We start from the raw sequence: 57,671 nt of genomic DNA on the forward strand, positions 1-57,671 counted from the left end.
GTTGCTGATAACCCTGGCTCAGCTTATAACCCATTGTTTATTTATGGTGGCACAGGCCTAGGTAAAACTCACTTATTGCACGCCGTGGGAAATGGCATTTTACTCAATGATCCTAAAGCTAAAATTGCCTACATGCACTCAGAACGCTTTGTCCAAGATATGGTCAAAGCGCTGCAAAATAATGCGATAGAAAAGTTTAAACAATACTATCGATCGGTCGATGCGCTATTGATCGATGATATCCAGTTTTTCGCTAATAAAGAGCGAACGCAGGAAGAGTTTTTCCACACTTTTAACGCCTTGTTAGAAGGTAATCAACAGATCATTTTAACCAGTGATCGTTACCCCAAAGAGATTGAAGGGGTAGAGGATCGTTTGAAGTCTCGTTTTGGTTGGGGCTTAACACTGGCGATCGAACCGCCAGAGTTAGAAACTCGCGTCGCAATTTTGAAGCGCAAAGCGCAAGAAAGCCAAATCAATCTAGCGGATGAAGTTGCGTTTTTTATTGCTAAACGTTTGCGCTCAAATGTGAGAGAATTAGAGGGTGCATTGAACCGTGTAATTGCTAATGCTAACTTCACTGGACGACCGATTACGATTGATTTTGTTCGAGAAGCACTGCGGGATTTATTGGCCTTGCAAGACAAGCTGGTCACAATTGACAATATTCAAAAAACAGTTGCTGAATATTACAAAATTAAAGTGGCTGACTTGTTGTCAAAACGACGTAGTCGGTCAGTGGCTAGACCTCGACAAATAGCAATGGCATTATCTAAAGAATTAACGAATCACAGTTTACCTGAGATTGGTGATGCTTTTGGTGGCCGCGACCATACAACAGTATTACATGCTTGCCGCAAGGTGAAAGACTTGCGCGAAGAAACGCACGACATTAAAGAAGATTATTCAAACTTAATAAGAACACTGTCTTCCTAACGGAATAAAATAAAACAGGTATATAGCATGAAGTTTTCACTTAATAGGGAATCATTACTTAAACCTTTGTTATTGGTATCGGGTGCGGTTGAGCGTAAAAGTACCTTACCTATCTTAAGTAATATCCTTTTTGAGATTAGTGATCAGTCATTAACGCTAACCGCCACTGATTTAGAATTAGAAATGGTCGCTGGTACCCAGATTGAAAATGAAGGGGATAGCGGTAAACTTACGGTACCTGCAAAAAAATTACTCGATATTTGTAAAAGCTTACCAGAAGATTCTCGTTTAACGTTCGAGGCACAAGGTGAGACGGTTATTATCAGTACGGGTCGAAGTCGTTATTCGTTATCAACCTTACCTGCAACTGACTTTCCTAATATTGAAGAATGGAAAGGTGATGTAGAGTTCAGAATTATGAAATCTGAACTGTTGCGCTTGATCGAAAGTACTCATTTTTCCATGGCAAATCAAGATGTTAGGTACTATCTTAACGGTATGTCTATTGAAACGGAAGGAAGTGAAATACGTTCAGTTGCGACAGATGGTCACCGCTTAGCTATATGCAAAATTGCCAATGAGTCCCTAGCTTTACCGGCACGACAAGTTATTGTCCCTCGCAAGGGTATTTTAGAAATTATCCGTTTGTTAGATCCAGTGGATGAAGAGATTCAGGTTTTCCTTGGTTCAAACCATGTGCGTATCATTGATAATGAATACTCTTTTACCAGTAAGTTAGTGGATGGTCGTTTCCCAGACTATCGTCGCGTGTTGCCAAGAAATGGCGATAAAGTACTTGAAACGAATAAAGATCTTTTGCGCCAAGTGTTGTCTCGCGCATCTATTCTATCGAATGAAAAGTTTAAAGGGGTGCGTTTGAATTTTGCTGCTAATGAATTAAAGATTACAGCAAATAATCCTGAGCAAGAGCAGGCAGAAGAAGTCATCGAAATTAGCTTCCCATATGAAGATTTAGAAATTGGTTTTAATGTTAGTTATGTACTTGATGTACTGAATGCCATTAAAGAACAAGAGGTAAAATTTACCTTAGCTGATGCTAATAGTAGTGTTGTTATTGAAGGGCGCGAATCAGGCGAAGCACTCTACGTTGTTATGCCAATGCGTTTGTAATGAGTATAGATTCAGTCTACGTAAACAATTTTCGTAACTTAGCAGAACAGCGTATACAACTAAATCGCCAATTAAATTTTATCCTTGGTGATAATGGCTCCGGAAAAAGTAGCTTTTTAGAAGCTATTTTTTTTGTAGGGCACGGCAAGTCTTTCAGAACGACTAAATCTGATACTGTTTGTCATTTTGATGAAGAAGAATTTTTCATCAATGTAAAAGATGAAGAGCAGCTTAGTTTTGGCTTAAGTAAGCACAAAGACAATGTGAGCTTTTTAATAAAAAAGCAAGGCAATCGTATTAATAAGCTTTCTGAGTTGGCTGATCATTTTGCTGTACAAATAGTGACACCAGAAAGTTTTAAATTGTTTTTTGGCGGAGCAAAAGAGCGGAGAAAATTCTTAGATTTAGGATTGTTTCACGTGGAACATAAGTTCAGTTCTTCGTGGAAGTTGTTCGCAAAGATATTAAAACATCGCAACGCTTGTATTAAAAGTCGTTTGGACAATCAGCATTTTGCATACTGGACTAACGAATTTATAAGAGCTTCTACTGTTTTAGCAGAACTTAGACAAGCGTATTGTGAACAACTCGCTGACGAGTTATCAATTTGGCTCGATATATTGATGCCTGAACTATCGCCTGAAATTACGCTAAGTTATTTTCGAGGCTGGTCGGCGAATAAGGAATTAGTTGATACATTAGTAAGTTTTAAAGAGAAGGAGTTTAAACAAGGCTTCACTGCAGCAGGCGCTCATAAATTTGATATTAAATTTTTAGTGTCAGGAAAGCCGATAGAACTTAAGTTGTCACGAGGGCAACAAAAGTTGTTTTTAGTTGCATTAACTTTTGCTCAAATGAAATTAATTGAGCAAGTAAAGCAAGTAAAAGCAATTTTGCTTATAGATGATATAGGTGCAGAATTAGATACCGAATCGCGAAGTCGATTTTATCAAGCGCTTAAATTATTGAACTGTCAGGTTGCAATATCAGCGATTGATATTGCAGCAATTCAACCCTTGCTAGACAAGCTTGAACAAGACAAACTTAAGCAACAAGAAAACTACACTATGTTTCACGTGGAACATGGCAAAATTTCAAGAATAGAAGAAATAGGCTAAACGCTATGACAGTAGAAAACGATTATGGTTCGGACAGTATTAAAGTCTTAAAAGGACTTGATGCTGTTCGTAAAAGACCTGGGATGTACATCGGTGACACTGATGATGGTACAGGTTTACACCACATGGTATTTGAGGTTTTAGATAACTCTATTGATGAAGCGTTAGCAGGGCACTGTAACGACATTATCGTTACCATTCATTTAGATGGCTCAGTGTCTGTTAGGGATGATGGTCGTGGTATTCCAACCGATATTCACCCTGAAGAAGGCGTTTCAGCAGCAGAAGTTATCATGACGGTACTTCACGCTGGTGGTAAATTTGGTGGTGAAGATTCTGGCTACAAAGTTTCTGGTGGTCTTCATGGTGTAGGTGTTTCGGTAGTAAACGCCTTAAGTGACAAGCTAATGCTAACCATTCGCCGTGCAGGTAAAGTGCATGAGCAAGAATATCACCTAGGCGAACCGCAAGCACCACTTGCCGAAGTAGGTGAAACAGAGTCAACAGGTACAGAAGTTCGTTTCTGGCCAAGTGCTGACATCTTCTCTGATATTGAATTCCATTACGATATCTTACTTAAGCGAATTCGCGAGCTTTCTTTCCTGAACTCTGGCGTTTCAATCAAATTAATTGATGAACGCGAAGAAGATAAGAGCGAACACTTCCATTACGAAGGTGGTATTCAAGCCTTTGTTGATTACCTAAATACCAACAAAACACCGGTCAATGAAGAGATTTTCTACTTTGATTTAGACCGTGAAGATGGCATTACTGTTGAAGTAGCAATGCAGTGGAACGATGGCTTCCAAGAAAATATTTTCTGTTTTACCAATAACATTCCGCAACGTGATGGTGGTACCCACTTAAGTGGTTTTAGAGCTGCACTGACTCGTACGCTTAACAGCTACATGGTGAAAGAAGGCTTAAACAAAACTAAGAAAGGTGAAACTAATACCTCAGGTGATGACGCACGTGAAGGTTTAACTGCGGTTATTTCAGTGAAAGTACCTGATCCTAAATTCTCTTCACAAACTAAAGATAAGCTAGTGTCATCTGAAGTAAAAACGGCAGTTGAACAAGCCATGGGTGAGAAGCTAGGCGACTACCTATTAGAAAACCCAGGTACGGCTAAAACCATCATTATGAAAATTATTGATGCCGCTCGTGCCCGTGAAGCAGCGCGTAAAGCACGTGAAATGACACGTCGTAAAGGTGCATTAGATATTGCTGGTTTACCGGGTAAATTAGCTGACTGTCAGGAAAAAGACCCAGCACTTTCTGAACTATACATAGTGGAGGGTGACTCTGCGGGTGGCTCAGCTAAGCAAGGTCGTAACCGTAAGAACCAAGCTATCTTGCCTCTAAAAGGTAAGATTCTAAACGTTGAAAAAGCACGTTTTGATAAGATGATTTCATCTGCTGAAGTTGGCACATTAATCACGGCATTAGGTACTGGTATTGGTCGTGATGAATACGACCCTGAAAAACTACGTTACCACAGCATCATTATCATGACCGATGCGGATGTCGATGGTTCACACATTCGCACCTTATTGCTGACTTTCTTCTACCGTCAAATGCCAGAAATTATGGAGCGTGGTCATGTATACATTGCTCAACCTCCACTGTATAAAGTAAAGAAAGGTAAGCAAGAGCGTTATATCAAAGATGATGAAGCGCTAACTGAATACCTAACTACACTCGCGCTTGAGAATGCTGAAATTCATGTTAATGAATCTGCTCCTGCAATTTCTGAAATTGCGTTAGAACAGTTAGTTAATCAATACCGCGCGACCATGGATACCATTTCACGCATTTCACGCCAAATTCCACAAGATATTCTTGAGAAGATGGTATACAGCAATGAAGTTGGTGTTGATGATTTTGCTGAACAAACTAAAGTTGAAGCTTGGGTAGCAAACTTAATTGAGCAGCTTGAAAATCAAGAGGGCAATGGTTCAATTTACTCTGTTGATGTGAAGCACGATGCTGAGCGAAATATTTACCACCCTGTATTTAATGTTCGTCAACACGGCATAGACAAGCAATATAACTGTAGCTATGACTTCATTCACTCGAAAGAGTTTGAAGCGATTATGAAGCTTAACAGCGCGATTAATGGCTTAATGGAAGAGGGAGCATTTGTTAAGCGTGGTGAGAAAGTTAAACCAGTCACATCGTTTGAAGAAGCGCTTAACTGGTTAATGGCTGAGTCTAAACGCGGTCAATACATTCAACGTTACAAAGGTCTAGGTGAGATGAACCCAGATCAACTTTGGGAAACAACCATGGACCCAGAAACACGTCGAATGTTAAAAGTAACCATTGAAGATGCAATCGCCGCAGACCAACTGTTTAATACTTTAATGGGTGATCATGTTGAACCGCGCCGTAACTTTATCGAAGATAATGCATTAAAAGTATCTAACTTGGATGTGTAGTTGTTTAACTCGTAATACATAATTACACACAACTAGATTAGCAAAGGCCACTTAAGTTAAGTGGCCTTTTTCTTTTTCAATTCATATGGTTGATAGAGAGATATAAAAGACAAGTATAGGCAATATAGCTAAATTAGTTGTCCATATGGTCGATATAATGCTAACTAATAGTAGTATGCGGTTATTAGCATTGTTCGTTATAAGCACCCATGCTAGCCTAGTTACAGACATTACAATCTGTTATTAAGGGAAATCACAGTGTCAAAACAAAAAACTAACCGTCGCTTATATGCCATCACGTTAATGCTAGCCGCACTTGTCTTACCTAAATGGGCGTTAGCGGGGGAGCCTGAAAAGGAAGTGGTAAAGCAAGATATTCCAGCATTACTGAAAGCTTATGGTAAAACTTGGGCGGAGCAAGATGTTGAAGCTGCGGTAGCACTTCACACTGAAGATACAGTATTTCGTATTATGGTTGCTGGTGTTAAGCCTGCAAAAGGTAAAGCGGAACTGCGCGAGCTGTTAACTGCAATATTTACTTCAATGCCTAATTATTCTTCTACACCAAAAAAAGTCATCATTGGCGATAACTATGGCGTATTTGAATATGACATGCATATTGAGGCTAATCTAGTGCCGCAAGTTGGCCCTCATGTCTTTAAGCCATCAGACAAGCCTTATTCTATCCCTGCCGCTGATATCATTATTTTCGAAAATGGTTTGGTTAAAGAGAAGGTGACTTACTTGGATATCGAAACCGTTCGAGCTAATCAAAAACAGTAAGCTACTAAAAAACATAGTGCTACTAAATATTCTTTAGCATTTAAGATAGAGCCCCACATTGTAGTGGGGCTTTTTGTTTTAAGAGTAAGAGTTTCTATTTCTTATCAAATGGCAAAAGTAAGTCAAACCAACCATTCAAATATTTCATTCAACAGTGCAGTTTCACCCTGCTAAATTTTATCTTTGCTAACCGCTGGAGGAATATGTGAAAACCTTGTGTTTCTTAGGCGCTAGCCCTAGGCGAAATAAACGCCATTGGGTATACTAGGCGACTATTTTTTTATTCATTTAAGCTGTCAGGGCTCTTTTAGGTTTTTCACCGTTAAAATCCTTTACAGCGACTAGCAAAAAGAGCATTTGGCTCGCATTTGGAACGACATGAGTAGCTTTGATATTAAAACCTTTCAGGGGCTAATCTTGCAATTGCAAGATTACTGGTCTCGCCAAGGCTGTGTAATCATTCAGCCGTTAGATTTAGAAGTAGGCGCGGGAACTTTCCACCCAATGACATTCTTACGCGCTATTGGCCCTGAGCCAATGAGCAGCGCTTACGTGCAGCCGTGTCGTCGTCCAACTGATGGTCGTTATGGTGAAAACCCGAACCGTCTGCAACATTACTACCAATTCCAAGTGATGTTGAAGCCAAATCCAAAGAACATCCAAGAGTTATACTTAAACTCATTAAAAGAGTTAGGTATAGACCCACTTGTTCACGACATTCGTTTTGTTGAAGATAACTGGGAGTCGCCAACATTAGGTGCATGGGGCCTTGGTTGGGAAGTTTGGTTAAACGGTATGGAGATCACCCAGTTTACTTACTTCCAACAAGTAGGTGGCTTAGAGTGTGCGCCAGTGACGGGTGAAATTACTTACGGCTTAGAGCGTTTAGCCATGTACATCCAAAACGTGGACAGTATCTACGACCTAGTGTGGACTGACGGTCCTATGGGTAAAGTAATGTACGGCGACGTTTTCCATCAAAACGAAGTTGAGCAATCGGCTTATAACTTCGAGCACGCTGATGTGAATGATTTATTCCATCAGTTTGATCAGTGTGAAAAAGTGTCACAAGACTTAATTGAAAAGGGCTTACCTTTACCAGCTTACGAGCAAGTGATGAAAGCATCTCACGCATTTAACTTACTTGATGCCCGTCATGCGATTTCTGTTACTGAGCGTCAACGTTATATCTTACGTGTTAGAACCTTAGCGAAAGCGTGTGCCGAAGCTTATTACAATGCTCGTGAAGCATTAGGCTTCCCGCTGTGTGCACGTGCAGAAGAAAGTGCCAACGCAAAAAACAAAGTAGTTGAGGGGAAAGCATAATGACGACAGAAACATTGCTTATCGAATTAGGTACGGAAGAATTACCACCAAAAGCACTAAGCACCCTGGCGAGCACTTTCCATCAGCAAATTATTACGCAATTAGAGCAAGCAGACTTAGCGTTTGAAAGCAGTAAGTGGTTTGCATCTCCTCGTCGTTTAGCGGTTCAAGTGAAAGCACTTGCGGCAAAACAAGCTGACAAAGTAGTTGAAAAGCGTGGTCCTGCAACTAACGTTGCATTTGATGCTGACGGTAAGCCAACGAAAGCTGCTGAAGGCTGGGCACGCTCAAACGGTATCACTGTAGAACAAGCAGAGCGTTTAACCACAGACAAAGGTGAGTGGTTATTACACAAGGCAAGCCAATCGGGTAAAACCGTTGCTGAACTAATTCCTGCAATGGTGGTCACTGCATTAGGTAAACTACCTATCCCTAAACCTATGCGTTGGGGCAGCGAGCGCATACAGTTTATTCGTCCAGTACACACACTAACTATGATGTTTGGTGGCGAGTTAATTGCAGGCGAAGCACTGGGTGTTGCATCGGCAAACCAATTGCAAGGTCACCGTTTCCACTACCAAGAAAACGACGGTCTTATTACCTTAGATCATGCCGACAACTATGAAGCTGTGCTTGAGTCTGCCTTTGTTATTGCTGATTACGACAAGCGTAAAGCGCTTATCGTTGAGCAAGTAGCGAAAGCGGCTGCCGATATTAATGGTGATGCGATTGTTGATGCTGGTTTACTTGAAGAAGTAACAAGCATAAACGAATGGCCAGTAACCTTAGTGGGGAGCTTTGACGAGGAATTCTTGTCAGTGCCGGCAGAGCCATTAATTTACTCGATGCAAGATCACCAGAAATACTTCCCGGTAAAAGATAAAGATGGTCAATTAAAAAACCAGTTTATCTTTGTCGCTAATATCGACAGTAAAGATCCACAGCAAGTTATTTTCGGTAACGAAAAAGTGATTCGTCCACGTTTAGCGGATGCAGAATTCTTCTTTAAAACCGATAAAAAGCAAAGCTTAGAGTCACGCTTAACAAGCCTTGAATCTGTATTGTTCCAAAAACAGTTAGGCACGTTAAAAGACAAGTCTGAGCGCATTGCAGCATTAAGTGGCTTTATTGCCGAACAAATCGGTGAAAGCAAAGCAGATGCACACCGTGCTGGTTTGCTGAGTAAAACCGACTTGATGAGTGAAATGGTGTTAGAGTTCCCACAAGTTCAAGGAACCATGGGTAAATACTATGCTCAGCATGATGGCGAGTCAGAAGCGATTTCGCAAGCATTAGAAGATCAATACCGTCCACGCTTTGCCGGTGACAGTCTACCAGAAGCAAACATTGGCTGTGCTGTGGCGATTGCCGATAAAGTAGATTCATTAGTTGGTATCTTTGGTATTGGCCAAGCTCCAAAAGGTGACAAAGACCCATTTGCACTTCGCCGCGCTGCTATTGGTTTAATTCGTATTATTATTGAAAAAGAATTAAACCTAGATATCGCTTCATTGATCGCTCATAGCCAAACACTGTTTGGTGACAAACTGACTAATGACAATGTTGCCGTTGATGTCATTGAATTTGTCATGGGGCGCTTTAAAGCTTATTTCGAAGAGCAAGGCATTAGCGTTGATGTTATTCAATCAGTGCTAGTAAACAAGCCAACTTCGCCTTTAGATTTCCAACAACGTGTCAGTGCCGTAGCGCATTTTAAAACGTTAGCGGAATCTGAAACCTTAGCGGCAGCCAATAAACGTGTTGGTAATATCTTGGCTAAGTTTGATGGTGAGCTACTGGCTGACGTTAATACTTCGTTATTATCAGAAGCGGCAGAGCAACAACTAGCTAGCGCCTTTGCTAAAGTTGCTGAGCAAGTAGCACCAGCAATGGCAAATAAAGACTATCAAAGTGTGCTAACTTCATTAGCCACTATTAAAGAAGAAATCGATAACTTCTTCGAGCATGTGATGGTGATGGCAGATGATGAAGCGGTGAAAACTAACCGTTTGACACTATTAAATAACATCCGTAACAGCTTCTTAGCAGTTGCTGATATTTCGGTATTGCAGTAACAGTTACTGTTGTCCTTAGTTAGGCTTAGTTAGGACTAGTCATAGTGATTAAAAAAGGAGGCTGATGCCTCCTTTTTCTTTATATTCAATATCTTATCTGTAGAAGTCAGGTAACTAAAACTAAGCTTTTTTAATAATGTAGGTATAAATCCCATCGTCACTCGCTTGAGTAACCAACTCATGCTCCATAAAGCGACAAAAGCTTGGAATATCGCGTGTCGTTGAGGCATCGTCCGCTTTGATAAATAGCGTTTCGCCGCTGGCCATATTACGAATATGTTTACGCACCATCATCACCGGCTCTGGGCAACGTAAGCCAATGGCATCAAGGAAATGATCAGTTTCTGTTTGTTGAGCGCTCATTCGTAAACCTTAACGTTATCTAAATTTAAATTTGTGCAAAATAAATAGGGCGGCGATCCTACCTGATTCATTCATCAGATAAAAGTTTAGCCGTATAAAATTTACACACTGTTACTGCTAACCATTTAACGTAACGATAAACAGGCTATTTATTGATTATCTGGTAAGACTTCTAAGTTATGCCGATAAAACAGAGATTCAGCGCTTGCATTGCTTAGCGATGCGTGAATAATTCAATTATGCCCCTTTTTCATCGCATGTTTTATGTTACCCAATAGGCGTCTTATTTCATTCTGTTTTGTTGCAGCAACAGCAATCTCAGGCTTGCTTGGTTCGCCAGCTACAGTGGCTTCAGTTGACCAGCGGTCGACCTTTTTAAAAGCTGAAAAACATGTGTGGAAACCAGATTCCCCTGAATATCAAAACTTATATCAGCAATTACACTATTATCCGCTTCAGCCGTATCTCGATCAAAAGCGCTTGATGGACAAAATTCGCCTGAGCGACGCGGCTGAAATTGAAGAGTTTTTATCAGAGTATCGGGGCACACCGCTAGATTGGCCATTGCGTAAAAAATGGCTGAACTATTTGGCTAAGCGAGAGCGCAAGGCGCTTTTTCTAAAGTTTTTTAAACCGAATAACGACGCTAAGTTAAGCTGTACACAGTTAAGGTATCAGTTGGCAGGGGGCATGCCGGAAAAGGTGGTGCTGCCGCAAGTAAAACAATGGTGGCTAGTAGGTAAGTCGCAAGATAAGGCCTGTGATCCAATTTTCAAACGCTGGAAGAAAGCTGGCTACCTTACGCCAGATCTAGTTTGGCAACGATTGAGCCTTGCAGCAGATGGTGGCAAGCATACTTTAATTCCTTATTTAACTGGGCTGTTGCCAAAGGAAGAGCAGTACTTAGGTAAACTGTTTCATCGGGTAAGACGTGACCCTAGCTATATTGCCAAGCTTTCTCGCTTTAAAACCTTTAATGAAAAAGAAACGCAAATTATGGCCTATGGCCTTAAACGGTTAATTTGGCGTGATCCGGAGCGCGCGTTAAAAACCTACCAGTTGGCACAGCAAAAATTTACATTTACCGAGCAGCAACAAGATTACCTCACTAAGCGCTTTGCACTCGCTTTGGCAACTAAACATCATGGGCAAGCGGATACTTGGCTTAGCAAAGTGAAACCAGACAAGCTCGATAGCAACTTAGTGCAATGGAAGTTAGCAACCGCACTAAAACAGCAAAACTGGCCGGATATTCAAAAAACCTTATTGGCATTACCAGATCGCCTACAAGAAAAACCACAGTGGCAATATTGGTATGCGCGCAGTATGGCCGAAGTCGGGCGTGACCAAGCGGCACGCGAGTTGATGTTAGATTTGGCAAAAAAGCGTCATTACTACGGTTTTATGGCAGCTAAATGGTTAAGCCAAAACATTAGCTTACAACATAACCCACTGCTGGTTGATGCCAAAGTGATCGATAACATTATTCAAAATCCAGCAGCTAAACGCGCTTTTGAATTGTTTCACCTTGAACGCTATAGCCAAGCCAGAAAAGAATGGAATTACTGGTTAGCCACCTTATCAAAAAGTGAAAAACTTGCGGCGGCTTCGTTTGCTTTTGAGCAAGGGTGGTTCGACAGGCCGATTTTTACCTTGGCCTCACAAGGTTATTTAGACGATGTCGAGCTGCGTTTCCCAATGGCTTACAAAGAAGATATCGCCAGCTATGCCGACAAACATAGCATTGACCCTAGTTGGGCATTTGCCATTGCACGCCGTGAAAGCTCGTTTATGCGTGACGCCCATTCTTCTGCTGGTGCGCGTGGGCTGATGCAAATTATGCCAGCAACGGCAAAACAGCTAGAGAAAAAAGCGGTTTCTAACCGTTATCTCGCCAATGCCAAAAATAATATCAAACTAGGGACTAAGTATCTAAAACGCTTACTCGACAGGTATGAGGGTAATTTAGTATTGGCGACTGCGTCATACAATGCTGGCCCTTATCGCGTAAAGCAATGGTTAGAAAAGGGCGAAACACTACCCGCTGATATTTGGATTGAAACTATTCCTTTTAAAGAAACACGTGAATACGTAAAAAGTGTGCTCGCTTATAAACAAATTTATCAGCATAAGCTCAATAGTGAAGGGGAATCGCCATTTACGACTGTGCTTGGTATGAAAATAGGCACTACGTCATTGAGTCAATAACCCAAGCCTTTGGCTGAAAAATATCGTAAAAACGTCATCAAACGTTGTCAAATCCGGCGTAATAGCTTTGATAGTAAAGTGATGTTTTTTACCTAATTCGCACTATTTTACTGCGTTTACAGCCTATTAGTGGTTAAAATAAGCCAAATTTTCAACTAGTGCCCAGCGTTGCTTAATGATTGTCACGCAACGTTGGTGCTATGAGTAATTAATCGTCACAAGAGAGCCTCTATGACTAACTTTGCCAATGTTTACCCTGCCCATATTAATGAACTTCAAGCACGAGCACGTAATGTGCTTAATCGTGAAAACCTTGAAGGATTAGTGATCCATTCAGGTAAAGAATTAAAAGTATTCTTAGACGATAATTCGTATCCTTTTAAAGTAAACCCACACTTTAAACATTGGTTGCCATTGACCAATGTAACTAATAGCTGGTTACTGATTAATGGTCATGACAAGCCAGTGTTAATTTATTATCAACCAGTGGATTTTTGGCACAAGGTTGAAGCATTAACAGATGATTTTTGGACACCGTTTTTTGACATTAAAGTGATCACAAATGCCGCAGAAGTCGATGCGCTGCTGCCTTACGATAAAGCAAACTATGCTTATATCGGCGAGCATATTGAGGTCGCTAAAGCCTTGGGCTTTGAGCAAATTAATCCAGATGGCGCATTAAGTTACCTGCACTTTCACCGTGCGTACAAGACCCCATATGAACAGGCATTGATGCGTTTATCAAATGAACGCGCAGTGGCAGGCCACTTAGCAGCAAAAGCGGCCTTTATGGCAGGCGAATCTGAATTTGAAATTCAACGTGCTTACCTGCAAGCTACGTCACATACCGATAGCGAAACGCCATATGGCAATATTGTTGCGCTTAATGAAAATGCGGCGATACTTCATTACACAGCGTTAGAGCGCAATAAACCTGAGCAGCACCGTTCATTCTTGATTGATGCTGGCGCTAACTATCACGGCTATGCGTCAGATATTACGCGTACCTATGCCTATGAGCAAAACGACTTTGCAGCGCTGATTGCTCGTATGGACAAGTTAATGCTTAACGCGGTTGACGGCCTGAAACCCGGTAAAAGTTATGTTGAATTACACTGCGAAACTTACCTTGATATTGGCCGCGTGCTGGCGGAATTTAACTTGATTCATTGCAGTGCAGAAGTTGCTGCTGAACAGGGCATAGTCTCAACCTTCTTCCCACATGGCTTAGGTCATCACCTAGGCTTGCAAGTACACGATGTTGGCGGCTTTATGGCGGACGAGCGTGGTACTCATATAGATACACCTGCACAGCATCCATTCTTACGCACATCACGTGCTGTTGAGGCTGAACAAGTCTTTACCATTGAGCCGGGTTTATACTTTATTGACTCTTTGTTAGCTGATCTCAAAGCGAGTGAGCACAGCAATGCAATTAACTGGGCACAAGTGGAAAAATTCAAACCATTTGGCGGTATTCGTATTGAAGACAACATTATCGTTCATCAATCGCATAACGAGAATATGACTCGAGACTTAAACCTTGGCTGAGCTTAGTCGCTCGTCTAAGGAAATAAAAGCACAGGAATTAAAGGCCAAGGAAGTAAAGGATAAAGAGTACACCAGTGCGCCGGGTTATTTAATTGCGACTGACGAGGTACTCGTTGAGACCGTCGTCAATCGCAGTCGCTTTCTATGTTACTTGTTTCCCTGCAATAGTTACCACGTAATGAAAGCCAGACTGACCGAGCTGCAACAAGCGCACCCCAATGCTAATCATCATTGCTATGCCTTTGTCAGCGGTGCACCGCAAGACAGTCAAGCCTATGGTTTTTCAGATGATGGTGAACCTAGTGGCACCGCCGGTCGACCAATGCTGGCGATGCTACAAGGCAGTGGCGTAGGTGAAGTTGCCGCGATTGTCGTTCGCTATTTTGGTGGTGTTAAGCTGGGTACCGGTGGCTTACAGCGCGCTTACGGCGGTGCTGTTAAAGAAGCGCTGCCTGCGCTGCCAACACACCATAAGGTGCTAACCGAAACACGCTTATTAAGTGTCAGTTACCAACAAGTTAGCGATATTCAGCATTTAATCAAATCAACCAATACTCAGGTCCTCGAAGAGCAATACCTAGAAAATATTAAGTTTGTATTGGCTATCCCCATTGATCAGCTTAAACTATTTAAACAACAATTGCTTACCTTATCTAGCGGGACATTGCGCTTAGAAAAGCGCCTAGAAAAATCGAGTGGCGCTTAAGTGGAATGTCGAGTTTAAACGATGAGCAGAAAAGCAATTAGCCATAGCAAGTGCCACCCAGCTTAGACCAACAAGAGATCAAGCACAGCTCAGTTATTAAATAGCTAAGGTGCACTTAACGAAACCACAGAACAAAGCTAAGTAGCGTATATCAGTGCAATATAGAAACATTATTCGTATTTTAGGGCTACTAGTCGCGCTACTCAGCGTGACTATGTTACCGCCTGCTGTTGTGTCACTCATTTATCGCGATGGTGGCGGTGTTCCTTTCTTAATGGCCTTTATGTGGTGTTTGTTTATTGGTCTTGCCCTGTGGTATCCCAATCGACAGAAAAAGGACGACTTGCGAGCGAGGGAAGGCTTTCTTATCGTAGTCTTGTTTTGGACGGTATTGGCAAGCTTTTCAGCGATTCCACTGATGTTGTTGGAAACCCCAAATTTAACAACCACCGATGCTTTTTTTGAATCTTTCTCTGGGTTAACCACTACAGGGGCCACTATATTAACGAAAATTGATGGCTTACCTCATGCGGTACTGTTTTATCGTCAGCAATTGCAGTGGTTAGGTGGCATGGGAATCATCGTACTCGCGGTAGCGGTTCTGCCCATGCTAGGGATCGGTGGTATGCAGCTCTACCGTGCGGAAACCCCAGGGCCAGTGAAAGACTCGAAAATGACCCCCCGCATCGCCGATACTGCCAAACATTTATGGTATATCTACTTATCGTTAACCATTGCTTGTGCTGTTGCTTATTGGTTAGCGGGTATGTCGGTTTTTGATGCTATTTGTCACTCGTTCTCGACGATTGCGATTGGTGGCTTCTCTACTCATGATGCCAGTATGGGCTACTTTAATAGCCCAGTGATCAACTTAATTTGTGTTGTCTTTCTTATTATCGCAGGCATCAATTTTGCGCTGCATTATGCGGCGGTGCAAAACAAGTCTATTCGAAACTATTTTGCCGATCCGGAATTTAAGTTCTTTATTACCTTGCAGGTAATTTTGACGGCGATATGTTTTGCTGTGTTGATGAGCCATAACACTTATCAAAGTGCTGATGTCGCCTTGGATCAGGCATTGTTTCAGTCGGTTTCTATTAGTACGACAGCGGGCTTTGCCACCACGTCTTTTGCTGATTGGCCAACCTTGCTGCCACTACTACTTATTTTTGCCAGCTTTATCGGTGGCTGTGCAGGCAGTACTGGCGGTGGTATGAAAGTGGTGCGCGTTGTGTTGTTGTACCTACAAGGTGTACGTGAGCTTAACAAGCTTGTTCATCCCAAGGCTGTGTTCACGATTAAGTTAGGTCGCAAGGCGTTACCTGATCGTGTTATCGAGGCGGTTTGGGGTTTCTTCTCTGCTTATGCGGCAGTCTTTGTGATTTGTATGCTGTTGTTGTTAGCTTCTGGTATGGACGATATTAGCGCCTTTACTGCGGTAGCAGCTTGTATGAATAACTTAGGCCCAGGGTTAGGCGAAGTTGCGGCAAACTTTGCGTCGATCAACGACTTTAGCAAGTGGGTATTGATTGTCGCTATGCTGTTTGGTCGTTTGGAAATATTTACCTTACTTGTTCTGTTTACCCCTGCGTTTTGGCGTAATTAATACCACGCGCAATATGTATAACTAAGAAATCTACTCATTAAAAAAGCTGGCGATTGCCAGCTTTTTTAATGAGTAGCGCTTTGCAAAGAGCGATCACTAAAAATAAATCACGCCCACTTGGAATAACTTTTCAACGTCTGAAATATACTTCTTATTCACTAGGAAGAGTATGACGTGATCGTCTTCCATAATCACGCTGTCAGAGTGGGCAATTATCACTTCATCACCGCGCACAATCGCGCCTATAGTGGTGCCTGGCGGAAGCTTAATATCACGAATTTCACGACCGACGACCTTTGATGAGGTTTCATCACCTTTCGCTACAATTTCTATTGCTTCAGCGGCGCCGCCACGCAAGCTATAAACATTGTTGATCGTGCCCTTGCGGACATGGGTAAGTAGCGCGGAAATCGTTGAATGTTGTGGCGAAATGGCAATATCGATACTACTGCCATGCACTAAGTTCACATAGGCTTCTCGTTGGATCAGCACCATGGTTTTACGAACACCGAGCTTTTTCGCCAACAGCGACGACATGATATTGGCTTCATCGTCGTTGGTTACGGCAATAAACACATCAAACTGGTCAATCTGCTCTTCTTGTAGCAATTCTTGATCGGATGAGTCGCCAGTAAAAATGAGTGTTTTATCGAGTTCTTGGGTTAATTGTTTAGCGCGCTCTGGCGAACGCTCAATCAATTTAACCTGATGGTTTTGTTCGAGCTTTTTCGCAATACCAGCACCAATGTTACCGCCGCCTGCGATCATTATACGCTTGTAGGCAGGTTCAAGTTTTTGCAGCTCGTTCATTACCGCGCGAATATGAATACTGGCGGCAATAAAGAAGACTTCATCATCCGCTTCAATTACGGTTGTGCCCAGTGGGCGAATAGGGCGGCCATTGCGGTATATAGCGGCTACACGAGTATCAACATTGGGAATATGCTCTTTCAGCGTTGATAACGCGTGACCTACCAGTAAACCACCATAGTAGGCTTTTACCGCCACTAAGCTAACCTTACCATTGGCAAATTCCAGCACTTGTAGGGCGCCAGGGTATTCAATCAAGTGAATAATATCGCGAGTCACTAGTTGCTCTGGCGCAATCACGTGGTCGACCGGAATATGGTCTTTGTTAAATAGCTCACGCTTGCGCTCAACAATTTCTGACGAGCGAATACGTGCGACTTTTTTCGGTGTGCTAAACAGGGTGTAGGCGATTTGACAAGCGATCATATTGGTCGCATCGTCGTTGGTCACGGCAATGATCATATCGGCATCATCAGCGCCTGCACGGGCTAACACATCGGGGTGACAACCTTGTCCGGTGATCACTTGTAAATCTAGCTTATCTTGCAGCTCTAATAAGGTTTGACTATCGGTATCGATCAGCGAAATATCATTACGCTCACCCACCAGATTTTCCGCTAAGGTACCGCCTACTTGGCCTGCGCCAATTATTATTATTTTCATAATCTACTATTGTTGATGCTACCGATGGCTATTGTGTTGTCAGTGAGCCTGCTTAACTAGCGCTTTTGACTAACTTGGCGTAGTAAAAGCCATCCATATCTTGTTCGCCTGGTAGTATTTGCCAGCCAATTTTGCCTTGATATTCCGGTAGTTCGATTAGCTGAGCATCACTTTGCTGTGCAAGAAACTGTGCTATTTGTTCACTGTTTTCTTGCGGTAATACGCTACATGTTGCGTATAGCAAAGTACCACCGGGTTTAAGTAATGACCACATTTTTCTCAGTATCTGCGCCTGCAGCTCGGCAAGCGCCTCAATATCGTCTGCTTTACGTAGCCATTTAATATCTGGGTGGCGCCTGATCACGCCAGTTGCTGAGCAAGGCGCGTCGAGCAAAATACGATCGTATTGTGTGCCGTCCCACCAAGACTCTGGCTTGGTGGCATCACCACACTGCAATTTTGCGTTTAGGCCAATGCGCTCGAGGTTTTCTTGCACACGAGCGAGTCTACGCTCATCGACATCTAAGGCGGTAACGCTGGCAAGCTCTGGTGTTTGCTCAATTAAATGACAGGTTTTACCGCCGGGCGCCGCGCAACAATCCAACACATGATCACCTGGCTGACAATCTAACAAGCGTGCCGATTGTTGTGCCGCAGCATCTTGCACTGACGCTGCTCCTGAGCTGAAGTTTGGCAGTTTATTTACATCTATTGCTTGATCTAGCTTAAGTGCTTTTGACTTTGGCTCGATTGCAGCCAGTTCAATTGCTAATTCGGCAAGTTGCTGTTGATAGGCGTCACTTGATTGTTGGCTAACATTCGTGCGTAGCCACATGGGCGGGCGCTGCATGTTAGCTGTTAATATCGTTGACCATTGCTCTGGGTAAGCGGCTTTAACAAGTTTAATAAACCAGCTAGGGTGATTATAAAATATAGGTTCAGGAAGTAAGTTGGCGCTCACTTCTTGTTCGCTTTCTGGATTCGAGTTTTGTTTTTGATGCTGGCGCTGGAAATTTCTTAGCACGCCATTAACCAAATTTTTTAAGTGGCCACTTTTAAGTTTTCCTGTTGCTGACACTGTTTCATTGAGCGCAGCATGATCTGGAATTCGCGTGTACTTAAGTTGATAAATACCCACTAATATCAAAAAGTGGCAAACGCGCTGTTTACCTTTTAATGGTTTGGCTAAAAACTGTCGAACATCATTTTCTAGTTCAGGCAAGTGGCGCAGTACACCATAGCAAAGCTCTTGCAATAGGCCTTTGTCTTTGCCTTCCACTTTAGCGGCTTTTAACGGCACTTCCTCTGCCAAACTGCGGCCTTGTTCCACTACAGCAAAACACACTTGTGCGCATAGCGCTCTAATATTTGCGCTCATATTAGTTAGCTGCCTTTTGTTTCTTGAGCGTCAAATCCTGTGATCGCTTGGCCAACTGCAAACCAATCTGCACGACCGTTGAGTACGTCTTGCACTGGTAAGGGCTTTTTACCCGGTAGTTGTAACACCTCTAGGCGATAGGCTTGTTCTTTGGTTGCGACAACAATGCCCGATTTGTCTGCACTGATAACCTCGCCTGGAGTTAGGTTACTAACATCTTGATCAACAACGCGGGCTTGGTGAACTTTAACCGTTTGCGATTTACCTTGTTGGTCAGTTAAGTTGATATGACAACCAGGCCAAGGGAAATAGGCGCGACGCTTTAAGTCGATGTCGCGTGCACTTTGTTGCCAATTAATTTCTGCATGAGCTTTATCAAGTTTTGCGGCATAAGTGGCTTGGTTGTTATCTTGGACTTCGCGTGGGTAGTCACCTTGTGCCATTAAGCTTAGTGTTTCAACTAGCGCTTTCGGACCTAGCTCTGCTAATTTTTCGTACAAGCTAGCACTGGTATCAGATTCAAGAATAGGGCAACTGGCCTTTAAGATCATATCGCCAGTATCTAAACCTTCATCCATTTGCATAATCGTCACGCCAGTCTCTTCGTCGCCCGCTTCGAGTGAGCGCTGAATAGGCGCAGCACCTCGCCACTTGGGCAAAAGCGAACCGTGAACATTAATACAGCCAAGTCGCGGCGCGTCCAAAATAACTTTTGGCAGTAATAAGCCATAGGCCACTACTACCATGACATCAGCATTTAACGCCTTTAAATCGAGCTGATCTTGCGTTTCTTTAAAGTTCTTTGGTTGGTATACCGGAATATCATGTGCTTGCGCTAATACTTTAGTTGCACAAGCCGTTAGCTTTTTACCGCGACCAGCAGGTTTGTCTGGTGGGCAATAAGCAGCAATCACATTATGCTCTGAGTCAATCAACGCTTGTAAATGCTGGGCAGCAAAATCTGGCGTTCCGGCGAAAACGATATTAAGTGGAGAAGTCAATGGCGTACCTTAAGTTAGCGAGGTTAGATTAAGCTTTAGCGTTGAGACGAGCTTCTTTTTCAAGCTTAGTTTGAATGCGTTTGCGCTTTAATGGAGATAAGTAGTCGACAAACAGTACACCTGCTAAGTGATCTAACTCATGTTGAATACAAATACTTAACAGCTCGTCAGCATCACGGGTAAATTCGTTGCCATCGCGATCGAGTGCTTTGACCGTAACTTGTTCGTGGCGAGTGACCTTCGCATAACAGCCAGGTACAGATAAACAGCCTTCTTCGTTAATAAAAGTTTCGTCACTTTTGTTAATAATTTCGGGGTTAATTAAGGTAAGAGGGTCACTTTTGTCGTCACTACAGTCCATAACGACAATACGTTGATGAATATTGACCTGTGTTGCGGCTAAGCCAACACCATTTTCGTCATACATGGTTTCAAACATGTCATCGACAATTTTTCTAATTTCATCATTAACTTGGGTTACAGGTTCTGCCTTGGTGCGCAATCTCTCATCAGGAAAGCGTAAAACGGATAAAACGGTCATAATTTTTACAAATAATTAGCGATAATTAAGCTAGGATGTTATGTTTCAATTTTAGCCATTAAATAACAACAATAATAGTGGTTTGAAGTTTTTGTATAAAATGGACAGAGTAGCATGATAAAAAAAATTATACTCTCAGCAACATTCTTCACCTTGCCATGGCTTGCGGTCGCCGATGTACTTCAATTGAATGAAGATGCGCCGAAGACCTACATAGTGGAAAAGGGAGACACGCTATGGGACATTTCTTCGATATTTTTAGAGCAACCGTGGCTTTGGCCTAAACTGTGGCGTCTCAATCCCGAAATTAACAATCCTCACCTTATTTACCCTGGCGATGTTTTACGTCTTGTTTATGATGAGCAAGGTGAGCCTCAACTTATAGTGGAAGCAGAGCCGGAGCCAGAACCTGAGGTTGTGCCAGAAGTTATCGCGCCACCAGTGGAAGTTGCGCCGCGTGAAAAACCAACCATTAAGTTATCACCGAAACTGCGCAAGCAAATTAAAAAAGAGCCAGTAACAACGTTACCGCTCAATGTCATTGCGCCTTACATTCAATACGACCACTTGTTAACGCAAGAGCAAATTGACACATTGCCTTATGTGATCGGCAGTGATGAAGGGCATAAATCAAGTACGGATGGCTTTAAAGTTTATGTCAACGATGATCTTGTCCCTGGTAAATCTTATGCCATGTATTATGTCGATGAGGAAATCATCGACCCAGAAACCGATAAATCTCTTGGCTACAATGTTAAATTAACGGGTACTGCGCAGGTAATTCGAGCTGGTAATATGTCAGTGCGTCGCCCAAGCACTATGCTAGTGAACTCGGCGAATCGTGAAATTCGCTCAGGTAATTTAGTGATGCCGATCAACGAAGGCCAGCTGTTGCCATCTTTTTTTACCATGCAAAGTGCAGATCCTGCGATACGCGGCATGATTGTTAAATCTGCTACTGACGGTAGAGAGTTTGGAAAACTTGAAGTCGTGATGATTAATCGTGGCGCCGAGCATGCTCTGAAAGTGGGTGATGTGATGTCTATACAGCGCAAGAGCCCAGCGGTTGTCGAAACGAAAAGTGGTCCGCAATACAAAGCAATAGCTTCTCGTTGGGATCGATTAACCAGTGGCGGTGAAGCTGAATATGACATGCCGGAAGAAGCGCTAGGCGAAGTAATGGTCTTTAAAGTTTACGACAAAGCGTCAATGGCATTAATATTACGTACAAGTAAACCGGCGCGACTTTTGGATGTTGTAACGGCGCCTTAGCCAAAGTTAATAATTAGTCATTACAACTAGTTGAAAACAAAGGCATACCAGCTATAACTATAGTGGTATGCCTTTTTTGATCTTGCAGTCACATTTATTCCAATGAGGTTTATCGAAATTATCAGTAGGTAGACTATCAGTTGGTAGGTCAATCTTAGGTTTTGAGGATTCACGCTTAAGGAGAGAGCTTTGGGTCATAACGATACTGCATTATGGCTGGCGTTAAAGTTAGTGCCACGCCTTGCTATTCATCGCAAGGTTTCGTTAGTAGAGCAGCATGGCCTAGCCCAACTTTTTCAACTTTCCCAAGCACAGTTGCTGGCTTTAGGGCTAAACAAGCCACAAGCTAGTGCAATTAGCTCTCCGGATTGGCAGCGTATTTCCGATATTATCCGCGCTAGCGATAACGCTAATAGTCAAATGATTGTATTTTCCGATCCTGCTTACCCTAAATTGCTCTCGCAAATATATGACCCTCCCTTGGTACTTTGGTTAAAGGGCGACAAAGCATTGCTCAATACGGCTCAAATAGCGATTGTCGGTAGCCGCTCTGCTACTCATGCTGGACGAGAATATGCAAGCCAACTTGCACAAGAGCTTTCAAACAGGTTAACCATTACTAGCGGCTTGGCATTGGGCATAGATGCCGCAGCTCATCAAGGAGCATTGCAAGCAAGTGGTAACACCATCGCGGTAATTGCCACGGGTATTGATAAAATTTACCCTGCTCGTCATAAACTATTAGCGTCTAATTTATTGGACAAGGGTGGGGCGATTGTCAGTGAATTCTTACCGGGTACTGTCGCCAAACCTGGTCATTTTCCGCGCCGTAACCGTATTATTAGTGGTTTAAGTTTGGGAACCGTAGTGGTCGAGGCTGAAATTAAAAGTGGCTCTTTGGTGACGGCAAAAAGCGCATTAGAACAAAATAGAGAGGTGTTTGCGGTACCAGGATCGCCGCTAAACCCAATGGCAAAAGGCTGTCATCAATTGATTAAACAAGGTGCTAAATTAATCGCTTGTTCAGCCGACATTATAGAAGAGTTAGTTATTTCTGATTCATCTGGTCATGTTATTCAGGCCGATGAAAAAATTGTAAAAAGTCATCAACAGGGCTTGTTAAACGATGCATTGTTAGCTAGTGTGGATTATGAAATCACTCCCGTAGATATAGTGGTTTCCCGGAGTAAGCTTCCAACAGACGAAGTGTTAACCCGGCTAACAATGCTTGAGCTTAGTGGTCTGGTATCTGCGGTGCCTGGTGGCTATCTTCGATTACATAGGGGGTAATTATGTTTGACATTCTTATGTACCTTTTTGAGAATTATATTCACTCCGAAGCCGAGATTATGGTGGATCACGATGAGCTTACCGACGAGTTAACCCGTGCTGGTTTTCATCAGGATGAAATATACAAGGCGCTTAGTTGGTTAGAAAAACTCGCTGATTTGCAAAACAATGATGCACACCCTTATTTAACTCGAGTCTGTGGCCCTTCTACACGTATTTATACCGCACAAGAAATGCAGCGTTTAGACGCTGAATGTCGTGGCTTTCTATTATTTCTTGAACAAGTCAACTTACTCGATGTGACGACGCGAGAGATGGTTATCGATCGCATTATGGAGTTAGACACCAAAGACTTTTACTTAGATGACTTAAAGTGGGTAGTGCTAATGGTCTTGTTCAACGTACCTGGCCGTGAAAAAGCCTATTCTCAGATGGAAGACCTAATTTTTGATGAGCGACCTGATGGGCCGCTTCACTAGCGCGTGACCGATTAACGCTCGTTTTTTCAGCGTAGAATTATATCAAAAAAGTGATTATCTCTATTATCTTCAAGATATAGGATGATCACTTTTTTTTACGTGTGGCATAATGGTGATACGACTTAACCTTTCTTACCGAGCGCCAGCGCGCAGATATTGCTATGTCTCAATCTGACGATCCACTTTTCAGCCAACATGAACACGCACTAGAGCAAGCCTATGGCGTTTGCCCTGACTGTGGTAGTGACCTGAGTATTAAGCGAGGCAAAGCAGGCGCTTTTATCGGCTGTAATAGCTACCCTAAGTGTCAATATACTCGGCCAGTGGTTGAGCATGAGCGGGTTGAAGATAAAGTGCTAGCTGGTTCAGAATGCCCTGAATGTGGGCATGAGTTGGCCGTAAAGCAGGGGCGCTATGGTATGTTTATTGGCTGTACGAACTTTCCTACTTGTCATCATATTGAGCATGAGCAAAATGATGCAGAGCCTGAAACTAGCGTGGCTTGCCCCATTTGTAAAAAAGGGCAGTTAACGGCAAAAACCACACGTTACGGCAAAACTTTTTATCCTTGCGATAATTACCCTAAGTGCAAATTTGCCGTAAATCACGAGCCAGTCGCTGGCGAATGTGAGCAATGTGGTTTTGAATTAGTGTTGAAACGCCAAATGGCGGCTGGTGAAAAGCTTCAGTGCGCTGATAAAAAATGCGGACATTTTCAATCAGCGCAATCTTAATGCAAGTCAGGCATTACGTATTTGCTGCTAGCGAGCGCGCATATTGCTGGATATCGCTAAATGCTTGCTCAGGTAAAAGCATCGCGACTTTTTCCAAACGTGCGAATAAGGCCTGGTTAGTGGCAGCTGACAAGTTGATATGACCCATTTTGCGACCTGCGCGTTTAGTTTTACCATACCAATGCAAGCTTACACTCGGAACATCTAAAATCGCATTGGGTACGCTATCTTCACCCAAAATGTTAATCATTGCCGTAGGTCTAACTAATTCACCACTGCCAAGTGGTAGTCCACAAACCGCGCGAATATGGTTTTCAAATTGACAAGTATCGGCACCTTGTTGTGTCCAATGACCTGAGTTATGGACTCGCGGAGCGATTTCGTTAACCAATAGCTGATCGCCAACTTGGAAAAACTCTATGGCAAGCACACCCACATAACCGAGCGCATTGGCGATACTGTCAAAAATTTGCTGTGCTTGAGCTTGCAGTGCTTCGTTGTCATTTAACGCGACAGAAATAGTCAGTACACCGTCAGTGTGATGATTTTCCGTTAATGGGTACACTTTAGTATTACCATTAACGTCGCGCATACCAACTAATGATACTTCGCGATCAAACGGCACCATTTGCTCAGCAATAACGGCTTGTTTAACTGAGCTTTTACTCCCTTGGAAAAATGCTTCAATATCAGCCCAAATATCATCAGCTTGGCTTAAGTCTTTCAAGCGCCATTGGCCCTTGCCGTCGTAGCCTTCTAATGCGCTTTTTAAGATCAGCGGTAGCGTTAGCGTTTGCAGTGCTTGGTCAAAGTCTGCTTTGCTTTCGATGATTTGATGCTTGGCATTCGCGGCATTTGCTTTGGTCAGCAATGCCTTTTCCAAACGGCGGTCGCCACCTGTTTTTATCGCTTGGCTACTCGGCTTTAATTTACCACTGGCTTCACACTGGGCTAATACATCATGGCTGATATGTTCAAATTCAGCGGTAATCGTATCAGCGAATTCAATACCGGCATTAAGATCGCCATAACTGATCGCTGAATTTAGTGGGTCAACAACGGTTTTGCTGCCAACATCATAAGCACGCACAGTGATATTGAGTGGTTTGCTGGCAAGTGACATCATACGTGCCAGTTGGCCTGCACCTAAAATTAGTACATTCATCGCCAGTGCTACTCTGCTGGGTTAGGGTTACTTAGAATAGTTTCTGTTTGCTCTGCGCGGAATTTTTCCACTGCGGCCATTACTGTTTCGTCGTGCGTACCAATAATTTGAGCGGCAAGTAAACCTGAATTGGCTGCACCGGCATTACCAATGGCTAGTGTGCCAACCGCAATACCTTTTGGCATTTGTACAATGGAAAGAAGAGAGTCTTGTCCGCTCAATGCTTTTGATTGAACAGGTACACCAAGTACCGGCAGGCTTGTGTAGGCTGCTGTCATACCAGGGAGGTGGGCTGCACCACCAGCACCGGCGATAATAACTTTGATGCCACGCGCTTTCGCTGACTCAGCATATTCGGCTAGTAAGTGAGGAGTGCGGTGTGCAGACACCACTTTAGTCTCATATGGGACACCAAATAAATCCAACATTTCCGCTGCATGTTGCATTGTTGGCCAATCCGATTTTGACCCCATAATAATGCCCACTTTCATCTTCTCTACCCTTTAATAATCTAGTTACGCTTGTGATAAGCCGGAATGAATATGGCTGGCGATTATATACGCAAAGGCTTGCAAAGGCGAGATAAAAGCCGACTGTAGCGCTTGTGTAAAATCGCAACTTAAAGCGAAAAAATTATATCGAATAGCGTCAGTATTAGACCAAAGGATAATACCTGAACAAACCTTGCCTCGGTAATATTGTCGACAATCTAACAACATTCTCGACACATATAGTGAGAGTGATAACTTAGCTGCAGGCCTGATTTATGTGTTTTTAACGTCGCAGCGTGTAAACAAAGTGGGGCAACGATGAATATCTATAACCATGGCTTAGAACAAGTACAGGCGAACAGTTTGCCACTAACGCCAATTACCTTTTTGCAACGAACCGCTGATGTTCACCCAACTCGAACTGCCATTATTCACGGCAGTGAACAATTTACCTATGCTGAATATTTGTCGAATGTAAATCGACTTGCCTCTGCCTTGATTAAACGTGGCGTTAAAACAGGCGATACGGTAAGTGTGATTGCCGCGAATATTCCAGCATTTTTAGATGCACACTACGGTGTACCAATGACGGGTGCCGTGCTTAACGCGATAAATATCAGGCTCGACCCCGAAGCGATAGCATTTATTCTTGATCACGGTGAATGTGATGTATTGCTGACCGATACCGCATTTGCCCCTGTGGTGAAAAAAGCCCTAGCAATCAGTTCTCGTCAACCACTGATTATTGATATTGATGACCGACAAGGGCCAGGAGGCGAGCGCTTAGGGCAGTTAGAATATCAAGAGCTGCTGGCGGAAGGTGATCCTGATTTTAACGACAATTTAATTACCAACGAGTGGCAAGCATTAGCACTTAACTATACCTCAGGTACAACAGGGAACCCCAAAGGTGTGGTTTATTCACATCGCGGTGCTTACCTCAACGCTTTGGGGCATACCTTAGTCTGGCCATTAGGAGAACAGCCGGTGTACCTGTGGACACTGCCGATGTTTCACTGCAATGGATGGTGTTTCCCATGGACGATTGTTGCTGTTGGCGGCGTGCAGGTGTGTTTACGTAGTGTCGCTGTTGACCAAGTAGCTGATAACATCATCAATAATCAAGTCACCCATTTTTGTGGCGCCCCGATTGTGCTGAATATGATCATGAATGCTGAACCAGATAAGCTGGCGCAGTTACCTCGCAATATTAAGGTGATGACCGCTGGCGCGCCGCCACCCGCTGCGGTTATTAAAGGGGTAGAAGAGCTCGGTTTTGAGGTTACTCAAAGCTATGGTTTAACGGAAGTTTATGGTCCTTGTGTGGTGAGCGAATGGAAAAGTGAGTGGGATGCACTTGATTGTGATCAACGGGCGGCACTAAAAGCCAGGCAAGGGGTTCGTTATCAAACTCAGGAACAGGTAGATGTAATTGATCCTGAAACCAAGGTGTCAGTTCCTGCTGATGCTGAAACCATTGGCGAGATTGTTTTTCGCGGTAATACCACGATGAAAGGCTACTTAAAAAATGAAACGGCTACAGTCGATGCCTTTGCTAACGGTTGGTTTCATTCCGGTGATTTGGCGGTTAAGCACCCCGATGGTTACATTGAGATTCGTGATCGCGCTAAAGATATTATTATCTCAGGTGGCGAGAACATTTCATCGGTTGAGGTGGAAGGGGCGCTTTATCAGCATCCTGATATATTAGAAGCCGCTGTAGTCGCAAAAGCAGACGAAAAGTGGGGTGAAACACCCTGTGCGTTTGTTACCTTAAAGGACGGCGCTACACTTTCTGAACATGAAGTGATTGAATATTGCCGTTCACACTTGGCGCACTTTAAATGTCCTAGAACAGTGGTATTTAGCGAACTACCGAAAACTTCAACGGGTAAAATTCAAAAGTTTGTGCTGCGACAAAAAGTTAAGGCACTGTTTGAAGAGGCGTAGTTTTCAATGCAGGGCTGAGTAACAGCCAGATTAACTAGCTCTAGAGGTGCCATTGCGTTTTATCGCAGTGGCACTTTTGTTTTTTACCCGTATAATTTTGACTTTTATGGCAACCAACTCGATAAATAAATATGACAAACCCTGTTGATGTTTTTGAACAAGGCGGCTTGATCGCTTATCCAACGGAAGCTGTGTTTGGCTTGGGCTGTGATCCAGACAATGAGCAAGCAGTTCACAAACTGCTTGATGTTAAGCAGCGTCCTGTTGAAAAAGGGCTTATCCTATTAGCGGCTAGCTATGAGCAATTGAAGCCATATGTTGATGATTTGGTGTTATCGTCGGAGCAGCGCGATAAAATTTTGTTTCGCTGGCCAGATGGCATCACCCAAGTATTGCCTTGTCATCCAAATACGCCTAAATGGCTAACCGGTAGCTTCACCACCATTGCGGTGCGCGTCACTACTCAGCCAGATGTGGTTGCCTTATGTAATCAAACGAATAAGCCAATTGTTTCAACCAGTGCTAATCTGTCCGGCCAACCACCTTGTCAAACTTGGCAACAGGTTGAGGAAGCATTGGCGGGGCGTTTAGACCATGTCATCAAAGGGGAAACCCTAGGCTTTGAACAACCATCTACCATTATTGATGGTTTAACTGGAGAAATTTTCCGATCATGAGTGATATTAGTATCGACCAAGTTGTCGACTATTTTAAATCTCTACAAGACCAAATTTGTGCAGCGCTTGAGCAAGCTGACGGTACAGGCAAATTTACCGAAGACAATTGGAAGCGAGCCGAAGGCGGTGGTGGCCGTACACGGGTGCTAACCGACGGTGCGGTAATTGAGCAAGGTGGCGTAAATTTCTCACTGGTGGCAGGCGACAAACTGCCCCCTTCAGCTACTGCCCATCGCCCCGAATTAGCAGGCCGCAGTTGGCAAGCATGTGGGGTATCTTTGGTCATCCATCCAAAAAACCCATATATTCCGACATCACATGCTAATGTTCGCTTCTTTATTGCTGAGAAGGAAGGCGAAGCACCTGTTTGGTGGTTTGGTGGTGGTTTTGACTTAACGCCTTTCTATCCATTTGAGGAAGATGTAGTGCATTGGCACCAAGTGGCACATGATTTATGTCAACCCTTTGGTGATTCGGTTTATCACGATCATAAAAAATGGTGTGATGAATACTTCTTTTTAAAACACCGTAATGAAACCCGCGGTGTTGGTGGTTTATTCTTTGACGACCTCAATAGCTGGGGCTTTGACCGTTGCTTTGATTATGTTAAATCTGTTGGTCAAGGTTATATCGATGCTTACACGCCAATTATCGCTAAACGCAAAGATACGCCTTTCGGTGAGCAAGAACGCCAATTCCAGTTATATCGCCGTGGCCGCTATGTAGAATTTAATCTAGTGTTTGATCGCGGTACGCTCTTTGGCCTGCAGTCAGGTGGTCGCACAGAGTCTATCTTGATGTCGATGCCACCACTGGCGCGCTGGGAGTACAACTATCAGGCTGAAGCTGGTAGTGCTGAGGCTAAACTTAATGAGTTCCTTGTACCGCGTGATTGGCTCGCCTAATCACCGGCTTAATGTGCAGCTTGGCTTGTTAAACTGAGCTGCATTTTTCTTTTTACTTCCCCTTTTTCTTTCCTTTCAAATTTAGTTCCCTGTTATTTATTGATTTAGATCATTATTTCTTCAGCAAATCGCTTCGATGAGCTTATCTGCGCAAAGAACCTTGAGGTAAATCAACTTTTGCTCCTCCGGATATCAGTAGACTGGCGTCAATTATTTAAGGGGAAGACTCTCATGAAAAAAAGCATTATTACTCTAGCGGTTTTATCTTCAATGACATTTGGTGCATTGGCAGCTGGTTATCAAGCTGGCGACATCGTTGTACGTGGTGGTGCAACTATGGTTGATCCAAGCAGCGATAAAGCAACAATCTTTGCTGCTGACCAAACTGTAGATTTAGGCGCAGGTCCTATCTCATTATCTGTTGAAGATGATACACAGTTAGGTTTGAACTTTGTTTACTTCTTAGATTCAAACTGGGCGGTAGAATTACTAGCAGCAACACCATTTAAGCATGACATCACTGTTCATACAGGTGCAGGCTCTACCAACCTAGGTGAAACTAAGCACTTACCACCAACATTAAGTGCACTTTATTACTTTGACACTAACTCAAACTTCAAACCTTACGTTGGTGTTGGTGTTAACTACACAATTTTCTTTGAAGAAGACTTCAACCCAGCATTACAAGGTGCTAACAGCCCAACTATCGTAAGTATTAGCGATGGTACAACGGTTACACCTGTTGGCGCACCACTAGATGCTAATGATCTAGATCTAGATAGCTCTTGGGGTTTAAGTGCGCAAATTGGTGTTGATTACTTAATTGATGAGCACTGGTCAATCAACGCTTCAGCGCGTTACATTGACATTGACACTGATGGTTCATTCACAGCCGTTGGCGGTGCAGTACCGGGTAAAGTTAGCGTAGATATTGACCCTATGGTTTACTCGCTAATGATTGGTTACAAGTTCTAATCTCTGTTGAGCTTGGCTAGCCGCACTTGGGTAACTAAGTGCGGCTTTTTTGTTTTGGAAAGCATATATTAAATCCATTGCGCATAAGCATGCGCTCAAATGCTACTTGTCAGCGACTCGAAAACGTTCTTTAATGCCTGAAAACTAATGCTTGCTATCAGGAATTTACTCGCCAATGGATAAATATGCCGTTTTTGGCCACCCGATCACCCAATCTAAATCCCCGAAAATCCATCAACAATTTGCTGAAAATACGAAGCAAAATATCGAATATACAGCTATTGACCCAGGTCTTGACGGTTTTGAGCAAGGTATAAAGCAATTTGTTGATGCTGGTGGGCAAGGCTGTAACATCACCATGCCATTTAAACAGCAAGCTTTTAATTTAGCCAATCAACTGTCTGAACGTGCTCGGCTTGCAGGTGCAGTAAATACCTTAACGTTTCATGCGGATGGAACTATTGCTGGCGACAACACAGACGGCGCGGGTCTAGTCAACGATCTCATTAATAATGGTGCTCTTCTAAACAAAAAAGTGTTGTTAATCGGTGCAGGCGGAGCTGCGCGTGGCGTGATTAAACCATTGCTTGATTGCCAGCCAGAGCTTTTGGTTATTGTTAATCGCACCCATGAAAAAGCAGAATTGCTCGCGGACAAGTTTAAGGCATTTGGCAACATTAACGCTTTACCCATAACTGAGTTGGCAGCTAAGCATAGCTTTGATGTGATCATAAATTCGAGTTCTACCAGCTTAACGGGAGAACTACCGCCAGTGCCACCCAGTATTTTCTCAGCAGGATGTTTTGCTTACGACATGGTGTACCAAGACAAACCAACCTGTTTTCTTAGTTGGGCTGCAGAGCATGGCGCAACCACAATTGTTGATGGATTGGGGATGTTAGTGGGTCAAGCGGCGGAAAGTTTTAAAGTTTGGCGTGGGGTCGAGCCTGCTCAAGAGAGTGTTTTGAACATGCTTAGAGCTGAGCTTGCTAGCTAAACTGGCTTAGAACAATTCACCCCCACAAAAGGCGAATACTTTAAATGAATCAATCAATACTATTTAACGATGACTTAGCGTTTAACGCTGATAAAGGCTGTTGGCAAATGTCAGGAATGGTGGCAGGGCAACTGGTGACCATCTATTTTCACTCATATTCACTGTCAAAACTTGACGAGATCAGTCATTGTACCCGTTATGATTTAGAAGAAATTGCAGAAATGTGGTTTGAAGATAACGAGCTAGAATCGAATGAAATACATATCAAGCTAAGCTAGCGGTATTTCATGTAAAGCAAATGCTGAAAATAAGAGAGCTAAATTATGTGCTCTCTTTTAAGTAGTCATCTTTTAATTCAACATAGTTAATCGCTGACTGCTTTAGAAAGGCAACTTCAGCTTCTTTTAACGGTCGCGCTTTCTTCATTGGGTTACCCACATACAAGTAACCACTTTCTAGTGTTTTATTGGGAGGTACTAATGTTCCTGCACCAATAAAGACATCATCTTGTACTACAGCACCATCCATAATAATGGCCCCCATGCCAACTAAGATACGATTACCTAGCTGACAACCATGCAACATGCATTGATGTCCAATTGTCACATCATCACCGATAATTAATGGAAAACCATTCGGGTTTTGAGCACTTTTTCGCGTGACATGTAAAATCGTTCCGTCTTGTACATTGGTTCTTTCACCAATACTAATAGCATTTACATCACCGCGTGCAGCAACCATAGGCCAAATACTGGCATCTGCTCCAATGGTTACATCACCAACTAACACAGAACTCTCATCTATATAACAAGTACTATCAATGTTAGGAGTAACACCTTTATATGATCTGATAGATAACGGCATGACAAACTCGTATTAAAAAAGCATATTTACCAACAATAGTAGCAAAAAAGCGAAACTAAATAAGTAGTTGCTCTATTGATAAGGAATTAGTTTGAATAAATTTATGTTTTTACGATTGTCTCCTAACTTGGCGTTAATGGCATTGAAATAGGTGGATTTGGGATAATCTAGGTGTTTTTACTCAATAAATACGCGGTTTGTACATAAATGAGTCGAATAAATGAAAATGTCAAAAAACTTTCAAAAAGGTGTTGACGCCCAGCTAAAAATCTCTAAAATGCGCATCCACTTCCACGGGGCAGCCCAACGAAGTGTTTTGATAAGTTTAGTTAGCAAGTTTGCTGAGTAAACGGGTCAGATAACTTAGAAAAATGTTTTACTTATTTTTTAAGAAAAGTTTTTCAAAAAGTTGTTGACATCAAAACTAGGAAGCGTAAAATGCGCATCCGCTCTCAACGAGAGAGCAACCACAAAACACGAGTGCGATGTTTTGTTTGAATCGCAAGGTTCAGTTCTTTAACAATTAGTTATCATGCAATTTGTGTGAGCATTCACATGATGTTGATTTTACAAATATAGCTAAGCTTGTCTTAGCAAAAATTAACTCAGTGAACTCATGCAAAAACTACTTTTATATAAGTTTTATTTGTACAGAATTCATTGAGCCGAGACTGATGTCTCACAAACGATTTTAATTGAAGAGTTTGATCATGGCTCAGATTGAACGCTGGCGGCAGGCTTAACACATGCAAGTCGAGCGGAAACGAAGAGGAGCTTGCTCCTTTGGCGTCGAGCGGCGGACGGGTGAGTAATGCTTGGGAATATGCCTTTTGGTGGGGGACAACAGTTGGAAACGACTGCTAATACCGCATAATGTTTACGGACCAAAGCGGGGGACCTTCGGGCCTCGTGCCAAAAGATTAGCCCAAGTGAGATTAGCTAGTTGGTGGGGTAAAGGCCTACCAAGGCGACGATCTCTAGCTGGTTTGAGAGGATGATCAGCCACACTGGGACTGAGACACGGCCCAGACTCCTACGGGAGGCAGCAGTGGGGAATATTGCACAATGGGGGAAACCCTGATGCAGCCATGCCGCGTGTGTGAAGAAGGCCTTCGGGTTGTAAAGCACTTTCAGTCGTGAGGAAAGGTTAGTAGGTAATATCTGCTAGCTGTGACGTTAGCGACAGAAGAAGCACCGGCTAACTCCGTGCCAGCAGCCGCGGTAATACGGAGGGTGCGAGCGTTAATCGGAATTACTGGGCGTAAAGCGTGCGTAGGCGGTTTGATAAGCCAGATGTGAAATCCCGGGGCTTAACCTCGGAACTGCATTTGGAACTGTTTGACTAGAGTACTGTAGAGGGTGGTGGAATTTCCAGTGTAGCGGTGAAATGCGTAGAGATTGGAAGGAACATCAGTGGCGAAGGCGGCCACCTGGACAGATACTGACGCTGAGGCACGAAAGCGTGGGGAGCGAACAGGATTAGATACCCTGGTAGTCCACGCCGTAAACGATGTCAACTAGCTGTTTGTGTTCTTGAAACGTGAGTAGCGTAGCTAACGCGCTAAGTTGACCGCCTGGGGAGTACGGCCGCAAGGTTAAAACTCAAATGAATTGACGGGGGCCCGCACAAGCGGTGGAGCATGTGGTTTAATTCGATGCAACGCGAAGAACCTTACCATCCCTTGACATCCAGAGAATTTTCTAGAGATAGATTAGTGCCTTCGGGAACTCTGAGACAGGTGCTGCATGGCTGTCGTCAGCTCGTGTTGTGAAATGTTGGGTTAAGTCCCGCAACGAGCGCAACCCCTATCCTTATTTGCCAGCGAGTAATGTCGGGAACTCTAAGGAGACTGCCGGTGATAAACCGGAGGAAGGTGGGGACGACGTCAAGTCATCATGGCCCTTACGGGATGGGCTACACACGTGCTACAATGGCGTATACAGAGGGCAGCAAGACCGCGAGGTGGAGCGAATCCCAGAAAGTACGTCGTAGTCCGGATTGGAGTCTGCAACTCGACTCCATGAAGTCGGAATCGCTAGTAATCGCGAATCAGAATGTCGCGGTGAATACGTTCCCGGGCCTTGTACACACCGCCCGTCACACCATGGGAGTGGGTTGCAAAAGAAGTGGCTAGTTTAACCTTCGGGAGGACGGTCACCACTTTGTGATTCATGACTGGGGTGAAGTCGTAACAAGGTAACCCTAGGGGAACCTGGGGTTGGATCACCTCCTTATCTTGAAGTAAAACGCACCATGTTGAGTGTTCACACACATTGCATTGATAACGATATTGAAGAAAAGAAACCAAACTTAAGGTGTTCAGTTGAACAATTTACGTTTGGTTTTTTAAACCACGATTTAAGCGAATATGCCTTAAATTGAGTTCTTTAACAATTTGGAAAGCTGATATATATCCCGAGATAGTTATTTAATAATGATTATCTCGAATGATGATTACAGTGTCGCGCTGTAAGCATCAAACCTGATAAATGATTTTTCCTTATCATTTATCAATCTAATTCAAGCATACTCCATTACTGTTCTTTTTAAGAATGGATAATGAGTACGTGAAAATGTCAGTCATACATTAGCATCAAGATTTGTCTCTTGATGACTTAAATACGAAAACTATTTGGGGTTGTATGGTTAAGTGACTAAGCGTATATGGTGGATGCCTTGGCAGTTAGAGGCGATGAAAGACGTGTTAATCTGCGATAAGCCTAGGTAAGGTGATAAAAACCGTTATAACCTAGGATTTCTGAATGGGGAAACCCACTTGCATAAGCAAGTATCATTAAGTGAATACATAGCTTAATGAGGCGAACCGGGAGAACTGAAACATCTAAGTACCCCGAGGAAAAGAAATCAACCGAGATTTCCTTAGTAGCGGCGAGCGAACGGGAATTAGCCCTTAAGCTTATGGGCGTTAGTGGAACAAGCTGGAAAGCTTGGCGATACAGGGTGATAGCCCCGTACACGAAGACAAACATAAGTGAAATCGAGTAGGTCGGCACACGTGAAATGTTGACTGAACATGGGGGGACCATCCTCCAAGGCTAAATACTCCTAACTGACCGATAGTGAACCAGTACCGTGAGGGAAAGGCGAAAAGAACCCCTGTGAGGGGAGTGAAATAGAACCTGAAACCGTATACGTACAAGCAGTGGAAGCCTTCGGGTGACTGCGTACCTTTTGTATAATGGGTCAGCGACTTATATTCTGTAGCAAGGTTAACCGATTAGGGGAGCCGTAGCGAAAGCGAGTGTTAACTGCGCGTTTAGTTGCAGGGTATAGACCCGAAACCCGGCGATCTACCCATGGGCAGGTTGAAGGTTGGGTAACACCAACTGGAGGACCGAACACACGTATGTTGAAAAATGCGGTGATGACCTGTGGGTCGGAGTGAAAGGCTAATCAAGCCGGGAGATAGCTGGTTCTCCCCGAAATCTATTTAGGTAGAGCCTCGGACGAATACCATTGGGGGTAGAGCACTGTTAAGGCTAGGGGGTCATCCCGACTTACCAACCCTTTGCAAACTCCGAATACCAATGAGTACTATCCGGGAGACACACTATGGGTGCTAACGTCCGTAGTGAAGAGGGAAACAACCCAGACCGCCAGCTAAGGTCCCAAAGTCATAGTTAAGTGGGAAACGATGTGGAAAGGCATAGACAGCTAGGAGGTTGGCTTAGAAGCAGCCATCCTTTAAAGAAAGCGTAATAGCTCACTAGTCGAGTCGGTCTGCGCGGAAGATGTAACGGGGCTAAACTATGCACCGAAGCTGCGGATTCAAAATTTATTTTGAGTGGTAGGGGAGCGTTCTGTAAGCCGTTGAAGGTGTGTTGAGAAGCATGCTGGAGGTATCAGAAGTGCGAATGCTGACATGAGTAACGATAAAGGGGGTGAAAAACCCCCTCGCCGAAAGACCAAGGTTTCCTGTCCCATGTTAATCAGGGCAGGGTAAGTCGGCCCCTAAGGCGAGACCGAGAGGTGTAGTCGATGGGAAACAGATTAATATTTCTGTACTTCTTTATATTGCGATGGAGGGACGGAGAAGGCTAAGCAAGCATGGCGTTGGTTGTCCATGTGAAAGTATGTAGGCTGAGAACTTAGGCAAATCCGGGTTCTTAAGGCTGAGATACGAGACGAGACTCTACGGAGTTGAAGTTGTTGATGCCCTGCTTCCAGGAAAAGCTTCTAAGCATAGATATAAAGGAACCGTACCCCAAACCGACACAGGTGGTTAGGTAGAGAATACTAAGGCGCTTGAGAGAACTCGGGTGAAGGAACTAGGCAAAATAGTACCGTAACTTCGGGAGAAGGTACGCCGGCTCTGGTGATGGGACTTGCTCCCTAAGCTGAGGTCGGTCGAAGTAACCAGGTGGCTGGAACTGTTTATTAAAAACACAGCACTGTGCAAAATCGAAAGATGACGTATACGGTGTGACGCCTGCCCGGTGCCGGAAGGTTAATTGATTGGGTTAGCTCTGCGAAGCTCATGATCGAAGCCCCGGTAAACGGCGGCCGTAACTATAACGGTCCTAAGGTAGCGAAATTCCTTGTCGGGTAAGTTCCGACCTGCACGAATGGCGTAATCATGGCCACACTGTCTCCACCCGAGACTCAGTGAAATTGAAATTGCGGTTAAGATGCCGTATACCCGCGGCTAGACGGAAAGACCCCGTGAACCTTTACTATAGCTTGACAGTGAACATTGCTCCTACATGTGTAGGATAGGTGGGAGGCTTTGAAACTTGCACGCCAGTGTGAGTGGAGCCAACCTTGAAATACCACCCTTGTATGCGTGATGTTCTAACCTAGGCCGATTATCTCGGTTGGGGACACTGTCTGGTGGGTAGTTTGACTGGGGCGGTCTCCTCCCAAAGCGTAACGGAGGAGCACGAAGGTTGGCTAAGTACGGTCGGACATCGTACGGTTAGTGCAATGGCATAAGCCAGCTTAACTGCGAGACAGACACGTCGAGCAGGTGCGAAAGCAGGTCATAGTGATCCGGTGGTTCTGTATGGAAGGGCCATCGCTCAACGGATAAAAGGTACTCCGGGGATAACAGGCTGATACCGCCCAAGAGTTCATATCGACGGCGGTGTTTGGCACCTCGATGTCGGCTCATCACATCCTGGGGCTGAAGTCGGTCCCAAGGGTATGGCTGTTCGCCATTTAAAGTGGTACGCGAGCTGGGTTTAGAACGTCGTGAGACAGTTCGGTCCCTATCTGCCGTGGGCGTTTGAGAATTGAAGAGGGCTGCTCCTAGTACGAGAGGACCGGAGTGGACGAACCTCTGGTGTTCCGGTTGTTTCGCCAGAAGCATTGCCGGGTAGCTACGTTCGGAACTGATAACCGCTGAAAGCATCTAAGCGGGAAGCAGGCTTTGAGATGAGTTCTCACTGGGACTTTAAGTCCCCTGAAGGGTCGTTGGAGACTACGACGTTGATAGGTCAGGTGTGTAAGGGTTGCGAGGCCTTGAGCTAACTGATACTAATTGCCCGTGAGGCTTAACCATACAACACCCAAATGGTTTTGACTGACATGAGTCGATGAACAACATTCATCCATGAATCTCATCGACATTAGTGCATCCATGCACGTCACATCACGTACATGAGTACAACTTGAATTAAAGCTATATATAGCGTCAACAAACAACTGTCATCCATGACACTTGTCGACATTAGTGCATCCATGCACGTCAAAGCTTTCCAGATTGTAATTTACTGCTAAGGCAGTAAATAAAAGTTTCGCCTAGCGACAATAGCGTTGTAGAACCACCTGACCCCATGCCGAACTCAGAAGTGAAATGCAACTGCGCCGATGGTAGTGTGGGAGGTCCCATGTGAGAGTAGGTCATCGCTAGGCACATATTTTAAAGCCCAGTATAAACTGGGCTTTATCCCGTTTTTGGAGGGGTTCCCGAGTGGCCAAAGGGATCAGACTGTAAATCTGACGGCTCCGCCTTCGGTGGTTCGAATCCACCTCCCTCCACCATATAAATAAAGCTCGACTTATGTCGGGCTTTTTTTATGTCTGAATAAATCTAATATCCTGAATCTCAAGAAGAACTACAAAAAGTCTGAATTAAATATACTGTTTTAACAGGGTGAGCAAATAAGAGTTTCACCTAGCGACAATAGCGTTGTAGAACCATCTGGCCCCATGCGCTATGCAATAGAAAGGCAGAAGTGACCGCTCATGAGCATCCATGCTCTCGCAGCATTAGTGCATCCCTGCACGTCAAATGCAACGTGTGTCTATGGTCTATGGGAGGTCCCATGTGAGAGTAGGTCATCGCTAGGCACATATTTTAAAGCCCAGTATAAACTGGGCTTTATCCCGTTTTTGGAGGGGTTCCCGAGTGGCCAAAGGGATCAGACTGTAAATCTAACGGCTCCGCCTTCGGTGGTTCGAATCCACCTCCCTCCACCATATAAAAAAAGCTGCCTAATCGGCAGCTTTTTTTCCGTCTAAAATATATTGCTGCTTGTTATTCTGGGGCGTTTTCTAAATCCTCTTTAAGACTTCTAGCACCATAAATAAAGTGGCAAACGGACCAGAAGCTTACGATCGGCAAAATATAAAGCATTGCATAGCGCAATGAATCAGCGCCATAGGTTGGCGCTAAAAAGTCGCTAAGTAAGCCAATTGAAGATGGCCCCAAGCCTAAGCCGATAATATTAATGATTAAGAAGAATATTGCTGATGACATAGCACGCATCTTCAAGCCAACTAAGCTATGCGTAGTTGCTACAACGCATCCGAGGAATAAGTTACCCATCATTGCTGGAATAACTAAGCTAGATAGCGCCATATGTTTATCATCCGCAAGACAAAACAACACCAAGAAAGGTAAACCGATAAACGCGGCTAAGGCAGGTAACCAGGCATACCATCGCGGATCTTTCTTTGCTAACTTGTCAGCAAGCACGCCACCACCAAATACACCTACTGCGCCGCCTACACCGATGATCAATGCTAACCATGCGCCAAGCTCTGTCGTTGAGATACCATAGCTGCGAATCATAAAAGACGCTGCCCAGTTAACAAATCCATAGCTTACAAAAGCAGTAAGTGCTGAGCCAATTGCCAAATGAACAAACGAAGAGCGGCTAAGTAATAACTTGAGAGTTTGCTTGAAACTCGGTGCAGCTTCTTGAGCGGTAACTTTATTTTCGGATAAGCCCCTGATCGGCTCTTTTAAAGTAAATCGAACGACAATCGCTAATATAATGCCTGGTGCACCAACCACGAGGAATGCGGTTCGCCAACCAAATACTTCGTTAAGCCAGCCACCTAGCAAGAAGCCGAAAAGAATACCGATATTAACGCCGGTTGAATAGAAACCTATCGCCCCGGCTCTTGCTTCTCGGGGAAAAATATCTGAGATAATGGAATGAGATGGTGGACTACAGCCTGCCTCTCCAACACCAACGCCAATACGGGCAAGTAACAACTGAAAGTAATTTTGCACAAAGCCGCTGATTGCCGTCATGAAGCTCCAGACAAACAAAGCGATTGATATAATATTTCGACGATTACCGCTGTCAGCCCATTTTGCTATCGGTATGCCAGCGAGTACATAAAACAGTGCGAAAGAAAAACCTGTTAACAAGCCAAGTTGCCCGTCAGATAGACCTAAATCGGCTTTGATACCTTCTTGTAATATCGACAAGAGTTGCCGGTCGATAAAATTGAAGCTATAGACAATGGTTAGCAGTACGAGCGCGTAATATTTTTGAGATTGCGTAGCGTATGCTGTTGAGGTTGACGTGATGACCGGATTACTTTGTGGTGTGCTACTTTGCGCCATTATCAGTTTCCTATCCGTCTATTATTTTTGTTTTTGCACAAATAATAGTCAGGTCTGTTGGCTGATAAGTCAACACTGAATTTATTTTATAAATAGTAGATATAGTTAACTATTTAAATGAGTGATAGTGTTCGTTGAGTATTTGATAGCGATGATGGGCAGGGTGAGAGTCTGGCAAACCTACCAGCGAAGCTAATAGCTCGCCCGCTTTAACTAGCTTGGCTTCGTCATTTTGTTGTTTATGACAAGCAAGTAGTGCTTGAATAAGGTTGAGCTTTATACCGATATGCTGAGGATACAAGCTTTGCGCAGCAGATAAACCGGCCAGCGCTTGCTGATAGTGATTTTGCCGAAAGTATGCTGATGCTTGATTAAGCGCTTGTTGAGCAATTGCTTGTTCGTCTTTTTGCACTGAACCGTCAACTATCATATCAATTTGAGCCATCAGTTCGATATTGTCTGGCTCGCGCTCAACCACTTGGATAATCAACTCATTCGCTGTCTCGTTCCTGTTCAAATCAATTAACAGCTTTGAAATACTGATCATCGATGAAGATTCAAGCTGTTCTGTTACTGAGTGAATATACTTTTCCGTTCTAGAGAGCAGCTGTTTAGCATCATATTCGCCATGGCTCTTTAGCATTAAACGAGCTGTATGTAGGTTCGATTGCACTCTCACATCAGCTTGGTTAAAGGTTTTACTTGTTTCGTGCAAGGCGTTAATTACACGATTCTTTTTGACCTTTAAGTCGTGCTCGCTAAGCTCAGGGGCAAGTTGGTTAAGTGCCTCTGAAAAGTTAAAGGCGTTATCCGCTTTGTGATGAATTGAATTAAATGAAAGCTGATAATTTTGTTCAAAAGCTCGAGTGGCTTTTTCATAATTACCCGTATCAAAGCAGAGCTTAGCAAAGCGCTCCAATCGCTTTACCGACAATGGTGAAATGTTTAATGCGCTCTCTAGTATGTCTTGCGCTTTAGTATATTGCTCAATCGTTTCATAACTTGTAGCAAGCCAATCATATGAAGCAAGATACAGTGGATGTTTATCGACTAACTCTGAAAAGTAGTTAATCGCAGTAGAGTAGTCCTGCTCCCGAAGGGCGATTTTTCCCAGACCAATACTGGCCCATTGGCAGTTCCTTACCGACTTAAACTGGTGATATATTTTTGCGGCTTGCTTAAACTGGTTTTGCTCGAATAATTGGCGCGACTTTATCCCAAAACATTCAGTCACGTATGGTGTGTTTCTTTCAATCGCGCGGTCACATAGCGCAATGGCAGCTTCTGAATCTTGGGCATCTAGTGCTTGATAAATATCTTTCATATGGCGCTTTTTGTTATAGCACCTATCTAAACGTTGCAGTAAATCTTTGGGACGATAAGGTTTTGTTAGGTAATCGTCAGGTTTATGTTCTAAAGCTGCCAACACCATGGCTTGAGAGTTTTCTGCAGTGATCAGGATTACTACGGACTGGCGGTTTACTAGTCCATTTTCTCGCAGCTCTTCCAACAGTTGCTGGCCATTCTTTTGACTTTCGCCCAAGTCATAACCAAGTAATAGCACATCGTAGTGATTCTCGGCACAACGCAGCATTATATCTTTGGTGTATCCACTTGCCTCAACGACCTCTGGATCTAAGTTAAATGCAAACTGTTTTAGCAAGTCTCGGGAAGGCTTAACGCTGTCGATAATTAAGAATCGCTTGTCGCGATATTTATTAACAGCCATTTTTATCCTGATTGATCATTTTAGTATTAGTGTTTTTAGCTAAAGTTGGCGGCAATGTCTAATAGATTAGGCCAAGTTGCCCTGCAAAGTTAGCTAAGTTTGCTATAGCTTAGGTTAAACGTAATTACGAAAAGCTTAGTACAAATATATTGCTTGAATATTAATCGTTTGTTATAACTTTTTATGCGTAAATCAGGAGGATGTAATGGAGTACGGCGAGTCAACAACAAATGGCGGTGTTACATATCAACATCAGTGTTCGCATTGTGGTGGTAATAAGCATCATGTTAAAGGCTGTATACGTTACGCTTATGTTTTTTTGCAAAGCCTGCCCCTATACCCTGTGGGGCGAAGAATTGAGCTAGAATGCACAGAGTGCTTAACTCGTGTAGACCAGCAAGGAATTGATGCTCAACTATACAAACAATTGCTAGGCTCGGCATTTACTGTCTATCAGTTCCTGATCAAATTCACTGGCCTAATTCTCTTAATTTATTTGGCCGCTAGCTGGTGGCAGGATCGACAAGCAGAGCAGCGTCAGCTTAAGCAACTCGTTAGCTATCCGCAGATTAATGACTTTCTGCTAATTGATTATCGAAAACTTAATAATCACAATCGCCCGCATGAAAAGTTTCGCATTGCGAAAGTTGTTGATTTAACTGGCGATACAGTTTCTGTTATTTATGGAAATTTCTTTTATCAACATCAGTCATCCTTTGAAGAAGCAATTTCGTCTGGGCAGACAAGAGCATTCAGTTATTTTGGCAAGAATAGCCATAATTTTACGCAAGTTCAGTTCATAGACTTGTATCAACGTGAAGGCATAGTTAAAGCAGCTAGGCCGGAAGGCAATATGTTGTTTGGTAACTTCATTATTAGTGATACTGGTTATCAGGTAAGCACTAGCTACATTCCTGGTGAGCGTGAATTCGCCTCAGGTTTAGCCTTTGAAAGAGCGAGCTATATTGAAGATCACTTGGTTAAGGCATTTGTCAAATTTGAACAGTCGGCAACACTGGGTTTCGCTGCGGGTCAGATAAAGCTAGCAGAAATCTACTTAGCCGGTGATGTGGTGAAATCGGATTTTGATACTGCACTTTATTGGCTGGAGCAAGCGTCACTGCAAAGCAATAAACGAGCTATCAAAAAGTTTGCGATTGTATGTCAGCAAACTAAAGCCTGTGATTTAACCAGTTTCTATCAAAGACTGCTAGATTTCGGCGTGAATATTACCATCAATAAAACGAACTTATAAAAAAAGCGATGCATTCACCGGGAATGCATCGCTTTCTCATTAGCAGGTGAGAGCGTGTTGATCATTCAGGATTGTTTTTGCAGCAGTCTGTTTGGGGTTTATACAAGGCGGTGCTCATGCTGTGTAGTTAGTCTCCATAAATGAGCACCAACACAGAAAAAAATTCAAACAGACGCTGCCCTTCGGGTTCATCTAAACGCTTCCTGCCCATTGTTGCTCGATTTTTATATGGAATAACCATACTGTAAAACGAGCGCCTCGATCAGAAAGCGTTTAGATTGAACAAAATTCAATCTCGAAAGTTCAACACGCCCTACGACTTAAATTCTATTTATGATGCTCAAACTGAGTAACTAAGGTATCAAGTGTTTCTGCCAGTTCATTCAGCTGCTCTGTGCTATTCGCAATTGCCTGAACATTGTTCATATTCTCTTCGGAGATCTCACGAATTTCTGACATATTGTTGTTGATATCGTTTAGTGAAATCGCCTGTTGTTCAGTCGCAGTTGCTACCAAATGGTTAGTGTCAGAGATTTGTAGCGTTAGCTCTCCGCTCAGTTGCAGTTTATCCTGCGCCTCATTAATAGAGGCATTCGTACTTTCTGATTGTGCGATAATAGCTTTGATCTCTGCGGTAGCTGCGGTAGATGTTTGTTGCAGCTGCTCCATTATGGTCTGAATTTCCGTGGTCGAGTCAGCCGTTTTGCCTGCTAAACTGCGGACTTCTTCAGCAACCACCGCGAAGCCACGACCGTGCTCGCCAGCTCGCGCTGCTTCAATTGCAGCGTTAAGTGCTAACAAGTTAGTTTGATCTGAAATTGATTCGATGACACCTAAGGCTTGCGCGATGGTTTCAGTGTTTTCCGTTAGGTTAGCAATAACCGTAGACACGTCGTGAATTTTGCTACCAAGCTGATCAATATCGGATTTCGCATGGGTGATCACTGTTGCGATTTCACTGCCGTTGTTACGTACGTTCTCTGCCAAGTCAGATGCCTGAACAGCACTCTGGGCAATTTCTGAAACTGTAGTGTTGATTTGCGACAGGGCATTAGAAATATGTTGTGTGTTGGTGTCGTTATTAGCGGCACTTGTCTTAGTCTGTTCACTCTTCGAGGCTAGCTCGTCAGCGGTTTTATGTAACTCTCGGCTACTCTGTGCAATAGTCTCAAATAGCTCGGCTAGTTTACCGATAAAGGCATTGTAACCTTTGGCAACTGCAACTAATTCCTGTTGACCAGTTTCCGGAATTCGGTAATTTAAATCGGCCTCACCTTGACCCATTTGTGTAAACAGTTGCGCCAATTGCTTGATAGGCAATGTAATCGAACGAGCAATAACAACCGATGCACCAGCAGTAATAAGTACGATAACTAAGGTCCAAATCACCATACTCAATGTTGCATCATTGAGCTGTTGGTATACTTCAGCCTCAGGAACTTGGCCAATGACATACCAATTCCCCGTTGGTACATAACTAGAAGTTACCAGTAGTTTTTCGCCCGCTGGTTGTGCTTCTATTTGACTGTATTCTGCTTTGTTTAACAGCTGGCTAGATGATAACCCATAGACGTCGCTAATATTCTTACCAATTAAGCTGTCGTCCTGATGAACCTGAATAACCCCCTTGCCATCAACCAAGTAGACGAAGCCTGTTTGCTCTATACGGAAACTATTCAACAAGTTGATAATATCGCCAAAAGACTTACCGATACCCGCAAGCCCGATACCGTTGATTTGCTGATGGTTAACAAATACATCAACTTTTTCACCACCTGGGTAACGGTAAATATTAATCGCAGACTCTAAGCCACTGTCGCGATAAGCAAAAAACCAGCCGTCTTCACTATTTCTTTGTAACTGTCTTAAAAAGCCGCTTTGGTTCCAGTAATTTCCTGTTGTGCGATCGGCAAAAGAGGTACTACTGTAGCCGTTTTCTGTACCGATTTTTGCCAGCTTTTCGATAACTAGTGCTTCGGTCTCTTTATTTGCTCCTGTTTGCGTCCAGTTTAACAACAGTGGATCTGTCGCCAGTTGTTTGGCGACACTGTACATAACGGCAATCTCTTTCTCGATTCCACCGCTAATATGGGTCATGGTATTAGGTAGTTCTTTCTCTAGTAAACGTGTTTCAACAACGTTTCGAGCGGCCAATTGGCTGTAAGTTCCCACTGATATGGCAGTGAGTAAAACACTAAACAACAATGCAGATGTTATTTTTTTGTTAATGGAAAACAACAACTTATTCCTTGATCTACAACAAAGTTACGTATATTAACATTTAAAAATAAGAAACCCATTAGTTGATAGATGCAATCTTTTCATTTATATGACAAGTAGCTGAAATTGGCAGAGTTTTATTTGCATAGCGATTGGTTATAAATCATAACTTTTCGTCTTAAAACTGGTTTGAATCTTGAAGGGTAGTAAACCAAGTCATTAGCAATCACAAGGTGTAGTTCAGTAATCTTTTAGGGAGTAGTACTAGGTGGTGAGCTTAGTTAGAACTTGAAGCTAGTGAGGTTAGAGCAGATATATAAGCAGAATAGGTTGGGTGACATTCGCAATGGCTGATAGCAAGTTCAGTCACCCGATTTGCAGCGAGCAAATTTAAAGAAATAGGAAAATCTATAGTTAGTTACTTAGATTAAACTGCAGATAAGGTGTTGCTCACCTTATCTGCATAACTTACCTGAGTATCTTATCTAAGTATTTGTGTATTGAAGAGAATTAAAGATCTGCTTCAACAATACGCTTCATATCAGTCATGTAGCCACGTAACTCTTTACCAACAGTTTCTACAGGGTGAGTACGAATAGCTTCATTCACTTCAATTAAACGCACGTTATCTACACCATTGTTGGCAGTAGCTAAGCCTTCACCTAAATCTGCTAGGCTTAACTTGCTAACAAAGTCAGATAATAACGGTACTGCCGCATGGCTGAATAAGTAGTTACCGTATTCCGCTGTATCTGAGATTACTACGTTCATTTCGTATAACTTGTTACGTGCAATACAGTTCGCGATTAATGGCGTTTCATGCAGTGATTCATAGTAAGCCGACTCTTCGATAATACCGGCAGCCACCATAGATTCGAACGCTAATTCAACACCTGCTTTCACCATAGCTACTAAGAAAATACCGCGGTCGTAGTATTCTTGCTCATTAATTTCAGCATCGCTGTCTGGTGCCAATTCAAACGAGGTTTCTGCCGTTTGTGCGCGCCACGTTAATAGGTTTTTATCATCGTTAGCCCAGTCTTCCATCATAGTGGCAGAGAAGTGACCTTCGATAATGTCATCCATATGCTTTTCAAATAGTGGGCGAAGAATCACTTTTAACTCTTCTGCCATATCGTATGCTTTGATTTTCGCAGGGTTTGAAAGACGATCCATCATATTGGTGATACCGCCATGCTTTAAGCCTTCGGTAACGGTTTCCCAACCGTATTGAATAAGCTTGCGAGCGTAGCCTGCATCAACACCATTGGCGACTAACTGCTGATGGCCTAAAATCGCACCCGTTTGCAACATACCACATAGAATGGTTTGCTCACCCATTAAGTCAGATTTCACTTCTGCGATAAATGATGACTCAAGTACACCAGCGCGGTCACCACCAGTAGCTGATGCATATGCTTTTGCAATTGCTAAGCCGTTACCGTTTGGATCATTTTCAGGATGCACTGCAATTAGGGTAGGTACACCGAAACCACGCTTGTATTCTTCGCGTACCTCAGTACCTGGACACTTAGGCGCTACCATCACAACTGTGATGTCTGGGCGAATCTGCATACCTTCTTCAACGATATTAAAACCGTGAGAGTATGCAAGCGTAGAGCCGTGCTTCATTAACGGCATTACTGCGCTAACCGCTGACGTGTGTTGCTTATCTGGTGTCAGGTTAAGTACTAAGTCCGCTTGTGGAATTAGCTCTTCGTACGTACCTACAGTAAAGCCATTCTCTGTTGCCCAGCGCCAAGATTGACGCTTTTCAGCAATCGCCGCTTCACGCAAGGCGTAGCTGATATTTAGGCCAGAATCACGCATGTTTAAACCTTGGTTCAAACCTTGAGCACCACAACCGACAATAACGATATTCCAGTCCTTGATAAAGTTACAGCCGTCAGCAAATTCTTCGCGTTTCATAAAACGACATTTGCCCAATTGTGCAAGCTGCTCACGCAAGCTTAAAGTGTTGAAGTAGTTAGCCATAGCGGATTCCATTTTTCTAAATTAATTGGTTGAGCACACCATAGCGCAGGGTTATTATTGCCTAAAGTGAATTATTTGCATTGTTGTGTTGCAATATGTGCAACGTGATTCTGTAAGAACTCAGTCGAATTTGTATGGTAGGGAGTTAACCTTATGGATACCAAATCGTTGGCGATGTTTCATCATCTTGCCAAGCAACTGCACTTTGGCAAAACTGCCGAGCAGTTTTATGTCAGCCCTTCAACGCTGAGTCGCACCATCACCCGTTTGGAAGAAGAGTTAGGTTGTCAGCTATTGATCCGTGATAACCGCACTGCAAAGCTTACACCTGCAGGTGAACAACTGAAACACTATGCCGAGCAGCAGCTGGAGCAATTGTCCCTATTAAAACTCTCGCTTAATCAGCAACAGGCCCAGTTAACGGGTCAGCTTCATATTTATTGCTCGGTCACCGCTGCCTATAGCCATTTGCCTAGGTTAATTGACAGTTTTCGACAACAACACCCGCTCGTTGAATTAATGCTAACCACTGGTGATGCGGCAGGTGCACTGCCGCAAGTGCAGCAACAGCATGTTGATATTGCCATAGCAGCGATGCCAGAGAACTTATCCAGCAGTTACCATTTTCACAATATCGAGCAAGTTCCCCTCAACATTATTGCCCCGACCATGGCATGCCATGTTCAGCAGCAATTACAGGCGAAGATGATCAACTGGTTCGAAATTCCGGTGATATTGCCAGAGCATGGCTCAGCGCGTACGCGATTCGAAAAATGGCTGCGCAGTATGCAATTTGGTAAACCCAATATTTACGCTACGGTTTCTGGCCACGAGGCAATTGTAAGTATGGTGGCGCTTGGTTGTGGCATTGGTATTGCGCCACAAGTGGTTGTGGATCTTAGCCCTGTGAAAGACAGGGTCTATGCGCTAGATATTGAGCACGGAATAAAACCCTTTGACCTTGGCGTGTGCTGCTTAAATATTCGCAAAGAGCAGCCACTAGTGAAGGCCTTTTTGCAATCAATCAGCCACAGTGCGGCTTAAAGTGCAGCCTAAGCTGTAAGACTAAACTGCGAGCGCATCGGTTAGATGGCGTAAAATGCGATCCATCGCCCGATACGAGAGTGCTTCAATTAAATGACTATGGGCTATCGCCTCACTGCTATCCATATCTGCCAAAGTGCGGGCAATTTTAATAATTTTATGATGGGCGCGGGTCGACAGCCCAAGTTTTTCCACCGCTAACTCTAAAAACTCGTTGTCTTCTGGCGATAAGGTACAATGCTCGCGCAGTTCACTGCTGCTGAGTAAGGCGTTGGCCTTTCCTTGTCGTGTTAACTGAATGGCGCGACAGTGCATCACCCGCTCTCGCACCGCCTCGCTGCATTCCTCATGCTGTTGGTTGTCGCTCCAAATGCCTCTAGGCAGGCGTGCAACTTCAATTTGAATGTCAATGCGATCGAGAAAAGGGCCTGATAGGCGGTTGAGGTAACGCAGCGTTTGTTCTGGTGTACTGCGTTTGTCATTGTAAAATCCCGTTGGACTTGGGTTCATTGCCGCTACCAATTGAAACTGTGCAGGAAAGGTTTGCTTGTGGTTGGCACGTGAAATGGTGACTTCACCTGACTCCATTGGTTCGCGCATTACATCCAACACTTTGCGATCAAATTCTGGTAGCTCATCCAAAAATAGCACGCCATTGTGCGCCAGTGATACTTCGCCCGGTTGCGGATATGAGCCACCGCCAATAAGTGCCGCTGCGGTGGCGGTGTGGTGGGGCGAGCGGAAAGGTCGGATCCCCCACGTGGTGCTATCAATATCATGTTGGCTGATTGATTGTATGGCGGCACTCTCAATTGCTTCGTCGCGACTCATTTGCGGCAAAATACCCGGTAAACGGCTTGCCAGCATGGTTTTACCTGTGCCCGGTGGGCCAACAAATAATAAATTATGACCACCGCTGGCAGCGATCTCCAACGCCCGTTTTGCGAGTGGCTGGCCAATCACATCCTTCATATCTAATGGCACTTGTCGGCTCGGTGGTTGCTTATCTTGGCTAGTAAAAAACGGTAGAGGCGATTGTCGGGCAAAGTGTGGAAAAAGCTGTTGTAAGTGATCTATCGCGATCACTTTAGGGGCTTCAAGCCATTGTGCTTTTTCTGCATTTTTACTGGGGATGACTAAGGTTCTGCCTGCTTGCTGGCAGGCAAGCGTCAATGGAATTTCACCAATAATGGGCCTAAGCTCGCCTGATAAGGCGAGTTCGCCAGCAAACTCGTATTCGCTTAAATCGTGAGCTGGTAGTTGGTTTGAAGCAGCAAGAATGCCCATGGCAATCGGCAAATCAAAACGACCACCTTCTTTGGGTAGATCGGCAGGCGCAAGATTGACCGTAATGCGTTTAGCGGGAAACTCATAGCCGCAATTAATAAGCGCACTACGCACTCTGTCTTTTGATTCTTTAACTGAGGTTTCAGGCAAGCCAACAATCGAAAATGCCGGGAGTCCATTGGAAATATGTACTTCAACCGTGACTAAAGGCGATGATAAACCAAGTCGAGCACGACTATACACACAGGCGAGAGACATAAAAATCCTTTTTAAATCAATCCATTTTTATAGAGTGTAGTGGCAATGGGCTAAGTTCGCTAATTAGCTGTTGAATCAGCTAGGTTAGGCCCAATTCAGGCGTAGATAAATGCTATAAATAGTAAGTATTTCGTAGTCATTAAAATTTGATCTGAAAAGTGCTTGCACATGGGCGACGGGCTGTGATATTAATTTAAAAAGATTAACCAGTTAAATATTTTTTCAGAAAAAATAAATAACTATTCACATTTTTGTCGGTAGAATTTTAGCAAAACATGAATAACGTAAGCGCAGTGATTATTAACATTCTCGTCGTGGTGATTATTAAATCATCGCGGGGAAGTTGGTTGCGCTAAGAAAAATTTCTGAAATCAAAATACCAACCCCCGCTCCGAAAGGACCGGGGGTTTTGTTTTACTTAAGGGCTGAACTTTTTGTCTTAAAGCAGAGTTTGTTCTCAACTAGTTAGCTAAAAGCTTAATTAACACATTGATTAACCAAATATTATAGCGAAGACCGCAATGACAACTGAACACTCACATACAGGTGCAACCATGCTTTTAAATGTTTTACAGCAGCATGGTGTAAAGCATGTTTTTGGCTACCCTGGCGGCGCGATTATGCCGATCTATGATGCCCTGTATGACAGTGAGGTTCAGCATTTCTTATGTCGCCATGAGCAAGGTGCAGCGTTTTCTGCGGTCGGTTATGCACGTGCGGCTAAACAAGTGGGTGTTTGCTTTGCAACTTCAGGCCCTGGTGCAACGAATTTAATCACTGGTTTAGCCGATGCTTATGCCGACTCTATCCCAGTAGTGGCCATTACCGGCCAAGTGGCAACTGGTGCGATGGGCTCAGATGCTTTTCAAGAAGTGGATATTATCGGCTTGTCGCTGGCATGCACTAAACACTGTTTTCAAGTACGAGATGTCAATGAACTTGCGTCAACGCTTCACCAGGCGTTTGATATTGCGCTGTCTGGCCGACAAGGACCGGTACTGGTTGATATTCCAAAAGATATTCAATTGGCAACGGTCACCAAAACGCTAGAAGCGGTACCGACGAGTGTAATGCCCGCATCAAATGAACCAGCCAATATGGGCACCGCTCTGGCTTTGCTTAGCCAAGCGCAAAAGCCGATTTTATATGTTGGTGGCGGCGTTGGAATGGCCAATGCTGTACCAGAACTGCGCGAATTCTTAGCGCAAACCAAGATGCCGAGTGTGTCTACCTTAAAGGGTTTAGGCACAGTACCAGTAGATGATGAATACTACTTAGGTATGTTAGGTATGCACGGCACTAAAGCCGCTAACTTGGCGGTGCAAGAGTGTGATTTGTTGGTGGCTGTTGGTGCTCGTTTTGATGACCGAGTAACAGGCAAATTAGCTGAGTTCGCACCGCATGCCAAAGTGGTTCACTTTGACATTGACCAAGCGGAAGTGGGCAAGCGCAAAACTGCCCATGCGTCGGTATTAGGCGAGCTAAAAGTGAACTTGCCTGCGCTTGCCATGCCACTGTCGATTGAACCGTGGCAACAAAAATGTCAGCACCTAAAAGACAGCTTTGCTTGGGACTATAACCACCCGGGCGAGGGCATTTATGCCCCGAAAGTATTGAATGAAATCTCGCTAAAAATGCCGGCCGATTCAGTGATCACAACTGATGTTGGTCAGCACCAAATGTGGGCGGCGCAGCATATGGCGATTAATGGCCCAGAGAACTTCTTAACCAGTGGTGGCTTAGGCACCATGGGCTTTGGTTTACCTGCTGCCATCGGTGCGCAAGTGAGCCGCCCAACCGATACCATTATCGCGGTGACCGGTGATGGCTCGTTTATGATGAATGTGCAAGAGATGGCAACCATCAAGCGCTTTCAACTACCCATCAAAATCGTGTTAATCGACAACAGCAAATTAGGTATGGTGCGCCAATGGCAAGACTTGTTCTTTAATGGTCGATTAAGTGAAACAGACCTGTCAGACAATCCTGATTTTGTCATGCTGGCGAGTGCTTTTGATATCAAAGCGAAACAAATTACCACTAAAGCCGAGGTGTCTTCGGCTATCGATGAAATGCTCGCGCATAACGGCCCGTATTTATTGCAGGTCAAAATTGATGAAGCAGATAACGTGTGGCCACTGGTGCCGCCGGAAACTGCGAACGACAAAATGATAGAAACCCAAGATAAAGTGAACTGACCCAATGCCGCTAATGCAATGTCATTAACATAATGCCAGTAGGCTAAACCAAAACGAGACTATTGATAGGAATCGCCATGAACACTGCTACACCAGAACATACGTTAAGAATTTCTGCCGCTCAGCAAAACACGGTACTAGAGCGTATTTTACAAGTGACCCGTTACCGTGGTTTTCAGGTCAACGGTATTAATATGTTTTCTGAGCAAAGCAGTGATGCGCTTGATATTGAAATGACAGTCTCATCAGAGCACCCAGTTAGCCAGTTACAGTTACAATTAAGTAAATTGTTCGATATTAAAACAATTGAAATTCAAGATACCGCTAGCGCGCAATGTCGCGCATAATGTAGGCGGAATAACAGATAAGGTCAGCAAGACCCAATAGATAGGAATTATTATGGCTAAAGTAAGCGCAGAACTCATTTGGTTTAACGGTAAACTCATCCCTTGGGCGGATGCGACCGTGCATGTCATGAGTCATGCTCTGCACTATGGTTCATCAGTGTTTGAAGGTATTCGCGCCTACAACACGCACAAAGGCACTTGTATTTTCAGGTTGCAAGAACACGTTGATCGTCTATTCGATTCAGCAAAAGTTTACCGTATGGATATTCCATACACCAATGAAGAAGTAGTACAAGCGTGTAAAGACGCCGTGGTTAAAAATGGCTTAAAAGCGGCTTACTTACGCCCATTAGCGTTTTTGGGTGATATTGGTATGGGCCTTCGTCCACCACTAGATGCACAAGCGGACCTAATGGTTGCCGCATTTAGCTGGGAAGCTTATTTAGGTGCCGATGCCATTGAAGGTGGTGTAGAAGTTGGCGTTTCAAGCTGGAACCGCTTAGCACCGAACACTATGCCAACGGCAGCCAAAGCCGGCGGTAACTACTTATCATCGCAGCTGATCTCGATGGAGGCTGGTCGCCACGGTTACACCGAAGGTATCGCATTAGATGTAAATAATATGGTGAGTGAGGGCGCTGGCCAAAACTTATTCCTAGTGCGCAATGGTGTCATTTACACGCCATTTAGTACAGCTTCAATTTTACCGGGCTTAACCCGTGATGCGGTGATCACCTTAGCGCGTGATCTAGGCTATGAAGTGCGTGAAGAGCCAATTTCTCGCGAGTCACTTTACCTAGCAGATGAATTCTTTATGACAGGTACTGCCACTGAAATTGTGCCAGTGAAATCAGTCGATGGTTTACCTGTTGGCAAAGGCTCGCGTGGCCCAGTCACTAAAGCCTTACAAGATGCCTTCTTTGGTATCTTTGATGGTACGACCGAAGATAAGTGGAACTGGTTAGAGCCAGTCGAATAAGGAAGCTTAATTGCACTATACCTGCGTTGGGAATGCTCACTTATGGTAATAAGCTGCGCGTTCCCGCCTTGCTCTAGCGCGATTAACCCATCCTTATTAAATTAAAGCAGTTAACGAATACAGCAATAGTAGGACAAGAAAATGCCAAAATTACGATCAGCAACGTCAACACAAGGCCGAAATATGGCAGGCGCTCGCGCATTGTGGCGAGCAACAGGGATGACGGATGGAGACTTTGGCAAGCCTATTATTGCCGTAGTTAACTCATTTACTCAGTTTGTGCCGGGCCATGTTCATTTAAAAGATATGGGTCAGTTAGTGGCGCATGCCATTGAAGAGGCTGGTGCAAACGCCAAAGAATTTAACACTATTGCCGTTGACGACGGTATCGCCATGGGACATAGCGGTATGCTGTACAGCTTGCCTTCACGTGACCTTATCGCTGACTCGGTGGAGTACATGGTCAATGCCCACTGTGTTGATGCTATGGTGTGTATTTCTAACTGTGACAAGATCACGCCGGGCATGTTAATGGCGGCTATGCGTCTGAATATCCCGGTTATTTTCGTTTCGGGTGGCCCAATGGAAGCGGGTAAAACCAAGCTTTCTGATCAAATCATCAAACTCGATTTAGTTGATGCCATGATCCAAGGTGCCGACCCAACGGTTAGTGATGAGCAAAGCGATCAAATTGAACGATCTGCGTGCCCAACTTGCGGTTCTTGCTCTGGTATGTTTACCGCCAACTCAATGAACTGTTTAGCAGAAGCATTAGGATTAGCCTTACCGGGTAACGGTTCAATGCTAGCGACGCATGCAGATCGCGAGCAGCTATTTAAAAAAGCCGGTAAGCAAATTGTAGAACTTACCAAGCGTTACTACTTCGACGAAGACGAGTCCGCACTACCACGCAACATCGCTAACCGCGATGCGATGCATAATGCCATGTGTTTAGACATTGCCATGGGCGGTTCAACCAATACCATTTTGCATTTATTAGCCGTCGCGCAAGAAGCGGGTATTGATTACACCATGGCGGATATGGATAAGTTATCTCGCGAAGTACCACAGCTTTGTAAAGTGGCGCCGTCGACACAAAAATATCATATGGAAGATGTCCACCGTGCAGGTGGTGTGATTGGTATTTTAGGTGAATTAGCGCGCGCCAAACTATTAAAGCCTAACGTGACTAACGTGCTGGGCACTTCGTTAACTGAGCACTTAGCCCAGTACGATATTAAAGTGACTGACGACGAAGATGTTAAGAAATTCTATCGCGCAGGCCCTGCCGGCATTCGCACCACCAAAGCGTTTAGCCAAGATTGTCGTTGGGATACCTTAGACGATGATCGTGAAAATGGCTGTATTCGCTCGCTTGATAACGCGTTTTCAACCGAAGGTGGCCTAGCGGTATTATCTGGCAACCTTGCCCTTGATGGCTGTGTTGTTAAAACAGCTGGCGTCAGTGAAGACAACTTAACCTTTACCGGGCCTGCCCATGTCTTTGAAAGCCAAGACGATGCCGTTGAAGGTATTTTAAATGGCAGCGTTGTCGCTGGCGAAGTAGTGGTTATTCGCTACGAAGGCCCTAAAGGCGGCCCTGGCATGCAAGAAATGTTGTATCCAACCACTTACTTGAAGTCGATGGGCTTAGGCAAGGCGTGTGCTTTGATCACTGATGGCCGTTTCTCAGGTGGTACCTCAGGATTATCAATTGGCCATGTGTCGCCAGAAGCGGCAAGTGGCGGGGCGATTGCCTTAGTCGAAAATGGCGATGAGATTGTTATAGATATTCCAAGCCGTTCAATCAAGCTGAATATCAGTGATGACGAATTAGCCAAACGCCGTGCTGCGATGGATGCTAAGCCTAACAGTTGGCACCCAGCAAGCCGCGTTCGCCCAATTAGTTACGCCTTGAAAAACTATGCGATGTTAGCCACAAGTGCTGATAAAGGCGCGGTACGTAATCGCGAGTTACTTGATAGTGCCGTATCAGACGGCTCAGATAAAACCTAGAGCAAGTAAGAGGCAACCAATGGCAAATCATGCGGGTGAACATCAAGCACAAAGCGCACAAGAACTCGGTGTTGATTACTTACGCCGGATTTTGCTGGCGCCAGTATATGATGTCGCCAAAGAAACCGATTTAACGCCGCTAACGAAACTCTCTGCGCGTTTGGGCAATCAGATTTTCTTGAAACGTGAAGATCAACAGCCAGTGCATTCGTTCAAGTTACGTGGTGCCTATAACAAGTTAGCCAACCTACCTGAAGCGCAATGTATTCATGGGGTAGTTGCCGCCTCTGCCGGTAATCACGCACAAGGGTTGGCGCTTGCGGCAAGTAAGTTAGGTATTAATGCCACCATCTTTATGCCGATCACTACGCCCGATATTAAAGTGGACAATGTCCGTCGCTTAGGCGCGGAAGTACGCTTAGTGGGTAAAAGCTATAACGATGCGCAACAAGCCTCGATTGAATGTGCGGAGCAAGAGCAAAAAACGCTGATCCACCCGTTTGATGATGTTGACGTAATTGCCGGACAAGGCACCGTAGCTAAAGAATTACTGCAACAACATACCAAGCTTGATGCGGTTTTTGTGCCTGTGGGTGGCGGTGGCTTGTTAGCGGGTATGGCGGTGTATTTAAAGCAGCTACGACCTGATATAAAAGTGATTGGTGTTGAAGCAGAAGACTCCGCTTGCTTAAAAGCCGCGATGGACAAAGGTCAGCCAACCGATTTAAGCCAAGTAGGCTTGTTCGCCGATGGTGTCGCGGTTAAGCGAATTGGCCAGCACACTTTCGACGTTATCAAACATTACTGTGATGATGTGATCACGGTTAATAGCGATGAAATTTGCGCAGCCATTAAAGATGTTTTCGAGCAAACAAGAGTCATTGCTGAACCTGCAGGTGCGCTCTCATTGGCTGCGATCAGTAAATATTGTCAAACCAGCAAAGGTGATGAGAACTTAGCGGCAGTGCTTTCTGGTGCTAATATGAATTTTCATAGCTTGCGCTATATTTCGGAGCGCTGCGAGCTAGGCGAGCAAAAAGAAGCGGTGTTTGCGGTCACCATTCCTGAGCAAAAGGGCAGTTTTAGACGCTTCTGCCAAACCTTATCAGGCCGTGGCATTACTGAATTTAACTATCGCTTTGCTGATGAGAGCAGTGCCAATATCTTTGTCGGTATTCGTATTGCTGGCGGTGTCGAAGAGCGCTTGCAACTACAACAAGAGCTCACCAAAGCTGGTTATCAGGTGAAAGACTTTACCGATAACGAGCTGGCTAAATTACATATTCGCTACATGGTCGGTGGACAAAGCTCGGTAGCGGTTGATGAACGTATTTTCCGCTTCCAGTTTCCTGAATATCCAGGCGCATTGGAAAAGTTTTTAGATACACTCGGCGAGCATTGGAACATTACCCTGTTCCACTATCGCAACCACGGCGCGGCGTTTGGTCAAGTGTTGGCGGGCTTCGATGTTAATGAAAAGGACCAATTAGACTTTTTCCGGCATCTTAAAGACCTCGGTTATGAGTGGCAGGAAGAAACACAAAACCTTGCTTATCACGCATTTCTAAAGCAGGGCTAGCAGCCTAGCTATTTACTAACTTCTTTGATTAAAGCCCTCATTTTGAGGGCTTTTTCATTCGGCGAACACGACTAATTTCAGCTTTGCGTTAAATAGCCATTAGGCTTCTAACGGCTATTTTCAAAGCTACCCAGCTTTAAGTCGTTTAAGTTTCTCACTACAAAAAAGTATTGGCTGTAAGTCATTCAGTTAATTAATTCTTTGCGTTTTTTATATAACGCTGAGGCCACATTTTTACAAATACTCGCCTAGTTTGATTTCACGCTTATTTACCTTTTTATAATCAATCGTTCTGATAAATTTTTGCAAAAAACTAAAAAGCATGACATATTATGTCAATCCGTATTGAGAATTGATATTACCAATACGTTTCACTCTGTAATTGCAAACTTGGCCAATAGTATGTGCCGATATTACAGAGCTTTCGGGGCTTAGTTTAAAAGCCCTTGTTGTCAATTTATCTGGCAACGTTCAAACAACATAGAGGAGAATGTTTATGTTTAGT

Annotated in this window: 42 protein-coding genes, 2 tRNA genes and 3 rRNA genes (1 of these 47 running past the window's edge); 34 read left to right on the forward strand and 13 right to left on the reverse strand. The window is 43.9% G+C overall.

What is annotated here, in order from left to right; translation table 11 throughout:
• The 7 genes from dnaA to glyS form a co-directional block, all read left to right on the forward strand.
• A partial coding sequence (gene dnaA / locus DXX92_RS00005) for a chromosomal replication initiator protein DnaA (protein WP_115998547.1) occupies positions 1-936 on the forward strand: 936 nt, incomplete at its 5' end.
• A gap of 27 nt (positions 937-963) precedes the next feature.
• Positions 964-2,067, forward strand: coding sequence for a DNA polymerase III subunit beta (gene dnaN, locus DXX92_RS00010; protein ID WP_115998548.1), 1,104 nt, complete (start codon positions 964-966; stop codon positions 2,065-2,067).
• Entirely contained in the window at positions 2,067-3,185 is a 1,119-nt protein-coding gene (gene recF / locus DXX92_RS00015; protein WP_115998549.1) for a DNA replication/repair protein RecF, read from the forward strand. The genes dnaN and recF overlap by 1 nt, the downstream gene beginning before the upstream one ends.
• Before the next feature lie 5 nt (positions 3,186-3,190).
• Positions 3,191-5,626, forward strand: a complete 2,436-nt coding sequence (gyrB, locus tag DXX92_RS00020) for a DNA topoisomerase (ATP-hydrolyzing) subunit B (RefSeq protein WP_115998550.1) — start codon at positions 3,191-3,193, stop codon at positions 5,624-5,626.
• Positions 5,627-5,884: 258 nt separating this feature from the next.
• The gene (locus tag DXX92_RS00025) at positions 5,885-6,409 is read left to right on the forward strand and encodes a nuclear transport factor 2 family protein (protein ID WP_115998551.1); all 525 of its coding nucleotides are present in this window, start codon (positions 5,885-5,887) and stop codon (positions 6,407-6,409) included.
• A gap of 378 nt (positions 6,410-6,787) precedes the next feature.
• Positions 6,788-7,735: a glycine--tRNA ligase subunit alpha gene (gene glyQ / locus DXX92_RS00030; RefSeq protein WP_115998552.1), complete on the forward strand. Its 948-nt coding sequence runs from the start codon at positions 6,788-6,790 to the stop codon at positions 7,733-7,735.
• Positions 7,735-9,810: a glycine--tRNA ligase subunit beta gene (glyS, locus tag DXX92_RS00035; protein WP_115998553.1), complete on the forward strand. Its 2,076-nt coding sequence runs from the start codon at positions 7,735-7,737 to the stop codon at positions 9,808-9,810. Before glyQ ends, glyS begins: the two co-directional genes overlap by 1 nt.
• Positions 9,811-9,930: 120 nt before the next feature.
• Here the strand turns inward: glyS and tusA are convergent, their stop codons facing one another.
• On the reverse strand, positions 9,931-10,173 hold the full coding sequence (gene tusA, locus DXX92_RS00040; RefSeq protein WP_115998554.1) for a sulfurtransferase TusA: 243 nt from the start codon (positions 10,171-10,173) through the stop codon (positions 9,931-9,933).
• 393 nt (positions 10,174-10,566) lie between these two features.
• Here tusA and DXX92_RS00045 point away from each other — a divergent pair, with 393 nt between their 5' ends.
• From DXX92_RS00045 to DXX92_RS00060, 4 genes are all read left to right on the forward strand, one after another.
• The gene (locus DXX92_RS00045) at positions 10,567-12,381 is read left to right on the forward strand and encodes a transglycosylase SLT domain-containing protein (RefSeq protein WP_181901657.1); all 1,815 of its coding nucleotides are present in this window, start codon (positions 10,567-10,569) and stop codon (positions 12,379-12,381) included.
• Between the two features lie 231 nt (positions 12,382-12,612).
• Complete coding sequence (gene pepQ, locus DXX92_RS00050) at positions 12,613-13,932, forward strand: Xaa-Pro dipeptidase (protein ID WP_115998556.1); 1,320 nt, start codon at positions 12,613-12,615, stop codon at positions 13,930-13,932.
• Complete coding sequence (locus DXX92_RS00055) at positions 13,925-14,638, forward strand: YigZ family protein (RefSeq protein WP_245961363.1); 714 nt, start codon at positions 13,925-13,927, stop codon at positions 14,636-14,638. The genes pepQ and DXX92_RS00055 overlap by 8 nt, the downstream gene beginning before the upstream one ends.
• Positions 14,639-14,792: 154 nt before the next feature.
• Positions 14,793-16,244, forward strand: a complete 1,452-nt coding sequence (locus DXX92_RS00060) for a TrkH family potassium uptake protein (protein WP_115998557.1) — start codon at positions 14,793-14,795, stop codon at positions 16,242-16,244.
• A 96-nt stretch (positions 16,245-16,340) separates the two neighbouring features.
• Here DXX92_RS00060 and trkA read toward each other — a convergent pair whose 3' ends face one another.
• The 4 genes from trkA to def are packed head-to-tail and all read right to left on the reverse strand — an operon-like array spanning position 16,341 to position 20,637.
• Positions 16,341-17,717: a Trk system potassium transporter TrkA gene (gene trkA / locus DXX92_RS00065; RefSeq protein ID WP_115998558.1), complete on the reverse strand. Its 1,377-nt coding sequence runs from the start codon at positions 17,715-17,717 to the stop codon at positions 16,341-16,343.
• 52 nt (positions 17,718-17,769) lie between these two features.
• Complete coding sequence (rsmB, locus tag DXX92_RS00070) at positions 17,770-19,095, reverse strand: 16S rRNA (cytosine(967)-C(5))-methyltransferase RsmB (protein WP_115998559.1); 1,326 nt, start codon at positions 19,093-19,095, stop codon at positions 17,770-17,772.
• Positions 19,096-19,100: 5 nt separating this feature from the next.
• Positions 19,101-20,096, reverse strand: coding sequence for a methionyl-tRNA formyltransferase (gene fmt, locus DXX92_RS00075; protein WP_115998560.1), 996 nt, complete (start codon positions 20,094-20,096; stop codon positions 19,101-19,103).
• Between the two features lie 28 nt (positions 20,097-20,124).
• On the reverse strand, positions 20,125-20,637 hold the full coding sequence (gene def, locus DXX92_RS00080; protein ID WP_115998561.1) for a peptide deformylase: 513 nt from the start codon (positions 20,635-20,637) through the stop codon (positions 20,125-20,127).
• Positions 20,638-20,751: 114 nt separating this feature from the next.
• Between def and DXX92_RS00085 the strand changes: the two genes are divergently transcribed.
• From DXX92_RS00085 to DXX92_RS00100, 4 genes are all read left to right on the forward strand, one after another.
• A complete protein-coding gene (locus tag DXX92_RS00085) occupies positions 20,752-21,909 on the forward strand; it encodes a LysM peptidoglycan-binding domain-containing protein (RefSeq protein ID WP_115998562.1) in 1,158 nt (385 codons plus the stop codon).
• A 189-nt stretch (positions 21,910-22,098) separates the two neighbouring features.
• Positions 22,099-23,199: a DNA-processing protein DprA gene (gene dprA, locus DXX92_RS00090; protein ID WP_115998563.1), complete on the forward strand. Its 1,101-nt coding sequence runs from the start codon at positions 22,099-22,101 to the stop codon at positions 23,197-23,199.
• Between the two features lie 2 nt (positions 23,200-23,201).
• On the forward strand, positions 23,202-23,678 hold the full coding sequence (locus tag DXX92_RS00095) for a DUF494 family protein (RefSeq protein ID WP_115998564.1): 477 nt from the start codon (positions 23,202-23,204) through the stop codon (positions 23,676-23,678).
• Positions 23,679-23,839: 161 nt separating this feature from the next.
• Positions 23,840-24,412, forward strand: coding sequence for a DNA topoisomerase family protein (locus DXX92_RS00100; protein ID WP_115998565.1), 573 nt, complete (start codon positions 23,840-23,842; stop codon positions 24,410-24,412).
• 13 nt (positions 24,413-24,425) lie between these two features.
• On the opposite strand, the gene DXX92_RS00105 is transcribed toward DXX92_RS00100, so the two are convergent.
• Together DXX92_RS00105 and purE are read right to left on the reverse strand one after the other, a co-directional pair.
• Positions 24,426-25,577 (reverse strand): 5-(carboxyamino)imidazole ribonucleotide synthase, encoded by a 1,152-nt coding sequence (locus DXX92_RS00105; protein WP_115998566.1) that lies wholly within the window; start codon positions 25,575-25,577, stop codon positions 24,426-24,428.
• Positions 25,578-25,585: 8 nt separating this feature from the next.
• Positions 25,586-26,068 carry a 5-(carboxyamino)imidazole ribonucleotide mutase gene (purE, locus tag DXX92_RS00110; RefSeq protein ID WP_115998567.1) on the reverse strand — a complete coding sequence of 161 codons (483 nt, stop codon included), beginning with the start codon at positions 26,066-26,068 and terminating at the stop codon, positions 25,586-25,588.
• A 318-nt stretch (positions 26,069-26,386) separates the two neighbouring features.
• Between purE and DXX92_RS00120 the strand changes: the two genes are divergently transcribed.
• The 6 genes from DXX92_RS00120 to DXX92_RS00145 all read left to right on the forward strand — a co-directional run bounded on the left by DXX92_RS00120 (position 26,387) and on the right by DXX92_RS00145 (position 31,850).
• The gene (locus DXX92_RS00120; RefSeq protein ID WP_115998569.1) at positions 26,387-28,018 is read left to right on the forward strand and encodes an acyl-CoA synthetase; all 1,632 of its coding nucleotides are present in this window, start codon (positions 26,387-26,389) and stop codon (positions 28,016-28,018) included.
• 131 nt (positions 28,019-28,149) lie between these two features.
• Entirely contained in the window at positions 28,150-28,695 is a 546-nt protein-coding gene (locus tag DXX92_RS00125; protein WP_115998570.1) for an L-threonylcarbamoyladenylate synthase, read from the forward strand.
• On the forward strand, positions 28,692-29,600 hold the full coding sequence (gene hemF / locus DXX92_RS00130) for an oxygen-dependent coproporphyrinogen oxidase (RefSeq protein ID WP_115998571.1): 909 nt from the start codon (positions 28,692-28,694) through the stop codon (positions 29,598-29,600). Before DXX92_RS00125 ends, hemF begins: the two co-directional genes overlap by 4 nt.
• 231 nt (positions 29,601-29,831) lie before the next feature.
• Positions 29,832-30,575: an OmpW/AlkL family protein gene (locus DXX92_RS00135; protein ID WP_115998572.1), complete on the forward strand. Its 744-nt coding sequence runs from the start codon at positions 29,832-29,834 to the stop codon at positions 30,573-30,575.
• A 175-nt stretch (positions 30,576-30,750) separates the two neighbouring features.
• Positions 30,751-31,572, forward strand: coding sequence for a shikimate dehydrogenase (gene aroE, locus DXX92_RS00140; RefSeq protein ID WP_115998573.1), 822 nt, complete (start codon positions 30,751-30,753; stop codon positions 31,570-31,572).
• A gap of 44 nt (positions 31,573-31,616) precedes the next feature.
• Positions 31,617-31,850: a hypothetical protein gene (locus DXX92_RS00145; RefSeq protein WP_115998574.1), complete on the forward strand. Its 234-nt coding sequence runs from the start codon at positions 31,617-31,619 to the stop codon at positions 31,848-31,850.
• 43 nt (positions 31,851-31,893) lie between these two features.
• On the opposite strand, the gene DXX92_RS00150 is transcribed toward DXX92_RS00145, so the two are convergent.
• A complete protein-coding gene (locus tag DXX92_RS00150; protein WP_115998575.1) occupies positions 31,894-32,436 on the reverse strand; it encodes a gamma carbonic anhydrase family protein in 543 nt (180 codons plus the stop codon).
• A gap of 692 nt (positions 32,437-33,128) precedes the next feature.
• Here DXX92_RS00150 and DXX92_RS00155 point away from each other — a divergent pair.
• The 5 genes from DXX92_RS00155 to DXX92_RS00175 all read left to right on the forward strand — a co-directional run bounded on the left by DXX92_RS00155 (position 33,129) and on the right by DXX92_RS00175 (position 38,878).
• Positions 33,129-34,671: ribosomal RNA gene (locus DXX92_RS00155) — 16S ribosomal RNA — on the forward strand.
• A gap of 410 nt (positions 34,672-35,081) precedes the next feature.
• A 23S ribosomal RNA gene (locus DXX92_RS00160) occupies positions 35,082-37,958 on the forward strand.
• Positions 37,959-38,196: 238 nt separating this feature from the next.
• Positions 38,197-38,311, forward strand: a 5S ribosomal RNA gene (gene rrf / locus DXX92_RS00165).
• Together the 16S, 23S and 5S rRNA genes with 2 tRNA genes alongside form the textbook arrangement of a ribosomal RNA operon.
• A gap of 44 nt (positions 38,312-38,355) precedes the next feature.
• A tRNA-Tyr gene (locus tag DXX92_RS00170) sits at positions 38,356-38,440 on the forward strand.
• 353 nt (positions 38,441-38,793) lie between these two features.
• Positions 38,794-38,878, forward strand: a tRNA-Tyr gene (locus tag DXX92_RS00175).
• 58 nt (positions 38,879-38,936) lie between these two features.
• Here DXX92_RS00175 and DXX92_RS00180 read toward each other — a convergent pair.
• Positions 38,937-40,259, reverse strand: coding sequence for a spinster family MFS transporter (locus tag DXX92_RS00180; protein WP_115998576.1), 1,323 nt, complete (start codon positions 40,257-40,259; stop codon positions 38,937-38,939).
• A gap of 109 nt (positions 40,260-40,368) precedes the next feature.
• Positions 40,369-41,988, reverse strand: a complete 1,620-nt coding sequence (locus DXX92_RS00185; RefSeq protein ID WP_115998577.1) for a response regulator — start codon at positions 41,986-41,988, stop codon at positions 40,369-40,371.
• A 205-nt stretch (positions 41,989-42,193) separates the two neighbouring features.
• Between DXX92_RS00185 and DXX92_RS00190 the strand changes: the two genes are divergently transcribed.
• Entirely contained in the window at positions 42,194-43,243 is a 1,050-nt protein-coding gene (locus DXX92_RS00190; RefSeq protein ID WP_115998578.1) for a sel1 repeat family protein, read from the forward strand.
• Between the two features lie 327 nt (positions 43,244-43,570).
• Here the strand turns inward: DXX92_RS00190 and DXX92_RS00195 are convergent, their stop codons facing one another.
• Together DXX92_RS00195 and ilvC are read right to left on the reverse strand one after the other, a co-directional pair.
• Positions 43,571-45,484 carry a methyl-accepting chemotaxis protein gene (locus DXX92_RS00195; RefSeq protein ID WP_147301904.1) on the reverse strand — a complete coding sequence of 638 codons (1,914 nt, stop codon included), beginning with the start codon at positions 45,482-45,484 and terminating at the stop codon, positions 43,571-43,573.
• Positions 45,485-45,973: 489 nt separating this feature from the next.
• A complete protein-coding gene (gene ilvC / locus DXX92_RS00200) occupies positions 45,974-47,458 on the reverse strand; it encodes a ketol-acid reductoisomerase (RefSeq protein WP_115998580.1) in 1,485 nt (494 codons plus the stop codon).
• A 153-nt stretch (positions 47,459-47,611) separates the two neighbouring features.
• Between ilvC and ilvY the strand changes: the two genes are divergently transcribed.
• Complete coding sequence (gene ilvY / locus DXX92_RS00205; RefSeq protein ID WP_115998581.1) at positions 47,612-48,502, forward strand: HTH-type transcriptional activator IlvY; 891 nt, start codon at positions 47,612-47,614, stop codon at positions 48,500-48,502.
• A gap of 21 nt (positions 48,503-48,523) precedes the next feature.
• Here the strand turns inward: ilvY and DXX92_RS00210 are convergent, their stop codons facing one another.
• Positions 48,524-50,047, reverse strand: coding sequence for a YifB family Mg chelatase-like AAA ATPase (locus tag DXX92_RS00210; RefSeq protein ID WP_115998582.1), 1,524 nt, complete (start codon positions 50,045-50,047; stop codon positions 48,524-48,526).
• A 521-nt stretch (positions 50,048-50,568) separates the two neighbouring features.
• Here DXX92_RS00210 and ilvG point away from each other — a divergent pair.
• From ilvG to DXX92_RS00240, 6 genes are all read left to right on the forward strand, one after another.
• Positions 50,569-52,245, forward strand: a complete 1,677-nt coding sequence (ilvG, locus tag DXX92_RS00215; protein ID WP_115998583.1) for an acetolactate synthase 2 catalytic subunit — start codon at positions 50,569-50,571, stop codon at positions 52,243-52,245.
• A 77-nt stretch (positions 52,246-52,322) separates the two neighbouring features.
• Positions 52,323-52,592: an acetolactate synthase 2 small subunit gene (ilvM, locus tag DXX92_RS00220; RefSeq protein WP_115998584.1), complete on the forward strand. Its 270-nt coding sequence runs from the start codon at positions 52,323-52,325 to the stop codon at positions 52,590-52,592.
• A gap of 52 nt (positions 52,593-52,644) precedes the next feature.
• The gene (locus DXX92_RS00225) at positions 52,645-53,571 is read left to right on the forward strand and encodes a branched-chain amino acid transaminase (RefSeq protein ID WP_115998585.1); all 927 of its coding nucleotides are present in this window, start codon (positions 52,645-52,647) and stop codon (positions 53,569-53,571) included.
• A gap of 141 nt (positions 53,572-53,712) precedes the next feature.
• Complete coding sequence (gene ilvD, locus DXX92_RS00230; RefSeq protein WP_115998586.1) at positions 53,713-55,587, forward strand: dihydroxy-acid dehydratase; 1,875 nt, start codon at positions 53,713-53,715, stop codon at positions 55,585-55,587.
• Between the two features lie 19 nt (positions 55,588-55,606).
• Positions 55,607-57,166, forward strand: coding sequence for a threonine ammonia-lyase, biosynthetic (gene ilvA, locus DXX92_RS00235; protein WP_115998587.1), 1,560 nt, complete (start codon positions 55,607-55,609; stop codon positions 57,164-57,166).
• Between the two features lie 496 nt (positions 57,167-57,662).
• Positions 57,663-57,671 carry the beginning of an SPFH domain-containing protein gene (locus DXX92_RS00240; RefSeq protein ID WP_115998588.1) on the forward strand. It continues 921 nt past the right edge of the window, so only the first 9 of its 930 coding nucleotides appear in the window; it begins with the start codon at positions 57,663-57,665; the stop codon falls past the right edge of the window.

Origin of the sequence: Thalassotalea euphylliae (assembly GCF_003390395.1) — a bacterium.
Classification (GTDB): Bacteria; Pseudomonadota; Gammaproteobacteria; order Enterobacterales; family Alteromonadaceae; genus Thalassotalea_F; species Thalassotalea_F euphylliae_C.

What these genes read in the sequence shown, in the direction of transcription:
- dnaN (WP_115998548.1), top strand. Translation starts at nt 964, where the DNA reads ATGAAGTTTTCACTTAATAGGGAATCATTACTTAAACCTTTGTTATTG.
- recF (WP_115998549.1), top strand. Translation starts at nt 2,067, where the DNA reads ATGAGTATAGATTCAGTCTACGTAAACAATTTTCGTAACTTAGCAGAA.
- gyrB (WP_115998550.1), top strand. Translation starts at nt 3,191, where the DNA reads ATGACAGTAGAAAACGATTATGGTTCGGACAGTATTAAAGTCTTAAAA.
- glyQ (WP_115998552.1), top strand. Translation starts at nt 6,788, where the DNA reads ATGAGTAGCTTTGATATTAAAACCTTTCAGGGGCTAATCTTGCAATTG.
- glyS (WP_115998553.1), top strand. Translation starts at nt 7,735, where the DNA reads ATGACGACAGAAACATTGCTTATCGAATTAGGTACGGAAGAATTACCA.
- tusA (WP_115998554.1), bottom strand. Translation starts at nt 10,173, where the DNA reads ATGAGCGCTCAACAAACAGAAACTGATCATTTCCTTGATGCCATTGGC.
- pepQ (WP_115998556.1), top strand. Translation starts at nt 12,613, where the DNA reads ATGACTAACTTTGCCAATGTTTACCCTGCCCATATTAATGAACTTCAA.
- trkA (WP_115998558.1), bottom strand. Translation starts at nt 17,717, where the DNA reads ATGAAAATAATAATAATTGGCGCAGGCCAAGTAGGCGGTACCTTAGCG.
- rsmB (WP_115998559.1), bottom strand. Translation starts at nt 19,095, where the DNA reads ATGAGCGCAAATATTAGAGCGCTATGCGCACAAGTGTGTTTTGCTGTA.
- def (WP_115998561.1), bottom strand. Translation starts at nt 20,637, where the DNA reads ATGACCGTTTTATCCGTTTTACGCTTTCCTGATGAGAGATTGCGCACC.
- DXX92_RS00085 (WP_115998562.1), top strand. Translation starts at nt 20,752, where the DNA reads ATGATAAAAAAAATTATACTCTCAGCAACATTCTTCACCTTGCCATGG.
- DXX92_RS00095 (WP_115998564.1), top strand. Translation starts at nt 23,202, where the DNA reads ATGTTTGACATTCTTATGTACCTTTTTGAGAATTATATTCACTCCGAA.
- DXX92_RS00100 (WP_115998565.1), top strand. Translation starts at nt 23,840, where the DNA reads ATGTCTCAATCTGACGATCCACTTTTCAGCCAACATGAACACGCACTA.
- DXX92_RS00105 (WP_115998566.1), bottom strand. Translation starts at nt 25,577, where the DNA reads ATGAATGTACTAATTTTAGGTGCAGGCCAACTGGCACGTATGATGTCA.
- purE (WP_115998567.1), bottom strand. Translation starts at nt 26,068, where the DNA reads ATGAAAGTGGGCATTATTATGGGGTCAAAATCGGATTGGCCAACAATG.
- DXX92_RS00120 (WP_115998569.1), top strand. Translation starts at nt 26,387, where the DNA reads ATGAATATCTATAACCATGGCTTAGAACAAGTACAGGCGAACAGTTTG.
- DXX92_RS00125 (WP_115998570.1), top strand. Translation starts at nt 28,150, where the DNA reads ATGACAAACCCTGTTGATGTTTTTGAACAAGGCGGCTTGATCGCTTAT.
- hemF (WP_115998571.1), top strand. Translation starts at nt 28,692, where the DNA reads ATGAGTGATATTAGTATCGACCAAGTTGTCGACTATTTTAAATCTCTA.
- DXX92_RS00135 (WP_115998572.1), top strand. Translation starts at nt 29,832, where the DNA reads ATGAAAAAAAGCATTATTACTCTAGCGGTTTTATCTTCAATGACATTT.
- aroE (WP_115998573.1), top strand. Translation starts at nt 30,751, where the DNA reads ATGGATAAATATGCCGTTTTTGGCCACCCGATCACCCAATCTAAATCC.
- DXX92_RS00145 (WP_115998574.1), top strand. Translation starts at nt 31,617, where the DNA reads ATGAATCAATCAATACTATTTAACGATGACTTAGCGTTTAACGCTGAT.
- DXX92_RS00150 (WP_115998575.1), bottom strand. Translation starts at nt 32,436, where the DNA reads ATGCCGTTATCTATCAGATCATATAAAGGTGTTACTCCTAACATTGAT.
- DXX92_RS00180 (WP_115998576.1), bottom strand. Translation starts at nt 40,259, where the DNA reads ATGGCGCAAAGTAGCACACCACAAAGTAATCCGGTCATCACGTCAACC.
- DXX92_RS00185 (WP_115998577.1), bottom strand. Translation starts at nt 41,988, where the DNA reads ATGGCTGTTAATAAATATCGCGACAAGCGATTCTTAATTATCGACAGC.
- DXX92_RS00190 (WP_115998578.1), top strand. Translation starts at nt 42,194, where the DNA reads ATGGAGTACGGCGAGTCAACAACAAATGGCGGTGTTACATATCAACAT.
- ilvC (WP_115998580.1), bottom strand. Translation starts at nt 47,458, where the DNA reads ATGGCTAACTACTTCAACACTTTAAGCTTGCGTGAGCAGCTTGCACAA.
- ilvY (WP_115998581.1), top strand. Translation starts at nt 47,612, where the DNA reads ATGGATACCAAATCGTTGGCGATGTTTCATCATCTTGCCAAGCAACTG.
- DXX92_RS00210 (WP_115998582.1), bottom strand. Translation starts at nt 50,047, where the DNA reads ATGTCTCTCGCCTGTGTGTATAGTCGTGCTCGACTTGGTTTATCATCG.
- ilvG (WP_115998583.1), top strand. Translation starts at nt 50,569, where the DNA reads ATGACAACTGAACACTCACATACAGGTGCAACCATGCTTTTAAATGTT.
- ilvM (WP_115998584.1), top strand. Translation starts at nt 52,323, where the DNA reads ATGAACACTGCTACACCAGAACATACGTTAAGAATTTCTGCCGCTCAG.
- DXX92_RS00225 (WP_115998585.1), top strand. Translation starts at nt 52,645, where the DNA reads ATGGCTAAAGTAAGCGCAGAACTCATTTGGTTTAACGGTAAACTCATC.
- ilvD (WP_115998586.1), top strand. Translation starts at nt 53,713, where the DNA reads ATGCCAAAATTACGATCAGCAACGTCAACACAAGGCCGAAATATGGCA.
- ilvA (WP_115998587.1), top strand. Translation starts at nt 55,607, where the DNA reads ATGGCAAATCATGCGGGTGAACATCAAGCACAAAGCGCACAAGAACTC.